Source organism: Saccharothrix sp. (assembly GCF_031180885.1).
Lineage (GTDB): Bacteria > Actinomycetota > Actinomycetes > Mycobacteriales > Pseudonocardiaceae > Actinosynnema.
This window is the reverse complement of record NZ_JAPSLK010000010.1, coordinates 143,793-197,655: the sequence shown is the minus strand read 5'-3', so window position 1 is coordinate 197,655 and position 53,863 is coordinate 143,793. Positions and strand designations below refer to the sequence as shown.

The 53,863-nt window shown below is 71.6% G+C and carries 70 protein-coding genes; 36 read left to right on the top strand and 34 right to left on the bottom strand.

Annotated elements, in window-relative coordinates; genetic code table 11:
* Positions 1-388: 388 nt before the first annotated feature.
* Positions 389-868, top strand: coding sequence for a cation:proton antiporter regulatory subunit (locus tag RIN75_RS15855; RefSeq protein ID WP_309112676.1), 480 nt, complete (start codon positions 389-391; stop codon positions 866-868).
* Between the two features lie 3 nt (positions 869-871).
* Positions 872-2,011 (top strand): cation:proton antiporter, encoded by a 1,140-nt coding sequence (locus RIN75_RS15850; RefSeq protein WP_309112675.1) that lies wholly within the window; start codon positions 872-874, stop codon positions 2,009-2,011.
* A 369-nt stretch (positions 2,012-2,380) separates the two neighbouring features.
* Here the strand turns inward: RIN75_RS15850 and RIN75_RS15845 are convergent, their stop codons facing one another.
* A complete protein-coding gene (locus RIN75_RS15845; RefSeq protein ID WP_309112674.1) occupies positions 2,381-3,070 on the bottom strand; it encodes a hypothetical protein in 690 nt (229 codons plus the stop codon).
* A gap of 81 nt (positions 3,071-3,151) precedes the next feature.
* Between RIN75_RS15845 and RIN75_RS15840 the strand changes: the two genes are divergently transcribed.
* From RIN75_RS15840 to RIN75_RS15820, 5 genes are all read left to right on the top strand, one after another.
* A complete protein-coding gene (locus RIN75_RS15840) occupies positions 3,152-3,316 on the top strand; it encodes a hypothetical protein (RefSeq protein WP_309112673.1) in 165 nt (54 codons plus the stop codon).
* Positions 3,317-3,443: 127 nt separating this feature from the next.
* Positions 3,444-5,684, top strand: a complete 2,241-nt coding sequence (locus tag RIN75_RS15835) for a HAMP domain-containing protein (RefSeq protein WP_309112687.1) — start codon at positions 3,444-3,446, stop codon at positions 5,682-5,684.
* Position 5,685: 1 nt separating this feature from the next.
* Positions 5,686-7,098 carry a poly-gamma-glutamate synthase PgsB gene (gene pgsB, locus RIN75_RS15830; RefSeq protein WP_309112672.1) on the top strand — a complete coding sequence of 471 codons (1,413 nt, stop codon included), beginning with the start codon at positions 5,686-5,688 and terminating at the stop codon, positions 7,096-7,098.
* On the top strand, positions 7,095-7,580 hold the full coding sequence (locus RIN75_RS15825) for a poly-gamma-glutamate biosynthesis protein PgsC/CapC (protein ID WP_309112671.1): 486 nt from the start codon (positions 7,095-7,097) through the stop codon (positions 7,578-7,580). Before pgsB ends, RIN75_RS15825 begins: the two co-directional genes overlap by 4 nt.
* Before the next feature lie 32 nt (positions 7,581-7,612).
* Complete coding sequence (locus tag RIN75_RS15820) at positions 7,613-8,641, top strand: NlpC/P60 family protein (protein ID WP_309112670.1); 1,029 nt, start codon at positions 7,613-7,615, stop codon at positions 8,639-8,641.
* 33 nt (positions 8,642-8,674) lie between these two features.
* On the opposite strand, the gene RIN75_RS15815 is transcribed toward RIN75_RS15820, so the two are convergent.
* From RIN75_RS15815 to RIN75_RS15800, 4 genes are all read right to left on the bottom strand, one after another.
* Positions 8,675-9,103: a hypothetical protein gene (locus tag RIN75_RS15815; protein ID WP_309112669.1), complete on the bottom strand. Its 429-nt coding sequence runs from the start codon at positions 9,101-9,103 to the stop codon at positions 8,675-8,677.
* A 61-nt stretch (positions 9,104-9,164) separates the two neighbouring features.
* Complete coding sequence (locus tag RIN75_RS15810) at positions 9,165-9,461, bottom strand: DUF3040 domain-containing protein (protein WP_309112668.1); 297 nt, start codon at positions 9,459-9,461, stop codon at positions 9,165-9,167.
* Between the two features lie 183 nt (positions 9,462-9,644).
* A complete protein-coding gene (locus RIN75_RS44120) occupies positions 9,645-9,845 on the bottom strand; it encodes an NAD(P)-binding protein (protein WP_375295969.1) in 201 nt (66 codons plus the stop codon).
* Positions 9,842-10,003, bottom strand: a complete 162-nt coding sequence (locus RIN75_RS15800; protein ID WP_309112667.1) for a hypothetical protein — start codon at positions 10,001-10,003, stop codon at positions 9,842-9,844. The genes RIN75_RS44120 and RIN75_RS15800 overlap by 4 nt, the downstream gene beginning before the upstream one ends.
* Before the next feature lie 210 nt (positions 10,004-10,213).
* On the opposite strand from RIN75_RS15800, the gene RIN75_RS15795 reads away from it, so the two are divergent.
* The 3 genes from RIN75_RS15795 to RIN75_RS15785 are packed head-to-tail and all read left to right on the top strand — an operon-like array spanning position 10,214 to position 12,467.
* Complete coding sequence (locus tag RIN75_RS15795; protein WP_309112666.1) at positions 10,214-10,897, top strand: response regulator transcription factor; 684 nt, start codon at positions 10,214-10,216, stop codon at positions 10,895-10,897.
* Positions 10,894-12,264 (top strand): HAMP domain-containing sensor histidine kinase, encoded by a 1,371-nt coding sequence (locus RIN75_RS15790; RefSeq protein ID WP_309112665.1) that lies wholly within the window; start codon positions 10,894-10,896, stop codon positions 12,262-12,264. Before RIN75_RS15795 ends, RIN75_RS15790 begins: the two co-directional genes overlap by 4 nt.
* Positions 12,261-12,467 carry a hypothetical protein gene (locus RIN75_RS15785; RefSeq protein WP_309112664.1) on the top strand — a complete coding sequence of 69 codons (207 nt, stop codon included), beginning with the start codon at positions 12,261-12,263 and terminating at the stop codon, positions 12,465-12,467. Before RIN75_RS15790 ends, RIN75_RS15785 begins: the two co-directional genes overlap by 4 nt.
* 346 nt (positions 12,468-12,813) lie before the next feature.
* Here the strand turns inward: RIN75_RS15785 and RIN75_RS15780 are convergent, their stop codons facing one another.
* The 4 genes from RIN75_RS15780 to RIN75_RS15765 form a co-directional block, all read right to left on the bottom strand.
* Positions 12,814-13,959: a helix-turn-helix domain-containing protein gene (locus RIN75_RS15780; protein WP_309112663.1), complete on the bottom strand. Its 1,146-nt coding sequence runs from the start codon at positions 13,957-13,959 to the stop codon at positions 12,814-12,816.
* 69 nt (positions 13,960-14,028) lie between these two features.
* A complete protein-coding gene (locus RIN75_RS15775) occupies positions 14,029-14,397 on the bottom strand; it encodes an SPW repeat protein (protein ID WP_309112662.1) in 369 nt (122 codons plus the stop codon).
* Between the two features lie 2 nt (positions 14,398-14,399).
* Complete coding sequence (locus RIN75_RS15770; protein ID WP_309112661.1) at positions 14,400-14,771, bottom strand: ATP-binding protein; 372 nt, start codon at positions 14,769-14,771, stop codon at positions 14,400-14,402.
* A 35-nt stretch (positions 14,772-14,806) separates the two neighbouring features.
* Positions 14,807-15,058 (bottom strand): hypothetical protein, encoded by a 252-nt coding sequence (locus RIN75_RS15765; protein ID WP_309112660.1) that lies wholly within the window; start codon positions 15,056-15,058, stop codon positions 14,807-14,809.
* Positions 15,059-15,278: 220 nt separating this feature from the next.
* Between RIN75_RS15765 and RIN75_RS15760 the strand changes: the two genes are divergently transcribed.
* Genes RIN75_RS15760 through RIN75_RS15750 form a run of 3 tightly spaced genes read left to right on the top strand, consistent with a single transcriptional unit; the run spans position 15,279 to position 16,424 of the window.
* Complete coding sequence (locus RIN75_RS15760; RefSeq protein ID WP_309112659.1) at positions 15,279-15,779, top strand: response regulator; 501 nt, start codon at positions 15,279-15,281, stop codon at positions 15,777-15,779.
* Positions 15,769-15,990: a hypothetical protein gene (locus RIN75_RS15755; protein ID WP_309112658.1), complete on the top strand. Its 222-nt coding sequence runs from the start codon at positions 15,769-15,771 to the stop codon at positions 15,988-15,990. Before RIN75_RS15760 ends, RIN75_RS15755 begins: the two co-directional genes overlap by 11 nt.
* Positions 15,987-16,424: an SRPBCC family protein gene (locus RIN75_RS15750; protein ID WP_309112657.1), complete on the top strand. Its 438-nt coding sequence runs from the start codon at positions 15,987-15,989 to the stop codon at positions 16,422-16,424. The genes RIN75_RS15755 and RIN75_RS15750 overlap by 4 nt, the downstream gene beginning before the upstream one ends.
* A 42-nt stretch (positions 16,425-16,466) precedes the next feature.
* Here RIN75_RS15750 and RIN75_RS15745 read toward each other — a convergent pair whose 3' ends face one another.
* Positions 16,467-17,204 (bottom strand): CPBP family intramembrane glutamic endopeptidase, encoded by a 738-nt coding sequence (locus RIN75_RS15745; RefSeq protein WP_309112656.1) that lies wholly within the window; start codon positions 17,202-17,204, stop codon positions 16,467-16,469.
* A 361-nt stretch (positions 17,205-17,565) separates the two neighbouring features.
* Between RIN75_RS15745 and RIN75_RS15740 the strand changes: the two genes are divergently transcribed.
* Entirely contained in the window at positions 17,566-17,856 is a 291-nt protein-coding gene (locus RIN75_RS15740; RefSeq protein ID WP_309112655.1) for an iron-sulfur cluster biosynthesis protein, read from the top strand.
* A gap of 573 nt (positions 17,857-18,429) precedes the next feature.
* On the opposite strand, the gene RIN75_RS15735 is transcribed toward RIN75_RS15740, so the two are convergent.
* Positions 18,430-18,744 (bottom strand): hypothetical protein, encoded by a 315-nt coding sequence (locus RIN75_RS15735; protein ID WP_309112654.1) that lies wholly within the window; start codon positions 18,742-18,744, stop codon positions 18,430-18,432.
* Positions 18,745-19,208: 464 nt separating this feature from the next.
* On the opposite strand from RIN75_RS15735, the gene RIN75_RS15730 reads away from it, so the two are divergent.
* Entirely contained in the window at positions 19,209-19,667 is a 459-nt protein-coding gene (locus RIN75_RS15730; protein ID WP_309112653.1) for a CAP domain-containing protein, read from the top strand.
* 69 nt (positions 19,668-19,736) lie between these two features.
* Here RIN75_RS15730 and RIN75_RS15725 read toward each other — a convergent pair whose 3' ends face one another.
* Entirely contained in the window at positions 19,737-20,111 is a 375-nt protein-coding gene (locus RIN75_RS15725) for an ATP-binding protein (RefSeq protein ID WP_309112652.1), read from the bottom strand.
* A 494-nt stretch (positions 20,112-20,605) separates the two neighbouring features.
* Here RIN75_RS15725 and RIN75_RS15720 point away from each other — a divergent pair, with 494 nt between their 5' ends.
* Both RIN75_RS15720 and RIN75_RS15715 read left to right on the top strand, forming a co-directional pair.
* Positions 20,606-21,493: a potassium channel family protein gene (locus RIN75_RS15720; protein WP_309112651.1), complete on the top strand. Its 888-nt coding sequence runs from the start codon at positions 20,606-20,608 to the stop codon at positions 21,491-21,493.
* A 345-nt stretch (positions 21,494-21,838) separates the two neighbouring features.
* On the top strand, positions 21,839-22,084 hold the full coding sequence (locus RIN75_RS15715; protein ID WP_309112650.1) for a hypothetical protein: 246 nt from the start codon (positions 21,839-21,841) through the stop codon (positions 22,082-22,084).
* Between the two features lie 112 nt (positions 22,085-22,196).
* Here the strand turns inward: RIN75_RS15715 and RIN75_RS15710 are convergent, their stop codons facing one another.
* The gene (locus RIN75_RS15710) at positions 22,197-22,451 is read right to left on the bottom strand and encodes an ATP-binding protein (RefSeq protein WP_309112649.1); all 255 of its coding nucleotides are present in this window, start codon (positions 22,449-22,451) and stop codon (positions 22,197-22,199) included.
* Between the two features lie 44 nt (positions 22,452-22,495).
* Here RIN75_RS15710 and RIN75_RS15705 point away from each other — a divergent pair, with 44 nt between their 5' ends.
* On the top strand, positions 22,496-22,849 hold the full coding sequence (locus tag RIN75_RS15705; RefSeq protein WP_309112648.1) for a MarR family transcriptional regulator: 354 nt from the start codon (positions 22,496-22,498) through the stop codon (positions 22,847-22,849).
* Between the two features lie 165 nt (positions 22,850-23,014).
* Here RIN75_RS15705 and RIN75_RS15700 read toward each other — a convergent pair whose 3' ends face one another.
* From RIN75_RS15700 to RIN75_RS15680, 5 genes are all read right to left on the bottom strand, one after another.
* Positions 23,015-23,557 (bottom strand): carboxymuconolactone decarboxylase family protein, encoded by a 543-nt coding sequence (locus tag RIN75_RS15700; protein ID WP_309112647.1) that lies wholly within the window; start codon positions 23,555-23,557, stop codon positions 23,015-23,017.
* Positions 23,558-23,750: 193 nt separating this feature from the next.
* The gene (locus RIN75_RS15695) at positions 23,751-24,263 is read right to left on the bottom strand and encodes a TetR family transcriptional regulator (protein ID WP_309112646.1); all 513 of its coding nucleotides are present in this window, start codon (positions 24,261-24,263) and stop codon (positions 23,751-23,753) included.
* Positions 24,264-24,476: 213 nt separating this feature from the next.
* Positions 24,477-24,902 carry a DUF6789 family protein gene (locus RIN75_RS15690; RefSeq protein WP_309112645.1) on the bottom strand — a complete coding sequence of 142 codons (426 nt, stop codon included), beginning with the start codon at positions 24,900-24,902 and terminating at the stop codon, positions 24,477-24,479.
* 198 nt (positions 24,903-25,100) lie between these two features.
* Complete coding sequence (locus tag RIN75_RS15685) at positions 25,101-25,409, bottom strand: DUF3040 domain-containing protein (protein WP_309112644.1); 309 nt, start codon at positions 25,407-25,409, stop codon at positions 25,101-25,103.
* 250 nt (positions 25,410-25,659) lie between these two features.
* A complete protein-coding gene (locus RIN75_RS15680) occupies positions 25,660-26,787 on the bottom strand; it encodes a site-2 protease family protein (RefSeq protein ID WP_309112643.1) in 1,128 nt (375 codons plus the stop codon).
* Positions 26,788-27,124: 337 nt separating this feature from the next.
* Here RIN75_RS15680 and RIN75_RS15675 point away from each other — a divergent pair, with 337 nt between their 5' ends.
* The 3 genes from RIN75_RS15675 to RIN75_RS15665 all read left to right on the top strand — a co-directional run bounded on the left by RIN75_RS15675 (position 27,125) and on the right by RIN75_RS15665 (position 28,386).
* Positions 27,125-27,604 (top strand): STAS domain-containing protein, encoded by a 480-nt coding sequence (locus RIN75_RS15675; protein ID WP_309112642.1) that lies wholly within the window; start codon positions 27,125-27,127, stop codon positions 27,602-27,604.
* Positions 27,605-27,747: 143 nt separating this feature from the next.
* Positions 27,748-27,963, top strand: a complete 216-nt coding sequence (locus tag RIN75_RS15670) for a hypothetical protein (RefSeq protein WP_309112641.1) — start codon at positions 27,748-27,750, stop codon at positions 27,961-27,963.
* Positions 27,964-27,978: 15 nt separating this feature from the next.
* Positions 27,979-28,386: a four-helix bundle copper-binding protein gene (locus RIN75_RS15665; RefSeq protein ID WP_309112640.1), complete on the top strand. Its 408-nt coding sequence runs from the start codon at positions 27,979-27,981 to the stop codon at positions 28,384-28,386.
* Between the two features lie 110 nt (positions 28,387-28,496).
* Here RIN75_RS15665 and RIN75_RS15660 read toward each other — a convergent pair whose 3' ends face one another.
* The 5 genes from RIN75_RS15660 to RIN75_RS15640 form a co-directional block, all read right to left on the bottom strand.
* Positions 28,497-28,889 (bottom strand): hypothetical protein, encoded by a 393-nt coding sequence (locus tag RIN75_RS15660; RefSeq protein ID WP_309112639.1) that lies wholly within the window; start codon positions 28,887-28,889, stop codon positions 28,497-28,499.
* 149 nt (positions 28,890-29,038) lie between these two features.
* The gene (locus RIN75_RS15655) at positions 29,039-30,040 is read right to left on the bottom strand and encodes a trypsin-like peptidase domain-containing protein (protein WP_309112638.1); all 1,002 of its coding nucleotides are present in this window, start codon (positions 30,038-30,040) and stop codon (positions 29,039-29,041) included.
* Between the two features lies 1 nt (position 30,041).
* Entirely contained in the window at positions 30,042-30,572 is a 531-nt protein-coding gene (locus RIN75_RS15650; protein ID WP_309112637.1) for a copper chaperone PCu(A)C, read from the bottom strand.
* A 98-nt stretch (positions 30,573-30,670) separates the two neighbouring features.
* Positions 30,671-31,177 (bottom strand): PCC domain-containing protein, encoded by a 507-nt coding sequence (locus RIN75_RS15645; protein ID WP_309112636.1) that lies wholly within the window; start codon positions 31,175-31,177, stop codon positions 30,671-30,673.
* 109 nt (positions 31,178-31,286) lie between these two features.
* Positions 31,287-31,706 carry a hypothetical protein gene (locus tag RIN75_RS15640; RefSeq protein WP_309112635.1) on the bottom strand — a complete coding sequence of 140 codons (420 nt, stop codon included), beginning with the start codon at positions 31,704-31,706 and terminating at the stop codon, positions 31,287-31,289.
* A gap of 161 nt (positions 31,707-31,867) precedes the next feature.
* On the opposite strand from RIN75_RS15640, the gene RIN75_RS15635 reads away from it, so the two are divergent.
* Entirely contained in the window at positions 31,868-32,110 is a 243-nt protein-coding gene (locus tag RIN75_RS15635) for a hypothetical protein (RefSeq protein WP_309112634.1), read from the top strand.
* 203 nt (positions 32,111-32,313) lie between these two features.
* Here RIN75_RS15635 and RIN75_RS15630 read toward each other — a convergent pair whose 3' ends face one another.
* From RIN75_RS15630 to RIN75_RS15615, 4 genes are all read right to left on the bottom strand, one after another.
* On the bottom strand, positions 32,314-32,619 hold the full coding sequence (locus tag RIN75_RS15630) for a hypothetical protein (protein WP_309112633.1): 306 nt from the start codon (positions 32,617-32,619) through the stop codon (positions 32,314-32,316).
* A complete protein-coding gene (locus RIN75_RS15625; protein WP_309112632.1) occupies positions 32,598-34,571 on the bottom strand; it encodes a restriction endonuclease in 1,974 nt (657 codons plus the stop codon). The genes RIN75_RS15630 and RIN75_RS15625 overlap by 22 nt, the downstream gene beginning before the upstream one ends.
* A gap of 638 nt (positions 34,572-35,209) precedes the next feature.
* A complete protein-coding gene (locus tag RIN75_RS15620; RefSeq protein WP_309112631.1) occupies positions 35,210-35,560 on the bottom strand; it encodes a hypothetical protein in 351 nt (116 codons plus the stop codon).
* Positions 35,561-35,643: 83 nt separating this feature from the next.
* Positions 35,644-35,970, bottom strand: coding sequence for a hypothetical protein (locus RIN75_RS15615; RefSeq protein WP_309112630.1), 327 nt, complete (start codon positions 35,968-35,970; stop codon positions 35,644-35,646).
* 649 nt (positions 35,971-36,619) lie between these two features.
* Here RIN75_RS15615 and RIN75_RS15610 point away from each other — a divergent pair.
* The gene (locus tag RIN75_RS15610) at positions 36,620-38,125 is read left to right on the top strand and encodes a SulP family inorganic anion transporter (RefSeq protein ID WP_375295968.1); all 1,506 of its coding nucleotides are present in this window, start codon (positions 36,620-36,622) and stop codon (positions 38,123-38,125) included.
* A gap of 242 nt (positions 38,126-38,367) precedes the next feature.
* On the top strand, positions 38,368-39,357 hold the full coding sequence (locus tag RIN75_RS15605; RefSeq protein ID WP_309112629.1) for a winged helix-turn-helix domain-containing protein: 990 nt from the start codon (positions 38,368-38,370) through the stop codon (positions 39,355-39,357).
* A 9-nt stretch (positions 39,358-39,366) separates the two neighbouring features.
* Here RIN75_RS15605 and RIN75_RS15600 read toward each other — a convergent pair whose 3' ends face one another.
* Together RIN75_RS15600 and RIN75_RS15595 are read right to left on the bottom strand one after the other, a co-directional pair.
* Positions 39,367-39,762, bottom strand: a complete 396-nt coding sequence (locus tag RIN75_RS15600; RefSeq protein WP_309112628.1) for a peptidase inhibitor family I36 protein — start codon at positions 39,760-39,762, stop codon at positions 39,367-39,369.
* A 93-nt stretch (positions 39,763-39,855) separates the two neighbouring features.
* Positions 39,856-40,329: a peptidase inhibitor family I36 protein gene (locus RIN75_RS15595; RefSeq protein WP_309112627.1), complete on the bottom strand. Its 474-nt coding sequence runs from the start codon at positions 40,327-40,329 to the stop codon at positions 39,856-39,858.
* 902 nt (positions 40,330-41,231) lie between these two features.
* Between RIN75_RS15595 and RIN75_RS15590 the strand changes: the two genes are divergently transcribed.
* Together RIN75_RS15590 and RIN75_RS15585 are read left to right on the top strand one after the other, a co-directional pair.
* Entirely contained in the window at positions 41,232-41,465 is a 234-nt protein-coding gene (locus RIN75_RS15590; RefSeq protein ID WP_309112626.1) for a hypothetical protein, read from the top strand.
* Positions 41,466-41,555: 90 nt separating this feature from the next.
* Positions 41,556-42,110, top strand: a complete 555-nt coding sequence (locus RIN75_RS15585; protein WP_309112625.1) for a PH domain-containing protein — start codon at positions 41,556-41,558, stop codon at positions 42,108-42,110.
* A gap of 264 nt (positions 42,111-42,374) precedes the next feature.
* On the opposite strand, the gene RIN75_RS15580 is transcribed toward RIN75_RS15585, so the two are convergent.
* Positions 42,375-43,760 (bottom strand): hypothetical protein, encoded by a 1,386-nt coding sequence (locus RIN75_RS15580; RefSeq protein WP_309112624.1) that lies wholly within the window; start codon positions 43,758-43,760, stop codon positions 42,375-42,377.
* A 179-nt stretch (positions 43,761-43,939) separates the two neighbouring features.
* Between RIN75_RS15580 and RIN75_RS15575 the strand changes: the two genes are divergently transcribed.
* From RIN75_RS15575 to RIN75_RS15565, 3 genes are all read left to right on the top strand, one after another.
* On the top strand, positions 43,940-44,305 hold the full coding sequence (locus RIN75_RS15575; protein WP_309112623.1) for a hypothetical protein: 366 nt from the start codon (positions 43,940-43,942) through the stop codon (positions 44,303-44,305).
* Between the two features lie 168 nt (positions 44,306-44,473).
* Positions 44,474-45,538 (top strand): PLP-dependent cysteine synthase family protein, encoded by a 1,065-nt coding sequence (locus RIN75_RS15570; RefSeq protein ID WP_309112685.1) that lies wholly within the window; start codon positions 44,474-44,476, stop codon positions 45,536-45,538.
* Entirely contained in the window at positions 45,535-46,782 is a 1,248-nt protein-coding gene (locus RIN75_RS15565; protein WP_309112684.1) for an MFS transporter, read from the top strand. Before RIN75_RS15570 ends, RIN75_RS15565 begins: the two co-directional genes overlap by 4 nt.
* 31 nt (positions 46,783-46,813) lie before the next feature.
* On the opposite strand, the gene RIN75_RS15560 is transcribed toward RIN75_RS15565, so the two are convergent.
* The gene (locus tag RIN75_RS15560) at positions 46,814-47,521 is read right to left on the bottom strand and encodes a TVP38/TMEM64 family protein (RefSeq protein ID WP_309112622.1); all 708 of its coding nucleotides are present in this window, start codon (positions 47,519-47,521) and stop codon (positions 46,814-46,816) included.
* A 187-nt stretch (positions 47,522-47,708) separates the two neighbouring features.
* Between RIN75_RS15560 and RIN75_RS15555 the strand changes: the two genes are divergently transcribed.
* Together RIN75_RS15555 and RIN75_RS15550 are read left to right on the top strand one after the other, a co-directional pair.
* Complete coding sequence (locus RIN75_RS15555) at positions 47,709-48,119, top strand: cupredoxin domain-containing protein (RefSeq protein ID WP_309112621.1); 411 nt, start codon at positions 47,709-47,711, stop codon at positions 48,117-48,119.
* A 44-nt stretch (positions 48,120-48,163) separates the two neighbouring features.
* A complete protein-coding gene (locus tag RIN75_RS15550) occupies positions 48,164-49,012 on the top strand; it encodes a F510_1955 family glycosylhydrolase (protein ID WP_309112620.1) in 849 nt (282 codons plus the stop codon).
* 91 nt (positions 49,013-49,103) lie between these two features.
* Here RIN75_RS15550 and RIN75_RS15545 read toward each other — a convergent pair whose 3' ends face one another.
* Entirely contained in the window at positions 49,104-49,523 is a 420-nt protein-coding gene (locus tag RIN75_RS15545; protein WP_309112619.1) for a hypothetical protein, read from the bottom strand.
* Between the two features lie 36 nt (positions 49,524-49,559).
* Here RIN75_RS15545 and RIN75_RS15540 point away from each other — a divergent pair, with 36 nt between their 5' ends.
* Positions 49,560-49,778, top strand: a complete 219-nt coding sequence (locus RIN75_RS15540; RefSeq protein ID WP_309112618.1) for a hypothetical protein — start codon at positions 49,560-49,562, stop codon at positions 49,776-49,778.
* 43 nt (positions 49,779-49,821) lie between these two features.
* On the top strand, positions 49,822-50,031 hold the full coding sequence (locus RIN75_RS15535) for a hypothetical protein (protein WP_309112617.1): 210 nt from the start codon (positions 49,822-49,824) through the stop codon (positions 50,029-50,031).
* Here the strand turns inward: RIN75_RS15535 and RIN75_RS15530 are convergent.
* Positions 50,021-51,922, bottom strand: coding sequence for a PA domain-containing protein (locus RIN75_RS15530; protein ID WP_309112616.1), 1,902 nt, complete (start codon positions 51,920-51,922; stop codon positions 50,021-50,023). The genes RIN75_RS15535 and RIN75_RS15530 overlap by 11 nt on opposite strands.
* Before the next feature lie 198 nt (positions 51,923-52,120).
* Between RIN75_RS15530 and RIN75_RS44115 the strand changes: the two genes are divergently transcribed.
* Positions 52,121-52,504, top strand: a complete 384-nt coding sequence (locus RIN75_RS44115; RefSeq protein WP_375295971.1) for a Tn3 family transposase — start codon at positions 52,121-52,123, stop codon at positions 52,502-52,504.
* 3 nt (positions 52,505-52,507) lie between these two features.
* Here RIN75_RS44115 and RIN75_RS15525 read toward each other — a convergent pair whose 3' ends face one another.
* Positions 52,508-52,795: a helix-turn-helix domain-containing protein gene (locus tag RIN75_RS15525; protein WP_309112615.1), complete on the bottom strand. Its 288-nt coding sequence runs from the start codon at positions 52,793-52,795 to the stop codon at positions 52,508-52,510.
* A 240-nt stretch (positions 52,796-53,035) separates the two neighbouring features.
* On the opposite strand from RIN75_RS15525, the gene RIN75_RS15520 reads away from it, so the two are divergent.
* On the top strand, positions 53,036-53,332 hold the full coding sequence (locus tag RIN75_RS15520; protein WP_309112614.1) for a DUF1330 domain-containing protein: 297 nt from the start codon (positions 53,036-53,038) through the stop codon (positions 53,330-53,332).
* A gap of 16 nt (positions 53,333-53,348) precedes the next feature.
* On the top strand, positions 53,349-53,792 hold the full coding sequence (locus RIN75_RS15515) for a PhzF family phenazine biosynthesis protein (protein ID WP_309112613.1): 444 nt from the start codon (positions 53,349-53,351) through the stop codon (positions 53,790-53,792).
* Positions 53,793-53,863 lie beyond the last annotated feature (71 nt).

The following is a 53,863-nucleotide window of genomic DNA, read 5'->3' as shown; positions in this document are numbered from 1 at the left end:
CATCGGACCGTTGTCAGCGCACCACACACGAGGTATGCACCCATGTCCGGACTGGTAATCGCATCCCTGCTGATCGCGGGGTTCGCGGTCGCCGCGCTGGTGCTCCGCGCGGTCGAGCGCCACTGACCCGGTCGCGACCGACCCGGGCGTCGGACCACCGCGTGGTCGCCCGAGGGATGGCGGCGGGGACGGTCGCCTCGGGGTTTCCGGGCATCACGAGTCGATCCCGGGTGGTGCGGCCATGTCGACTCCTGGTCGTGGGCGTCACGTCGTCCGTCGCCGACCAGGCTTCCCGGCACACCGCGCATCACCCTACCCGGCGATCCGGGTGGTGCGCAGGCCGGCGGCATCCCCGGTGCGCGGCCTCCGCACGCGTGATGATGGGGCGATGGACGTCAACGAGGTGCTCCTGCCCGGGGTGGGGTTGCGCTACGAGTTCACCAACGCCGAGGGGCAGCGGATCGGCATCATCGCCCGCCGGTCCGGGGGGTTCGAGGTGGTCGCCTACCCCGACGAAGACCCCGACGAGGGCCGTCCGCTCCTGCGCCTGACCCGCGAGGAGGCGGACACGGTGGCCGAGATCCTGGGTGCGCCGCGCATCGCCGAACGCTTCGCCGACCTCACCAAGGAGGTGCCCGGCCTGGCCGCGGGACAGGTCGTGGTGCCGCCGGAGTCCCCGCACGCCGGCCAGCCGCTGGGTTCGACCCGCGCCCGGACCCGCACGGGCGCGTCGATCGTGGCGGTCGTGCGCGGTGAGGACGTCATCGCCTCACCGGCGCCCGCGGAGGTGCTGCGGGCGGGTGACGTGCTGGTGGTGATCGGCACGCACGAGGGCATCGAGGGCGTCCGGCGGATCATCGAAGGCTGAGGCGTGCACACCTCGCTCGCGCTGCTGCTGGAACTGGGCGTCATCCTCTTGGCGCTCAGCGCCCTCGGCGCGCTCGCCCGCCGGATGGGCCTGTCCCCCATCCCGCTCTACCTGCTCGCCGGCCTCGTGCTGGGCGAGGGCGGCATCGCGCCGGTCCCGGCCGCGGGCGAATTCGTCGAGACCGGGGCCTCCATCGGGGTGGTGCTGCTCCTGCTCACCCTGGGCCTGGAGTTCTCGACCGCGGAGTTCACCCACAGCCTGCGCCGCCACCTCCCGTCGGCGCTGGTCGACCTGGTGCTGGGCGTCGCGCCCGGCGTGGTCGCCGGTCTGCTGCTCGGGCTGGACGCCGTGGCCGTGCTGGCGCTGGCCGGGGCGACCTGGGTGTCCTCGTCCGGGATCGTCGCCCGGCTGCTGGACGACCTGCGCCGGCTGGGCAACCGGGAAACCCCGTCGGTGTTGGCCGTGCTGGTGATGGAGGACTTCGCGATGGCCCTCTACCTGCCGGTGCTGGCCGTGCTCGCGGCCGGCGGCGCGTGGTGGGAGGCGTCGCTGGGCGTGCTGGTGGCCATCGGTGCGGTCGGGGCCGCGTTCCTCGCCTCGCACCGCTACGGCCACCACGTCAACCGGTGGCTGGCCCACCCCGACGCCGAACAACTCATGCTGCGCGTGCTCGGGACCACCCTGGTGGTGGCGGCGCTGGCCGAGTTCGTCGACGTGTCCGCGGCGGTGGGCGCGTTCCTGGTCGGCCTGACGCTGACCGGCGAGTCCGCCGAGCGGGCCCGCGCCGTGCTGGCCCCGCTGCGCGACCTGTTCGCCGCCGCGTTCTTCCTCGCCATCGGACTGGCCGTCAGCCCCGCCGACCTGGTGCCGGTCCTGCCGGTCGCCCTGGCCCTGGCCGCCTCCGGGGTGGCGGCCAAGCTGGCCACCGGCTGGTACGCCGCCGGCCGCGACGGCGCGGGACGACGGGGCCGGCTGCGCGCCGGCACCGCCCTGATCGCCCGCGGCGAGTTCTCCATCGTCATCATCGGCCTCGTCGGCGCGGGACACGCCGCACTGGGGCCGCTGGTGACCGCCTACGTCCTGATCCTGGCCACGGCGGGGCCGGTCATCACCCGGTGGTTCGGCGCGGCACGAGCCGCGTGAGCTTGGGCCACCGCCACCCGGTGCCGGGAGCGACCAGCCGCCGCTGACCCGCGCGCCGGCGATGCGGGCGTCCACCCCGCTCGTCGCCGGCTCGTGGTGGCCGTTCGAGTGGGAATTCGCGGGCGGCGCGAGCGTGGCCAAGGCGCGGACAGCGCAACCGATGGCCATTCGCATGGAACCCCGTCGACACCACAGCCAGGTTCCCCGACGGCCACCTGATGGCCGTGTCACAGGCGTTCGCACCACCGGTCGTTCACATCGGCCTTGCACTGGCGCGCCTTCGCGTTTCCTTGACGATCTTCGCGATGCCCGTGGAGATGCAACTGCGGCCGTGTGGTGTGCCATGCCGAGCCGGGCGCGAGTTCAGTGTCAGGGACGGTCCAAGGCGTCGCCCAGGGCTCGTACGACCGCCGCCCGGACCTCCGCGTCGTCGCGAGCGCTCCTGCTGAGTTCGACGTGCAGGAATTCGACGCCGTGCCGCGCCGCGACCTCGCCCTGCTTGTTGCGCCTGCCTTCGAGGTCACCGCAGTCGTGTCGCCAGGCCCGGCACACGCGCAGGTCGTCGTCGAGCCGGTCCGCGATGTCGTCGAGCAGGGGGCCGTCGTCGCCCGCGCCGGCGGACAGCACCAGGTCGGCGGAGGGCAGGCCGGCGTCGCCGAAGCCGTGCAGTTGGAGCTGTGGCAGGTGCCGCCGGGTGTGCTCCTCGGCGATGGCGTGGAACATCGAGTCGGTCCGGTGTGCCACGTCACCGGCACCGTTGGCGGCCCGCCGGTGGGTGCCCGCGATCACGAGCACCGCGCCCGGGACCTCGCGGAACAACTGCACACCGATCACCTCGGTGCCCAGGTCGTTGGCCGGGTGCGGGACCTGGACGACCACCCGCGCCGGCCGGGACAGGTCGATGACGTAGCGCCCCCAACCCCGGTTTGCCGCCGGGCCGCCGCCGACGGTCGCGTACGGGCGCCCGGTGCCGGAGTCGGTGGCGTACTCGACGTCGAGTCCCAGCGACCGGAGATCGTCGACCAGACCGGCGGGCGGGTCGCCCGGTGTGTCGCCCATCCGGCCGAGCGCGTCGGAGACCGCTCGCCGCTCCCTGCCGCTGGGCGGCGCGTAGGCGGCGTCCTCGCGCAGGGAGGCGGCGTGATCGCGGATTTGCGCCTCGAGGTCGACGAGGCGTGGCGACCGGGCGCGGTCCGGGGCACGGTTCTGAACATCGACGACGACCGCGGCAAAAACGATCACGGTCGCGCCGGTGAGCAGCCACCACCGATATCGAACACGACGAAAATCGATCACGTAACGTGAGTCTCTTTCACTCAACCGGGTGGCCATTTGTCGCCCTGTGGTGCGGCGCTGCCCACGATCTAGTGCACAATCTACGAGTTCTTGGTGTGGGGGTAGCGCAATCGGGGGGCGCACCCACTGATGGGTGATGTTCGGAGAGCCGTTGCGCCAGCACAAAGCCGTCACAGTGCGTGACGACCCGGTAAGACGCCTGCGAGCACAGCTCCCGGAAGCAGCGTTCCCCGCCACGGCGCGGACGTTGCCGACCGTGCTGCTGGTGCTGTTCCTCGGCCTCGCGGGCACCACCTTCCTCCTGCTCGACGACCGCGAGGGCCACGAGGTGCCCGCGGCGTTCGTCGACGCGCAGCGGGAAGTCGCCTCGAGCACCGCGAAGTCGGTGGGCGCCACCGCCAGCCAGCGCGTGACCGACCTGCGCATGGCCGCCCTCGACCGGTCCGAGCCCGGTCCCCTGCTCGACGCGCTCGCGCGCGACCGGAAGTGGCGGGGAGCCGCGGTGCTCGCGGGTCCGGCCCGCTCGCTGGTCGCGGCCAAGGGCGAGGCGGTGCCGGCGCAGGCCGTCCCGGCCGACGCCACCGACGCGACGGTGACCTCGACCGTGGCGGCCAACGGCGAACCCGTCCTGGTCGTCGGCGCGCCGCTGCCGGACGGGCGCCTGCTGGTCGCGACCACCGCCGTGCGGCTGCCCGACGCGGCGCAGGACGAGACGCTGCGACAGGCGTTCGTGCTCACCACGCTGTCCGGCAAGGTCCTGGCCTCCTCCGGGGCGCAGTGGTGGAACGCCGACCCGAAGACCGCCGCCCTGGTCTCGGACGCGGGACGGGCCGCCGCAGGGACGCCGGGGGTGCTGCTCGGCACCCCCACCGGTGAGCGGCAGCCGACACTCGGCTATGCCCGCGTCACCCCGCCCAGCGCGCCCGGCGGGCTGGACCTCGCCGTGGTGGCCGCGGCCGAGGGGCCGCTGGCACACCGGGGCGCAGCGGGCTCGGGCCTCCTCCCTGCCGTCGCCCTGGCGGTGCTCGCCGTCATCGGGTACGTGGTGGTGACGCGGGCCGTCACGCGCCCGGTGCTGGCCGCGCGGGCCGACCTGCTGCGCCTCGCCGCGGGTGACCTCGACACCGACATCCGCCCCGCCCGCACCGGTGAGGCCGCCCGCATCGTGGCGGCGGCCCAGCTGTGCCAGGACCGGCTGACCGGAGGCGAAGGGAACACCGAACCGGTCGCCGGCCGCCGGTTCACCGCGCGCGTGGCCGCCGGTCTGGTCGCCGCCACGGTCTTCGCCTGGTCCGGCTACGTGCTGGTGGCGTACCGCACCAAGGACGTCGACATCCCTCCGGTCCTGGTGGGCACCGCCCGCGTGCAGACCGACAAGGCCACGGACGCGCTGCGCCGCAGCCTGAACAACGGCCTGTCCGACCTGGAGGCCCTCGCCGCGCAGGCCAAGGACCCGGCCACGCTGCGCAGCGCGTTCGAACGGCTGATGGTCGGCCAGACCCGCTACCGCAGCCTCTACCTCGTCGACCGCGGCGGCGCGCCGGGCGACCCGGTCGGGCGGCCTCCGCTGCGCACAACCGCACCCCCCGCCACCGGCGCCGGCCTGCACCAGCAGGACCAGTCCGGCCGCGTGCCGGTGATCTTCGCGGAGGTGCCGCTCGCCGAACGGGGCGGTGCGCTGGTCGGGGAGTTCGACCTCGACCACCTGCGGTCGCTGCTGGACCAGGTGCCCGGCCACGCGCGCGTCGTCGACCGCGACCTGCGCACGGTCCACGCCACCGACGGGTTCGTCGCCTTCGAGGAGGTCACGAAGAAGGACGTGCGCGACACCGTCGAACTCGCCCGGGACGGGCAGGTCGTCGGCACCATCCGAGCGGGCAGGGACGGGCCGGTGATCCTCGCGTCGGCGGCCGTGCGCGGCGGGGCCGCCGGTCGGCTCGGGTGGACGGTGGTCACCGAGCAGCCCGGCTCCGAGCTGGCGTTGCCGGAGAACCTCGTGCGCAAGAACGCGCAGCTCGTCGCGCTCGTCGCCGCCCTGATCGCCCTGTTCGGCTACGGCTGGCTGCTGTTCACCGTCCTCGGGCCGCTGCGCCGGATCGCACGCGCGGCGGACCGGCTGGTCGCGGGTGACTTCGACGCGGTGATCTACCCCCAGCGGCACGACGAGATCGGGACCATCGCGTCGTGCCTGGAGATCTGCCGCCAGGCCGTCACCCAGGGTCCCGGGCGGTTGGGCGAGGTGCGCCGGCCCCGCGGCGCGGCGACCGACCCGACGCAGCTGTTGAAGCCGGTCGTCCAGCCCGACCGGCGCCCGGCCCGGGCGACTCGCCCACCACGGCGGAGGGGACCGGAACCCACCCGGGCGGGGAGGGCGTGACGTGACCTACCTGTACGTGGTCTTCCTCCTCCTGACCGCCGGGCTCCTCGCCGCGGGTGTCACCGAGCAGCGCCGGCACCTGGCACAGCTGGCCGGCATCGAGCACCGGGTGCTGGTCAACGGCATCCGTGGCAAGAGCTCGATCACCCGGCTGTGCGCGGGCGCCCTGCGCGGCGGCGGCCTGGTCACCACCGCCAAGACCACCGGCACCGCGGCCCGGTTCATCCACCCCGACGGCAGCGAGGAGCCCGTCTACCGCAAGTGGGGCATCGCCAACGTCGTCGAGCAGATCGGCATCGTGCGCCGCGCCGCCGCCTACCGGTCCGACGTGCTGGTCATCGAGTGCATGGCCGTCATGCCCGACCTCCAGGAGATCAACCAGAGCAAGCTGATCCGCTCCACCATCGGGGTGCTGTGCAACGTCCGCGAGGACCACCTCGCGGAGATGGGCCCGACCCTGGACGACGTGGCGCGATCGCTGAGCCGCTCCATGCCGGTGGGAGGGGTGTGCGTCACCGCCGAACGCGACCGGTTGCACATCCTGGAGCGGGAAGCGGCCAAGCGGGACTGCGAACTCGTCGTGGTGGACCCGGAGTCGGTCACCGACGAGGAGATGGCCGGGTTCAGCTGGGTGACCTTCAAGGAGAACGTGGCGATCGCCTTGGCCGTCGCCGACCTGCTGGGCGTCAACCGGCGGTCGGCGCTGGAGGGCATGTGGTCCGCGCCTCCGGACCCCGGTGTCCTGTCGGTGCAGACGCGGACCGTCGACGGCAAGCGGGTCAAGCTCGCCAACGTGTTCGCCGCCAACGACCCCGAGTCGACGTTGATGAACATCGAGCGCCTGCTGGAACAGGGCGCGATCGCGCGTCCGCTGCACGTGGTCGTCAACTGCCGGCCGGACCGGGTCGAGCGCAACCGGCAGATGGGCGCGCTCGTCGCCAGGATCGACCCGGACCGGGTGCTGCTGATCGGCGAGCCGACCCGCAGCGCGCGTTCGACCATCGAGGACGAATGGCAGGACGTCGTGGTCGACCTCGGCGGCCCCCGCTCTCCGGAGGAACTCCTGGACGCCGTGCTGGACGGCGTCGACGGCCATGCGTCCCTCGTCGCCATCGGCAACATCCACGGCCAGGGCGAGGTGCTGCTGGCCGCGTTGGAAGGGCTGCCGGAGGAAGCGCGGGAGGAGCCGCCGCCGGCGCCCCGGCGACCGGGCCCGCGTCCACGACCGACGCCGCCACCGCGATCAGCGCCACCGCCACCGCCACCGCCACCGCCACCGCCACCGGCGCGTGACCAGGTCCACCGCCGCATCCGCGGCAACCTGTTCGAACCGCCGCACGACCCGGGCGATCGCCGCCCCCAGCCGGTCCGGCGTCCCGGGCCGGTCGGCCACCGACCGAGGAACCACTCGTGACCAACGGATCGCTCCTGCTGCCCGAGGTGGCCACGCTCGGCCTCGCCATCGGCCTGGTGTTCTCCCTGGCCTGCTACCTGACCACCAACCTGTCGCCGGGCGGCATGATCACGCCGGGCTGGCTCGCCCTGACGCTGGTCGAGGACTACCGCCGCGCCCTGCTGGTGGTCGTGATGAGCGGCGTCACGTTCGGCGCGGTGAAACTGCTGCAGCGGGTCGTGATCCTCTACGGCAAGCGCCTGTTCGCCGCCGTCGTGCTCACCGGCGTCCTGCTCCAGACCACGTTGTTCATGCTGATCCAGCACGACTACCCGTTGCTGTTCGCCCACCAGACGCTCGGTTTCGTCGTGCCGGGGCTCATCGCCTACCAGCTCGTCCGACAGCCGCCGCTGGTCACGGCGCTGGCGACGGGTACCGTCAGCGCCGCCGGTTACGGCGTGCTGGCCAGCGGTGTGCTGATCGGCTTGGTGCCCACGGTCTGAACGGTCGGCGGTGGAGGTACGAGGTGGAACGCATGCCCGCACGCCGGCCGGTGGTCGTCGCCGTCATCGCCGTGGTCGTGCTCGCCGTCGGGGTGCTGGTCTGGTGGCGCGGCGGGTCGGGGGAACCCTCGACGAGTGCGGCAGCCGAGGCCCTGACCCCGTCCCGGAGCAGCACGGTCCCGTCGTCGGCCGAGCTCGTCTACGAGCGGGTCGACGGGCCTTCCCGAACGGTGGTCCGCGACCAGGACGGCGACGTCGTGGCCGTGTTCACCGACGACGCCCGGACGGTGCTCGTCAACGGGCCGCGGCGGACGTTCAGCGAACCCGCCGCCACACCGGCGAAGGTCAACACCTCCGCCTGGGTCCGGCTGTCCCCGCAACCCTGGCGGGCGGGTGCCGAGAACGACGCCTGGTTCCGCGACTGGTTCGCCGCCGCCCGGCTCGACACCAGCCCGGACGTGCTGGAGGTGGCCGCGCAGTACATCGCGGGCGCGCCCGCGGAGACCGACGCCAAGGGCGTGCGCTTCCGGGGTGACGCGTCGTTCGGACCGGTCAAGGCGTCGGGGGCGGGCCGGCAGGAGCAGTCCGACTTCTACGACTACCTCGGCGTGCCGTGGCAGTTCCCCGGCGGACCCTCCGTCCGACCCGAGCAGAGCCGCTACGGGGCGGTGGACTGCTCGGGCTACGTGCGGCTGGTGTTCGGTTACCGCCTCGGCATGCCGCTGCTGGGCACCAACACCGCCGGACCGGGCCTCCCCCGCCGGGCCTACGCCCTCTCGCGCTTCGGCCCCGGCGTCCAACTCGTCGCCGACGAGGGCAGGCGGGCGACCGACTACGGCGTCCTGCAACCCGGCGACCTGGTGTTCTTCGAGGTCGAGGACGATCCCGACACGTTGGACCACGTGGGGATCTACCTCGGCCTGGACGATCGCGGCAAGCACCGCTTCATCTCCAGCCGGGAACGGGTCAACGGACCCACGATGGGCGACGTGGGCGGCACGTCGCTGCTCGACGACGGTGGTCACTACTCCAAGGCATGGCGCTCCGCGCGTCGCCTGTGACCGGTTCGGCGGTCGTGGCGGTGGTCCAGGCGGTCAGAGCGGGTCGAAGAGGCCGATCGACCAGCGGTCCGGCGGTGGGTTCCTGTTGAACGGCCGGTAGGAGTACGCCGGCCGGCAGCCCACGACCAGCAGCCGGCCCGGTTCCAGCACCACGTCACGGCGGACCTCCACCTCCTCGGTCAGGGTGCCCGAGCACAGGACGAGGTGGTGCAACCCCGGCGACAGCGGCCGGAACCTGGAGAACGGCCACTGGGAGTCCGACTCCGCGAGCACTTCGCCGTCCTCCAGGACCCGGTTCACGCGGAAGTAGCGGGAGGCGGTGTGGCGCACGGAGGTCCGGCTGACGGTGAACATCAGCAGCCCGGTCTCGTGGCGCCTGCGCCGCCGGTTCACGCGGTACCTGGTCACGCGCGGGATCCGATCCCAGCGGAGGTCGTCGACCTCGATTCGAAGCTCCCCCACCGAGGTCTCCTCCCGTTCAGAACGGGCGGTCGGCCCGTCATGGTCGGATCGCGAAGTTCGGTCACCGACGGCCGCGAACGTCCCACCACATGCGCAGGTGGACAGCCATCGGAACGGCTGTCATGACCACAGCGCCGGAGACCACCAGCACTGCAGAGTAGGTGGCCGCGCCGCTGATGCCCAGCGTCAGCCCGATCCCCCAGCACCCGAGCATGACGGCGACAGACCGCCTGGTACGCGCACGAGACACCGCCCGCAGGTCCATAGTGGACAGCGTTGCGCGGAGTTCGGGATCGCTGCGGGACAGCCGGCGTTCGATCTCGTCCAGCGCCCGCCGATCACGGTCAGGGATCGTCACGCTCACCACATCCCACGGCCGACACCACCCAGTATGGCTTCCCCGCCCCGGAGCGCGGAAGCCTGGCGAGCAGCTTGGAGAACGCCGGACGCCGCGGACACCTCCACGCCACACCAACGGCCGCCGCCGCGAGCAGGTCCGCGCCACCGACCGCCAGGGACGAGCCGTGGCTCGCGAACAGCGTCACACCAGGCGCCGTCGCCCAGCAGAACCACCCGGCCGCGGCTCCACCGGTCGAGCACGACCTGGCTGAGGGTGTCGTAGTAGACCGACTCGGCCGTCCGCAGCCTCGACCACGACCGGCTCCCACCCCGCCCGGCGCAGCCGCAGCGCGGCCCCCAGCCCCGCGATGCCCGCGCCGACGATCACAGCACGCTTGCTCATGTGGTGTCCCCCTTCGTGGACAGACCGGCGGCGACGACGTCCACCAGCAGGTCGATGATCTCGGGGTGGAGGGCCGGGTCGCCGAGCCGGTCGGCGAACATCGGCACCAGCAGGACGGTCTGCAACACGCCGATGACCACCCGGGGATCGACGTCCACCAGTTCACCGGCGCGTTGCCGGTTTTATGGTTTCAGCGGGTGGGCGAGGGGCCTGCCACACGGTGGGGGGAAGGTCATAACCGGATCGGTGATTTGTTTTCAACCGGTGGGACGGGACGCGCCACACGACCTTGCGATCGCCTTGCGATTCGCGTCGGGGGTGAGCGGGCGCAACACTGGCACCCCGTCACGGGACAGAATCGAGCCGTTATGGGTTTCTCGGTACTGCTCGTCGAGGACGACGAGCACATCAGGCGCGCGTTGGGGCTGGCGCTGGCCGACGAGGGGTTCGCGGTCACCGACGCGGTGTCCGGCGAGGAGGCGCTGGACCTGCTGACGCGCAGCACGTTCGACGTGGTGCTGCTCGACCTGATGCTGCCCGGCGTGGACGGGCTGGAGGTCTGCCGCACGCTGCGCGCCAAGGGTGACCTGCCGATCATCATCGTGACCGCCCGCACCGACGCCTCCGACGTCATCACCGGCTTGGAGGCGGGCGCCGACGACTACGTCACCAAGCCGCTGGTCGCGGGCGTGCTCGCGGCCCGCATCCGCGCCCTGCTGCGCAGGCGGGGCACCGGCCGCCCCGACGAGGTGCTGCGCGTCGGCGACCTGGAGGTGCTGCCCGAGGTCGGCAAGGTCCACCGCGGCGGGGACGAGCTGCACCTCACCCGCACCGAGTTCCGGCTGCTGGTGGAACTGCTGTCGGCGGCGGGCCGCATCGTGACGCGCGAGGACCTGCTGCAACGGGTGTGGGGCTACGACTACTTCGGCGACACCCGGCTGCTGGACGTGCACATCCGCCGCCTGCGCCGCAAGGTCGAACCCGACCCCGACAACCCGGCCCTCGTGCTCACCGTGCGGGGCGTGGGCTACCGGACGGAGACGCGGGCGTGACGCCGCTGCCCCGGCTGTCCCTGCGGTGGCGCGTCGCGCTCGTGCTGGGCGTGGGCTCGCTGCTGATCACCAGCGTCCTCGCCGTCGCGATCTGGAACCTGACGTCCGGGTACATGCTGCGCCAGCGCGAGCAGAGCGGCGTGCGCCAGGCCGAGGTCAACGCGCGGCTGGTCGGCGAGTCGCTGCGCAAGGGGTCGGAGGGCCTGGACGAGCTGCTCACCGGTCTCACCACCGGGCCGGACACCACGGTCATGCTGTTCCAGTCGGGCGGGGTGCTCACCAGCGGACGGCAGGTGGACCCCGCGGTCCTGCCGCACCGGCTGCTCGACCTGGGCCGCAACGGTGTGCCGGCGGCCCAGCGACTGGTCGTCGACGGCATCCCGGTGCTCGCCGTGACGCTGCCCATCGGCTCCGCGCGGGCCACCTACGTCGAGCTGGCGCCGATGCTCCAACTCGACCGCACCTTCAGGTTCCTCAGCGCCGTGCTCGTCGGTGGCGTCGTGCTGAGCGGGCTGCTCGGGGTCGCGCTGGGGTCGTGGGCGAGCCGCCGGGCCCTGCGCCCGCTCACCGCGCTCACCACGGCCGCCTCCCGCATCGCGGGCGGCGACCTGCGCGCCCGGCTGCCCGACCAGACCGACCCCGACCTCACCCCGCTGGCGACCACGTTCAACGCCACCGCCGACGCCCTGGAACGGCGGGTGCTGCGCGACGCCCGGTTCGCCGGGGACGTCAGCCACGAACTGCGCTCGCCGCTGACCACGATGGTCAACGCCACCGCGGTGCTCACCCGGCGGCGCGCGGAGATCCCCGGCACCGCGGGGCAGGCGGTGGACCTGCTCGCCTCCGAGGTCGACCGGTTCGCGCGGATGGTCGTGGACCTGCTGGAGATCTCCCGCGCCGACCAGCGGGTGGACGACACCGCCCTGGAGACCATCGACCTGGTCTCGCTGGTGCACAACGTGCTCGCCGCCCGCCCCGGGCACCCGGTGCCCGTCGAGGCCGACCACCCCGCACCCCGGGTGCTGGGCGACCGGCGGCGGTTGGACCGCGTGGTCACCAACCTGCTGGACAACGCCGAACGGCACGCGGGCGGCGTTGTGCGCGTGGCGGTGCGGCGCCGGGACGGGCACGCGCGGCTGGAAGTCGACGACACCGGTCCCGGTGTTCCCGCCGACATGCGGGACCGCATCTTCGAGCGGTTCGACCGCGGCACGCGGGCCGGCAGCCGCAGCCGTGACACCGGCAGCGGGTTGGGCCTCGCCCTGGTCGCGCAGCACGTCACCCTGCACGGCGGCACCGTCGCGGTCGAGGAGCGCCCGGGCGGCGGAGCCCGTTTCGTCGTGGAGATCCCGGAGGCGCGGCCGTGAAAGCGCTCGTGCTCGCGCTGCTCACCACGACCCTGCTCGCCGCGTGCGGCGTGACGGCACAGGACGAACCGCAGCCGCTCACCACCTCCACCGCCGATCCCGCGGCGACCCCCACCCTCACCCAACGCCCGGACCGCACCACATCGTCCTCGCCGACCCCCACCCCGACGACCGCTCCCCCGCACCCGTCGACCGGCCCCTGACCGGATCGGCGGCCCAAGGCCGTTGCCGGGTCGACGCACCGGAGCACGCGCATCGCGCTCCGGTGCGCCCTGGGAAAGGGCGTGCTCCCACCGTTCCCCGACGGTCGGGAGCGCCCGATGTCCGCTGTGCCCCCGGCTCCGCCGCCGTGCACGCCTTTGCCACGCCCGCGGCCCCTGCGAGGACCGGCCAGAGCACCCGTTGCACCGCGTGTTCCTCCCCCCTGGCCGGTCCTCGCCGCCGACACCCCCGCGTCGGCGTGGCGCCAATGCTGCCGGGCACGGACCCGGCCGACAACGCGCGAGATCGGCCAAAGATCACGCCGTTGCTTGCCGACCTCCGGCAAGGTCAGAGCAGTTTCGCCCCCAGCACCGCCACGTGGAGGGTGAGCCCTTGAACGGGGTCGTCGGCGCGGTAGCCGGTCAGTTCCTCGACCCGCTTGAGCCGATGGGTCACCGTCCGCACGCCGATGTGCAGCACCCGGGCGCACTCCGTCGCCACCCGACCGCAGGCGAAGTACGCCGACAACGTCTCGACCAGGACCTCGCCACCGCCGCGCGCCTGCCGCAGCGGCGACAGGACCGCCGACACCAGGCCGGCCAGCGCCGCCCGGTCGCGGCCCAGCACCCGGAACACCAGCAGGTCCGACGCGCGGTGCACGCGACCGGGCAGGTCGAGCCGCGCGGCGACGTCCAGCGCGTCCCGCGCCTGCCCGAACGACCGCACCGGGCCACCCGGCCCCTCCTCCGCGCGGCCGACACCGACCCGCCACCGCACGTCCTCGCCCAGTGTCGCGCCGACCAGCCGGACGAACTCCTCCGCCAGTGCGATCAGCCGCTCGGGACCGACGCACACCAGCAACCCGTCCTTGGTGGTCACCAGCACGTCCCGCGCGTCGACCCGGGCGCGCAGCGAGGCGTCCACCCGGCGCACGGTGCCGCTTCCGTCCACAAAGGACTCGTCGGCCGCCGCCACCGCGACGACGGACCGACCCGGGAGCCGGAACCCGACCCGCTCCGCGCGTTCGGCCAACTCGCGCAGGTTGCGGCCGTCGAGCAGGTCGTCCACGAACTCCCGCCGCGACGACTCCTCCCGCCGCACCGCCCAGCGCCGCGCCTCCTCGTAGCCGTCGGCCAGCGCGCCCACCGCCGCGTCGGCGGCCCGGAACACCGCCTTGCCCACCGCGCCGAACATCTCCGCGCCGGTCGACCCCCGCACGCCCGGCAGCGCCGGCCACGCCAGCCAGGTCGCGCTCAGGTACAGGTCGATCGCGGCCCGCATCGGCACACCGCGCTCGGCCGCGAGCGCGCCCACCGCGCGCCGCGATTCCAGGTGCTCGACCGGAAGCCGCCCACCACCGGCGCTCACCTCGGCCAACGCCTCCAGGTAGCCGTCGAGCAGGTCCGCCGGGACGCCTTGGGCGTCCTCGCTCGCCCGCCGCGCGATGTCCGCGACGTCCATCACCGGCACACCCACCGGTTTCTTCCTCGCCATGGGCACAGGTTCGCACTTGCGCCGACCGCGTGTCGGCGCGTGTGCCGCACCGCGCGACCGTCGCAGGTCTCAGCGCAGGCGGTGGGCGAGGAACGCCACCGCGGCACCGAGCACGGCGATCCCGCCGCCCACCGCCCAATCGTTCACCACCGCGGCGGTGGCGTCGGTACCGCCGCGGTGGTCGAGCACGAACGGCGCCATCGCGACCCACACCCCGGCCAGGCACAGCAGCGGCCCGGTCCACGGCACCTCGTCGAGCGCCATCATGCCGATCACGGACACCACGACCACGGCCGCGCCCACGAGCACGTCGTTGCTGTGCAACGTCAGCCGCGCGTCGGCGATGCCGTACCCGAACGCGAAAGGTGCCAACACCAACCAGATCCCGAGCAGGAACGCGGCCACGCACAGCGGGCCGATCGGAACGGCGGATCGCATGGTCAGTCGAACACCAGCTCGGCCCACACGATGGTGCTCTCCGGGTTGGCCAACACGCCCCATCGCGCCGACAGCGCGTCCACCAGGAGCAGGCCCGCGCCGCGGTCCCAACCACCGAACCGCGTCAGCGGCTCGTCCCGCACCGCGACCACCAGGGCCTCGCGCGCCTCGTCGAGGCCCAACTGCAGCACGTACGGGGGCAGCGCGTGCCGGCGCGCGTTGTGCAGCAGTTCCCCGACGACGACGCCGATGAGCGCACGGTCCCGGTCCAGCCAGCCGTCGAGTTGTTCGGCCAGCCACCGCGCGATCTCGTCGTCCGAGGGGAAGTCGCCTTCCTCGATCACCAGCGCCACGGACTCGTGGTCGGGGATCATCGACCCGCCTCGAGGATTTCCGTCCACATCGGACATCACACCTCTCCGACGTCGCCGGCCGCTCGACCGACCGGTCCGGGCACGCCTGCGGGCACGGGCGGCGCGCAGCGCTCGCACACGTGCGGCCCCACGGGGCGGTCACGGCCCTGCCAACCCGCATCGACCGCGAGCGCCCACAGGGCCGGCCACTCCACCGGTGGCCGCCGATCGGTGGAGAAGGCACGTCCGCAGTCGTCGCAGATCAGCAGCGGCGAGCAGGTGCCGTCGTCAAGGGGGATCGCGGTCACAGCGTCAGGTGTCGACTTTCTCCACGGTCGTGGCCGGGCGGGTGCCGGCCGCGCTCTCGCGACCGGCACCTCGCAACACACCCGGAAATCCTGGCAGAGCACTCGACCCATGGTGGTGGCAACGAGCCCCGACGAACCTTGCGATCGCCTTGCGATCGCCCCTCGCCACGCGCACCGCGGTCGGCACGGGCCCGCCGCGCGGGGCACAATCCCTTGTGACATGGAGCTTTCCGCATTGCTGGTCGAGGACGACGAGCACATCAGGCTGGCACTGGGTCTGGCGCTGGCCGACGAGGGCTTCGCCGTGACGGACGCGGTGTCCGGCGAGGACGCCCTGGCCCTGCTGGAGCACACCGCGTTCGACGTCGTCCTGCTCGACGTCATGCTGCCGGGCGTCGACGGTTTGGAGGTCTGCCGCACCCTGCGCGCCCGGGGTGACGTGCCGATCATCATCGTGAGCGCCCGCACCGATCCCTCGGACGTCCTCGCGGGCCTGCACGCCGGCGCCGACGAGTACGTCACCAAACCGCTGGCGGCCGGGGACCTGGCCGCCCGCATCCGGGCCGTGCTCGGAAGACGGGCCGACCCGCCACCGGACGACCAGCCGGACCACGTCCCCGGCACCGGGAGCGATCGTCAGCCAGTCGTCAGATGCACCAACGGATTCTTCGCGGAGGATGGCGGGGACACCGGACGAACGGGAGCGCACCGTGACCCATGACGAACTCAGCACCGATCCGCTGGTCAAGGACATCGCGACCCGGCTCGCCGCCGAGTTCGGCGGACGCGTGTCGCACAAGGTGGTCCTCAGCACCGTCACCGACGCCCGCCGCGACCTCGAAGGCCAGATCGTGCCCGAGGCGATCGGCGAGATGCTCCACCGCCTGGCCCACTACCGCCTGGACACCCTGCCGACCAGGGCGAGCCGATGAGCCGCACGGTCCGGGTGACCCGGACCAGGTCCGTCCCGACCGACGCGGACGCCGTCTTCGACGTGATGACGGACCTGGACGACCTGTCCGCGTGGCTACCCGACGGGATCGACGTCGACCGCTACGGACCCGATCTGCTGCGCCTGTGGATAGGGCACGGCGGCGTGCACCACATCGTCGAACGCCGCGTGGACATCGACTGGGAGTCACGCCGCATCACGTGGGGCGCGACGGGCACCAGCTACTCAGGCACTGCGCAGGTGCTGCACCTCGCCCCCGGCCGAAGCGTTGTCGCCGCCCAGGTCGAACTCCACCACACCGCCCACCGCGCCACCGCGGAGACCTGGCTGCACCACGCGCTGGACGGCCTCGCCGACGCGGTGGCCGCCGAGCACCACTGCGCGCCGTGGTGGTCGGGCACCGTCCTGACCTGACCCGGCTCCGTGGTTCGCTCGTCGATCCCACGGGACAGCCGTTCACGTCGTCAGCAGGAGCAGTCCCACCGCGGGCAGGAAGTTGTTGGCCTGGTGGGCGACCACGGCGGCGAGGAGGTTGCCGGTGACCAGCCGGGCCAGGCCGACGGGGATCGACAGGACCAGCAACAGCGGCGTGCGCAGCAACTCCAGGTGGGCGACCGAGAACACCACGCTGGTCACCGCGAACACCACCCAGCGGTTGAACCGCCACTGTTCCAGCGCCCGCCACAGCACACCGCGGAACAGGATCTCCTCACCGATCGGCGCGAGCAGCCAGACCGCGAGGAAGACCCCGATCGCCACCGCGAGCGGGAGCTGCCTGCCCTCGAACGCCTCGCCGACGGCGGAGTTCGCGTCGTCCTCACCCACCCAGGCCGCCCAGGCGACCGCCGCCGGGACCGTGACCAGCAGACCTCCCAGGCCGAACCCGAGGCCGACGGCCACATCACGCGGGCGCCACCGAACCGCCAACCCGCGCCCGACCCGCCCCTCACCCGGCCCGCCCCCGACGAGGGCGACGCCCGCCACCGCGACCAACGCCGCCAGCGCGGTCGGCACCACCAGCAGCGCGACCAGCGCCCCCACCGGCAGGCGGCCGTCGGCGGTCCCCGGATCACCCGCGAACAGCACGAGGACGAGGACCGACACCGCGAACCACACGACCTCGGCCACCACGAACACGCCCAGCGCCGCCAGCCCGGCACGGCCACCACGACCCGCGCGCGTCACCTGCCCCATCTCCCGACCTCCCGCGCCCGCCACCCCACAAGGATGCCCACCAAAGCCCCCACGACAACATCCCAGCCGTACACGGTCCACCGATCACCACCCCCGCCGGTCCAGCGCAGGCCGCCGTTCGCCACTCGACCACCGCGCCCACCCACCGTCGTCGACGCACCGCTGGGCAGTCCATTGAGGACGAAAACACGCGGAACAGTCATGGAATCGCAAGAAAAGCGGGTCTCGGACAGGAAGGCGTCCTTGCGATTCCCTTGCGGACAACGGATTCCTCCCCGCCGACGCTTGCCCTCGCGCCCGCCGGACCTAGCGTGGACGGTGACCGGCCCCGCACGGGGCATCCAACCGGGAGGAAGAGACTGTGCTTGCCATCGACGACTCGGCGACCGCGGCCATCACGACGCTGACCAACGCCACCGGTGCCGGACCCGGTGGAGGGTTGCGGATCACCCTGGAAGCGCTGGACGACAACCCGGCGTTTCGGCTGGAGATCGCCCCCGCGCCTGCCGAGGGCGACAAGACGGTCGCGTCGGAGCACGGCGCGAAGGTGTTCCTCGACGACGGAGCATCCCGGCTGCTGGCCGACATGGTGCTCGACGTGCGGACCGACGAACGCGGCGACTTCCGCTTCGGCGTCTACCCGCAGCTCTGACCGGTCACCGCTGTCGACATCGCTCCCGACAGCAGCGTGGTCTCCTGCTCGCCATGAATCCGGCGACGGGTCCGATGCCCGCGCCCCCCGGCCGCGTCGTCCGAGGGGCGCGGGCGGGGACGCCGGCCAGCCGTCGGGTGAGGTGAGCGACCCACCGAGATGACGCACCACTCCCCGGCCCGCCACCGTTGCGCGCACGGTGCGCGCGGTCCGGACGATACCTCACCTCGACCACGTGTTGGCGCCACGCCGGTCGAGTCCGGTTCCCGGCGCGAATCGTCAGCAAGTCGTCAGGTCTGAGGTACCACCGGTGCCCCATACTTCGTGTGCGGCTCGCATCGCGGGGCTGCGCAGCGAGCCGCACCACACTTCCCGCGAACCGCGGAATCAGTCAGCCCGTCATGGCGCTGTCGCGGAACAACGGCGTCATCTCGCCGACGCGGCGGCGCTGTCCGGCAGCAGCACGGCGACCGGGCACGGCGCGCCGTTGACCACTTCGTGGCTGACCGACCCCGGGAACACCCCGGCGCAGTGCACTCTTGCCGTGGCTGGGGCGGCATCGGGCCTTGTCGGTCACGACACGTCTTTGGATGGGTCATCCCGCGCGCGGCGGCGACAAGTCACGTATGTGCTGAAGAGTGCCTTTGCGATCACGATCAAACCCACCACGATGGTGTTCCCAGCCGCCGCCGTCGAACCCGGCCACGGCCGGTAGCCGAGCACGACCTGCGCGAACAGCAGCCATACGCCCAGCATGACGTTGACCAGGCTCAACCACGGGACCTTATGGGGCGCGAGTGATCGCACGAGGCTGAGCAGCGCGATGGCCGCGCCGGCGACGATGTCGCGCCAGCACCCCTCGAAACCCTCGCCGGGCGCGAAGTCCAAAGCGGACGGTGTCGGCGCCAACCACACAGCCGCAACGAAGGCCACACCGCTGGCCGCGCTCGCGGCCACGGGTTCCCCGGCCGCGGTAGGACGGCGCCAAAGGACCGGCCGCGGCATACGGGTGCACCACCGGCTGGTGGCCCTCTGAGGCGGACCGGTCCGCAAGGCAATCGCAAGGATCTCGGATGCCCTCGCTCCCGTGGCCGATCAGGTCCTGTGCGCACCCGTGGCCAAAAGGGCGGACAGCGGCCGACACCGGCGGTGGCACCCGACACCCGGGACGTGTCGTACTGGCCGGATCCGGAAACCCCCGGCGTGTGAGGCCTGGATTCGTCGCGGCGGCCCTGGTGGTGGCATTGACCGCCACCGGCGGTTGCATCGTGGCGGAACGAGGTGGCCCACGCGGCGGGCCCCCACCCGGGTCGCCGCCCGCCGCAAGCGCCGACGCGACGCCCCGGCAGCAGATGGAGCGCGAGATCTTCGACCGGGTCAACGCCGAGCGGGCCGCACGAGGACTCGCACCGGTGTCGTGGAACGAGGAGCTGGCCGCGGTCGCCGCCCAGTGGAGCCGGCACATGGCCGCCACCGGCCGGTTCGAGCACCAGGACACGCGGGCGCTGCTCGGCCGCGAAGACCTGGCGGGGTTCGTCGCGATCGGCGAGAACATCTTCCGCTCCACCGGCCCCGTCCCGGCCGGCGCCGTCCACGCCGGGTGGATGCGCTCTCCCGGCCACCGGGCCAACGTGCTCAACCCCGGCTGGGACCGGGTCGGCATCGGCGTGTTCTGCGCCGACGACGGTTCGGTGTGGGCGACGCAGGAGTTCGGCCGGACCTCCGACGCCGACCGGCCGCCGGTGTCGGAGCAGACCCCTCCCGCCGAGCCGCTCACGCGTCCGGAACCGACCGGTCCGCGTTGCCGGTGACCGCCACCGAGCATGGACGCCGGACCGGATCGCGATCACGCGAGGGAATGTCAACCGGCGACCTTCGGATCAGTCGTCGAACCGCAACTCAGCCCACGCGGTCGTGGTACCGGGTTCCGACACCACGCCCCACCGCGTGGATTGGGCTTCCACGAGCAGCAGTCCCGCACCACGCGCCCAGGGCTTCGGCGCGCCTGCGCACCGGTCGCGGACGCTCACCAGCAGCGTCCTGGTCACGAAGTCGACGGACAGCCGGAGGACGCACGGGGTGCCGCCATGGCGGCGGGCGTTGTCGAGCAGTTCTCCGACGACCACGCCGACCGCTGCCAACTCGTGCTCCAGCCAGCCGTCCAGCCGCTCGCGCACCCACAGCGCGACCACCTCGGCGGACATCGTCGGGTCGTCGGTGACAACCAGGGTGGCGCTGTCGAAGTGCGCGGTCATCCCACACCACCCCACACATCAGCACGACGACCGGTGACCGCGAGCGACATCATGTGCGACACCTTCGAGCTTCCCATTCCCCGCCGGGTGTGCACCTGAAGAACTGCTTGCGATCAGCAGGAGCGCCGGCGGGATGGCGCTCTGAACCCCGCCCGGGGACCGCTGACCACGCTGCCAGCGGCACGTGAGCGGTCACCACGCGAAGGGAGCGCTCTCGCAGATTTCGGAACCCGCCCGACGCCGGGGTGCGGACCGCGCGGTGTCCCCTCCCGGGCCTAGGGTCACGCCGACACCGACTGCCATGAACCGAACGTTGCCCGCGGGTCGGCGCGAGTCCACCGTGGACAGGTGACGGAGAATGCTTGCGGCGACACGCGGCACCAGCGCGCCGGACACGGGTCCGGTGCGGTCGGCGCCGGACGTGGACGGGCGCGGCCAGGGTCGTCGGCATCACCTGTGTCGGGCTCGGATGCCGGCACCGAGGAGGAGTGGGCATGGGATGGCTGTGGACGGCGCTGGGCGTCGCGCTGGTGCTCCTCGCCCTGCGCGACGTGTTCCACACCCTGTTCCACCCCAGCGTCCGAGGTGATCTCGCGACACTGGTGATGAGGGTGGTGTGGCGGTCCGCTCGCCGCCTCGACGGCCGTGGCGCGTCGTCGTCGTTGTCCGGACCGCTGGGCATGGCCGCCGTCGTGGCCACCTGGGGCGGACTCACCGCGGCGGGGTGGACGCTGATCTACTTCGCCCAGATGCCCGAGGGTTTCTCCTTCGCCTCCGCGCTCGACCACCCGGAACGAAGCGACCTCCTCGACTCGCTGTACCTGTCGCTGGTCACGGTCACCACCCTGGGTTTCGGTGACATCGTCCCGACCTCGCCGTCCTTGCGGCTGGTCGCGCCGTTGGAGGCGCTGGTCGGGTTCTTCCTGCTCACCGCCGCCGTCTCCTGGATCGTGCAGATCTACCCGGCGCTGACCCGCAGGCGCGTGCTCGCGCTGCGCCTGGCGACGCTGCGCAGCGCAACCAGCGAGCACACGGACTCTGTGGTCGACGACATCCCGCCCACCACGCTCCTCGAACTCGCCGACGGCCTCAGCCGGGTACGGGTGGATCTGATCCAGTACTCCGCCACCTACTACTTCAGGGAGACATCGGAACGGCTGTCCCTGCCGATGGTGCTCGGCTACGCCCTCGACCTCGCCGACCACGCGCTGACATCCGAGCACCGCGGCACGAGACTGGCCGGAACGGTGCTCTCACGCGCCCTCGACGACCTCGCCGACGGCCTGCGCGAAGGATTCCTCCGGGTCGACGGCGACACCCGAACCGTGCTGCACGCCTATGCCATCGAGCAGGCCACACCCGCCGCCGCTCGACGGAGATGATATTCCTGCCGGCAGGATCACCGGGAAGTGCGCGACCGCGGCGTGACAGCGCCACCGAACCACTTTTGTCCACAATGGATTCTTACGGTTCCGGCCGAGGAGTCGCGACCCCGGCGCGCCGCCAAGCCCCGCCCCACCGGGGCTCCACGGTGTCGCTCGAGGTCGTCCCCAATGGACGAGCGCCGCGATGTGCCGAGAACCCAGGCAGGGGGTAACCCAACGGTTCCACCATCGGGAAGGGTCCGAGCGATGCACCGCGACGCGGAATACCGGGACGATGACCGGCGGTCGCCGGATCCCGCGCCGGGGGCCGGCCCCTGGGACGTACCCGGGACGGGAGCGGTCATGGAGTCGAACACGCCGCGGCTCGATCGGCACTGCGTGGAGACCATCGGCAGACTGGCCGCGGAGTTCAGCGGAGTCCTGCCCAGGAAGACCGTCACGGAGACCGTGGTCGAGGCCCGGCGGGACCTGGAGGGCCAGATCGTGCCCGAGGCGCTGAGCGAGATGCTGCACCGGCTGGCGCAGCACCGGCTCCGACACATCCGCGAGAACACCCGCGAGCCGGGTGAGCGGCGCGGTCAGCCCTAGATGTCCTGCCCCTCCTTCCCGGCCGAGGTCGTGGTGCGGCTCCCGGTCAGACGCCGGCCGGTACCGGCCTCGGGGTCGGTGCGCGCGGCGGCACGGGCAGTCCCGACCGGCGTCAGTCGTCGAACCGCAACTCCGCCCACATGGTCGTCGTGCCAGGCTCCGACACCGCGCCCCACCGGACGGACAAGGCCTCCACGACCATCAAGCCCGCGCGGCACCGCCACGGTTCGGGCCGGCGGACGCACTGGTCGCGGACGCTGACCAGCAACGCCTCGCTCTCCAGGTCGAACGACAGCCGGACGACGCAGGGCGTGTCGCCGTGCCGGCGGGCGTTGTCGAGCAGTTCGCCGACGACGATGCCGACCACCTCGACGCCTCCTCGTCGCCGTCTCCGCCCGGTCGATCGCCGCCGTGGACGAGACGATCACCCTGCCCGAGTTCCGCACCCTGGTGGTGCTGGAAGGCCGCGGGCCGCTCAAGTCGACCGCTCTGGCGGAACTGCCGGCGGTCAACCCAGCCACGGTGAGCGGGATGTCCGACCGCCTGGTCGCCGCAGGAGCGGGAGTCGAGCCCGAGTTCCCGGCGCGAGGTAGTCCTGGCGGTCTCCCCGGCGGGCCGGCGGGTCGTCCAGCAGGTCACGCGCAGACGCCGGCCAAGATCCGCAAGATCGTGGTCCGGATGCCCGAGGCCAACCGGACCCGACTCGTGGGCGTGCTGTGGGCCTTCGCCGAGGCAGGCGGTGAACCCGTCGCCCACGACGACTGAATCCACCTGGACACGCTGTGAGTCGTCAGGACGGCCGCCGTTACCTTTCGTCCGACCTGGGCCGAGGTCCCACGCCGGTGCCATTCGCACCCAGCGAACACGAGCAGTCGATGTGGGCCGCTGCCCTGGCCCACGCCGGTCGCGGCGCGAGCCAGGGCGTCGGGGTCAGTGGTTGTGGCGGACGACCGGCCAGTCGATGTCGGTGTCGGCCACCTTGTTGAGGTAGTTGGTGAACACGTTCAGGGCGACGTGGGCCACGACCTCGGCGATCTCGCCATCCGTGAGACCCGCTTCCCGGGCGGCCTTGAGGTCGGCGTCCTCGACTCCGCCCCGCGTGCGCAGGATCTCGGCGGCCAGGGCGAGCGCGGCCTGCGCCTTGGCGTCGGCGGCCAAGCCGGTGCGGGCGCGGTCGGCTTCCCCGGCGTCGAGCTTGGCGATGGTGGTGGCGATGTAGGTGTGGGCCGAGAGGCAGTAGTCGCAGCCGTTCTCCTCGGCGACCAACAGCGCCAACTGCTCGCGCACGCGGGCGGGGAGCACGCCGGTGCCGAGGGCTCCTGAGAAGTCGAGGTACGCCTTGAGCACGGCCGGACTGTTGGCCATCGCCTTGGTCATGTTCGGCGTGACACCCAGCGCCTTCTGCACGCCGGCGAGCAGGTCGGCGGCCGGGCCGGTAGCGGTCTCGGGCTGGATCAGGGGCAGACGCGACATGGCGAAATCCTTCCGGTTCTAACGTTTGACAACCTGAGCAACCGTTAGATAGGCAGCAGAATTCCGATCTTGCCCGTTTGTGAGCGCAGTCACAGCAGCCGCGTCGCGGCGTTCCGCCGACAGGACGCGCCCGTCCTGGATCCGCCGTGCGTCGCGCGTCGTTTCTGTCCACATGCGACCCGGCAGCCAAGCGCTATCGCAGACCCGGGGAGCGGGCGAGGTGAGTGGCCCACCAGCGGAGCTGGGGCCCGGAGTCGGTGGCGGCCCTGCCGGCGAGCCCGGCACTGCGGCGGAACCGCGGGCCGTACAAGGGCTCGGTGGCGAGCGCCTGGTGGAGAGCGGCGACGGCGAGGCGGGTGTCCTCCACAGAGGCGGTGGCGGCGTCGGGCCGCAGCGCGTGGAGCACGTCGACGACGGGGTCGAGCATCCCCGATCCCTGGTCCCGCCAGCCGGCGGCGTGCAGCGCCACGGCCAACTCGCCGTAGCCGCGACGGTAGAACACGGCCAGGCCGTCGACCAGGTCGACGAGGTCGGCGCCACGGTCGAGCCAGGAACGCAGCACCTCCTCCACCCCGGCCCGGACCTTCCAGCCACCGTGGCGCAACAGCGCGGCCAAGAGCCCGTCACGGCTGCCGAAGTGGTGGTTGATCCCGGCATCTGTCATGCCGACGCGGGTGGCGACGGTCCGCACCTGGACGGCGGCCACACCACCCCGTCGCCGCCACTGGCCGAGGCCGTGGCCACCGAATGGCGGGCAGCACCACGACGCCCAGGACGCAGTCGCGGATCCGGTACCGACCGGACACGGACACCGACCAACAGCGGCACCCTGACCGTCCGCAGCGGGGGCAACCTGCGCAGCGCGACACCTCCGTGCGACATGGCGCGCACCGCAGGCCTTCTCCGTGGTGGCCTTCGATCAGGCCATCCTGCGAGTCGGGCGCACGGCAGCCGAGCGCACGCCGGAGCCGAGCACGAGCCCGTACAGCAGGTGGCCGACGAACGAGATCCAGAGCGTGAACGCGGCGGCGGCGTCGGAGTCGATGAGCGGCCACAGCACGACGTGGTCCACCAGCCACAACAGCGCCCCGTACACCGGGCCGACCAGCACCGGTGTCCATCCCAGCAGAGAACCTTCGCTCAACGGGTTCGGCACCATCAGCGCGAACAGCGCGCCGAACAGCGCCGCCAGCAGGAGGTGGACGAGCGCCCCGACCACGGAGCCGAGCCAGTCGAAGGTCCCGTCCAATGGGATGCCCCCGAGGAATCCGGCGAACGAGTGGGCGATGGCGTTGAGGGCGTCAGGAGTCCCGCGCCCGTCATCGCCGAAGCGGCCGTCGCCCACAGGGCCATCACAGATCCGGCGACAAGTCCACTCGCCACTCCGGTCGCGGTTCTGCGCGTCATGGCCCATGCACCTCCGACGATTCCGGAACGCCTGTTCTTCCCCTGCGACGGTTCGAGGGCGGTCAGGACCGCGTGTTGTCGGACCCCGGTCGCACCGGACCGACCCTGCGCCAGTCCGGTGTGCCCGCCTGGGTGCTCAATCCCCGAGACCCAACTCGCGCTGCGATCGCCGTACCCGCCGGCGTCGGACGTGTCCGGCCATGATCAGTCCGACGCCGACCCACGAGAGACCGACCAGCACGAGCGGGAAGTTGACCGCGAGACTGCCGATGAACGCCACCGTCGCACCGCAGATCCACAACACCCGCCACGGCCACAGGCGAGGCCGTGCTCCATCGGGCAACGTGGTGCGCAAAGCATGTGCCAGCCGGGGATCCGTCGTGGCGAGGACCCGTTCGATCTCGCGCAACCGCAACTGTTCCTGGTGGCTCAACACGGCGTCCACGCTCCCACCGCCGGCCGGGTGGCTTCCGCCCCGCCGTCGCGGAGTCGGACGTCGAGTTGTCGGTGAAGCACCGGGCACACCTCCACCCGCGTGACCGACACCGCCGACACCCGGGCGCACCTGCCGGTGTCGGCCCCGGGACGAATTCTCGACCTCATGTCTGCGCTCCTCTCCACTTCCGCTCGAGAGCGCGCCCCGACGCGACCGATAAGCACCCGGACGCCGGGGCCCGCCGCTCTCGAAGGGTGGCTCACTGCCTTGCATCCAAGCCCCGCAGGGTCACGGCGCGGCTGACATCGGTGGGCGACACGATGCCCACCAGCGCGCCCTGGTCGAAGACGAGGGCGCGGCCGTCCGAGCAGCCGTTCATCGCCGACATCAGCTCCGGCAGCGAGTCGTCCGGTGCGGCGAACGGGATCTCCTCCGGGGGGCAGGCCACCTCGCGCAGGGTCGTGGTCTCGCGCAACTCGGGCGGAACGCTCTTGAGCCGGTTGAGGGTGATCATGCCTTCGACCCGGCCGGCGTCGTCCACCAGCGGGAAGGCCGAGTGGCGGCGCACGAGTGCGGTGTCCCTCAGGAACATGTCGACGCTGCGAGCTCCGTCGGCGACATCCGGTCGCGGGGTCATCACGTCGCGCACCCGCACGCCCGCCAGCGCCGCGCCCACTTCCGCCTGCCACTGCTCGGCACCCGCCGCCAGCACGATGAACAAACCGATCAGAACCCACCACAGGCCGCCGCCCGCACCGGCCAGCAGCCCGACCACACCCAGCAGGACCAGGCCGAACCCGAACCCGCGCCCCAGGCGGGAGGTGACCACGGTGGCGCGGTGCCGGTCGTCCCAGCGCCGCCACAACGCGGCGCGCAGGATGCGGCCACCGTCGAGCGGCGCCGCCGGGACGAGGTTGAACGCGGCCAGCACGAGGTTGATCAGCGCCAGGTACGCCGGCACACCCGACACCAGGGCAGGCCCGTCCGCGACCACCACCAGCCAGGTCACGATGCCGAACAGCACCGCGACCAGCCCGCTGGTCAGGGGGCCGACGCCCGCGATGCGGAACTCCGCGCCCGGATCGCGGAACTGGCCCTTCAGCGAGGCCAGACCGCCCATCATCCACAGCGTGATGCCCTCGACCTCCTGCCCCTCGCGCCGCGCGACGAGGGCGTGCGCCATCTCGTGCGCCACCAGGGAAGCCAGGAACGCCACCGCCGCCGCGACACCGGACACGAGATAGGCCACCGCCCCGTAACCCGGATAGGCCAAGGGGAACCGGGCGAACCCGACGCCGAAGACCAGCAGCACCACGACGGCCAGCACGCTCCAGTGCATGCCGATCCTGATGCCCCACAACCGTCCCAGGTGGAATGTCGCTCGCACCTCTGCCACTTCCTCCGCGCCTTTTGCGCGTGTCGTCTTCTCCGATCTCGGATCCGGCTCCGGTGGTGGACGGGCACGCCGCGGCCACCACGGCGGCCGTGCTCCTCGGATACCCACCGGCCCGACGACGACCCGCACCGTCAGCCAACCGCAAGGTCCGGCGCACGGACGAGGAGTTGCCAGTAAGCCGTGCGCGAGTCGCCCGAACAGGCTGCGTCAGGCAATCGCAAGGTCCCGGTTCCGGTGTCGTCGATACGATGGGGACACGAGGACACGCCGGATCGGACGCCCGACAGGCGCGGTTCGCTTCACCTGCCCGTAGGGCACGTGGCACGGGATGGACCGGCGCACTCGAGTCCGGGGTCACCTCACGCGGCGGTCGCACACCGCCCAGGCCGGCGGTCGTCCACGCGCTACTGTCCACAGTGAAGGGACAATGGCTCGCACCGACGGCGGAACCCCTTGGCTCAACCTCGAGGTGACCACAGCGGACGGCTCCCGAGTGGTCGTGTGCGGGGGTGAAGTGGACGCGGCGTCCGGCGGGGTCCTGGTCGGCGAGGTGGCGCGCCAGTGCGAACGCGGCGCGCGCCTTGTCGTCGTGGACCTCTCCGAGATCACGTTCTTCGGCGCCGCGGGGATCAACGCGTTGATCGCCGCGCACCGGGCCGCGAACGCGGCGGGCAGCCGGATGGTGGCGGCGGGCAGCCCTCGATGTGTCCGCCGCCCGTTCGACCTGACCGGGGCGCGCCTTGCCCCATCAACCGTCGGTCCGCGGCGCGCTCGCCTCGAATTCGCAGGTCGATACCGCCCGGTGTAGGACACCCCACCGGTCCCGACCGCCCGTTCCGCCGTTTCCGACACGTCGTCCGCGGGGTTCGCGAGGCCGACCAGGGGTACCCGGTCGTGACGGCCGCACACCGGCACGGCCGCCGACCGCTCGCGGCCGGGAAGGACTGGGCCATGCCACCCCACCTCGCACCGAAGACCAAGGCCGGTCTTGTCGCGGCGCTGGTGCCGCTCGGTTTCCTGGTGGGCTTCATCGTCTACGCGACGAACAAGCCCCACCCCTCGACAGCGCTCCTGGTGGTGATCGCGCTGTGCGGCGCCGCCGTGCCGCTGACGGTGATGATCTTCCAAGCCGGCGGCCGACGTCGAGAAGCGGACACATCCGATTGAGGAGGAACACCCACGATGACGTCCACGACCATGCCGATGCTGGAGACCTATCCCGCCGACATCAACCTCGACCGCACTGCCCTGGCCGCCGCCATCGACTCGCTGATCTCGTGCGCCGAAGCGTGCACGGCGTGTGCCGACGCCTGCCTGAGCGAGGACGCGGTGCCGGAGCTGACCAAGTGCATCCGCACGAACATGGACTGCGCGGACATCTGCGGCGCGACCGCCCGGGTGCTCTCGCGCCACACCGGCTACGACGCCAACATCAGCCGCTCGCTGCTCGAAGCGTGCGCGACTGCCTGCAAGTCCTGCGCCGACGAGTGCGCCCGGCACCAGGATCGGCACGAGCACTGCCGGATCTGCGCCGAGGCGTGCCACAGCTGCGAACTGGCCTGCCGGGACCTGCTGACCGCGATGCGCTGACCGCGTCCGGGTCTGAAAGCCGCCCCGTGTGCGGTCGCCGCGCAGGGGGCGGCCTCACCCGGTCGAATCCGCTCGACGACGTGTGTACCGGCTTGACGTGCGGTATCGGTTCACTGCGCGGGCGTAGCCGTGTGGACCCTGAACGGCGTTCCCTGCTGGCAGGTGGTCGGCTGCCCCGGCTGTGGCGTGCCCTCCACGACGACCCTGGCCCCTACGCGGACGACCTGCGGGTCGCCACCGAGCAGGAGGTACTGCCCTCGGTCCGTCGCCATCACCAGGCACCCGGCCTCGACACCGGCCATGACCTCCCCGCGCAGCGTCATCGTCGTGGGCGTGGTCGTCGGCGGCGGGGTTGTCGGCGGCGGGGTTGTCGGCGGCGGGGTTGTCGGCGGCGGGGTTGTCGTCACAGTGGGGGACGGCGACAAGGTGGGGGACGGGGTGCCGGGTGGCCCGTCGGAGCCACCGCACCCGGCCAGTGCGGCGAGCACGACGGCCGTCGTCACGACCACCCGAAGCCCACGGCCACGGCATTCCCCAGGACGGGGTTGGACATGTGACACCGGAACACCTCCAAGCGAGAGGCTGGGCACCATTCTGCTCGAAGTCCTGGCGGAACACGCTCCCGGGCGTGCCCCTCCGCGGCCGGAACCTTTCACCGGTCGCGCGCGGCGATCTCGACGGTGAGCTCCCGCCGCTGCCCGTCCCGCACCACCTCGACTCCGACCTGTTCGCCGGGTTCGGTGCGGCGCAACGCCCCGAGCAGGTCCTCGACGCTGCCCACCTCGTCCTGGCCCATGCGCACGATCACGTCGCCGACCGCCACGCCCGCCGCGGCGGCGGGTCCGCCCTCGTCGACGCCCAGCACCAGCGCACCCCGTTCGACGTCGATGTCGAACCGCTCCCGGATCTGGGCGGTCAGCCGCCCCGCGGACACGCCCAGGTACGGGTGCGTCGCGGTGCCGTCGTCGAGCAGTTGCCCGGCCACGTCCACCGCCGTGGCCGCGGGGATGGCGAAACCCAGCGACACCGCGCCCGCGCCGGGCGGGATGTACGCCTCGTTGATCCCGATGACCCGGCCCCGCGCGTCCAGCAGCGCACCGCCGGAGTTGCCCGGCGAGATCGGCGCGTCGGTCTGGATCAGGTCGACCAGCGCGCGAGCCCGTGACGCCGCGCCGGGGATCTCGCGGTGCAGCCCCGAGACGATCCCCGCCGTGACGGTGTTCTCGAAACCCAGCGGGCTCCCGATGGCCCAGGCGGGGTCGCCGGGGCGCGGCAGTTCCTCGTGGAACTCCGCGACCGGCAGCCCCTTGCGGTCGGTGCGCACGACGGCCAGGTCGGTGACCGTGTCCACGGCGAGCACGATGGCGGGCGAGGCCTCCCCGTCGGCGTACTGGACCTCGACCCGCCGCTCCTCCCCGACGACGTGCGCGTTGGTCAGCACCACGTCCGAGCGGAACACCACGCCGCTGCCCACCCCTGCGGCCGTGCGGATCGTCACCACGCTGGGTGCCACGCGCTCGACCACGTCCGCGTAGGTGCCCGCCTGGCTCGTGGGGATCCTCGTCACGCCGGTCACCGGGCCGCTTCGATCCGCGGGCGCGCAGGCGACCAGGGCGAACATCGCCGCCACAGCGGCGAGCCGTCGACGGGTCATGTCATTGCCTCCCCGCACGGTCGCATCCCAAGGGGGTGGGCCCGTCGCCGTCCGCGGTCGCCTCGACCATCGCCGACACCCTGGTGCTGCCGGCGTCGCGGAAGGTGAAGTCCACGGGCACGGTCGTGCCCGCGAGCACCTCGTCGGTGAAGTCGACCAGCACCAGGTGGTAGGCCAGGCCGCCCCGGCCGAGCCCGGCGTCGTCGACGGGCACCGTGAGCGACCCGACCTCCTCGCTCGTGCCGTCGCAGTCCCGGTCGGCTCGCATCACCACCTGCCGGGCGTCACCCGACCGCACGGCGACCAGCTGGTCCGGCTTGCCCGATCGGGTGAACATCACCAGGCGCACCACCGCGTCCTCCTCCGCCTGGTAGGCGGGGCCCGGCGGAGCCTCGACGAAGACGTTGCGCAGCACCACATCGCCGACTTCGGCGTTCGTGCCCATCGTCCCGCTCCCGAGCTGCTGCTGCGGTTGCCCGCACGCCGTGACCGCAACGAGCACGGCGGCCACCGCGAGACCCGTTCGCCTCATACGGGCCGGTTACCCGATCGCCGTCGACCACCCCTTGCGGACGGCGTTCGTAACCTGTTCGCAAGGTCCCGTCGCCCCCACCCCGAGGAGGACCGCGGTCACCGGTGCCCCGTCGGCGGCGCCAGCCCGTGGCGCAGCGGGTCGTGCTCGACCACTTGGTCGTCGGCACCCAGGTCGAGCAGGTGCAGGCCGGTCTCGGGGTCCAGGCGGCGGCTGAGCGGACGCGCCGACTCCGACACCACGACCTCCAAGGTCGGCCGCACGACGGCGTGCCGCAGGTGGCCACCCCTGGTGCTGCCGTCGCGCAACCCGACCACCGCGTGGATGTGCACGGTCCAGTCACCGCCCTCCGAGCGGCCGATGCTCCCCGTGACCGACAACGCCTCGCACTGCTCGTGGACCGGGATGTCGAGGTAGCGCTTCTCCCGCACGTCGTAGAAGGCCAGCGTGCAGCCGCTGAACCCGCCGGTCGCGGTGAACGACGCGGACGGGAGTTCGTGCGCGCGGGCGAACTCCAGCAGTACCTCGACCACGGACTCGCCCGAGTCCAGCACCACCGTGTACTCCCGCGCGCCCCGGTCGTGCATCACCTTGTACCGAGCCATGTCGCACCGTCCTGCCCCGTCGTGCGGATGTCCGTCATCGGGTTCCGCCCGGCGCACCGGACAACCGCACGGCGACGACGGAGTTGCCGCCTCGTGACCTTCCCTTGGCCTACTCGTCGGTTGAAGCGCGCGGCATCGGTCTGCTCGTGACATCCCGGACGTAGACGCCGGCGACGTAGGTCAGCACAGCGATGAACAACATGGCCCCCGCGAGCAGGTCGTTGACCGCCGCCGCGCGTTCGGTGGCGCGCAGGTCGAGCGCCGTGGGAGCGGCCAGCAGCCAGCACGCCACCGCGGCCGGCGCGATCGCCACGGGCCAGGTCCGCCGCAGGCCTGCGACCTGGCACACCGACACGAACACGGTCGCCCCACCCGCGGCGAGGTCGCTCCACCACGCGGCGCTCGAGTGGGGCGAGTAGCCCAGCACCAGCGGCGCCACCATCAGCCAGAGCCCGACCGCCGCACCGACGCCGGAGGCCGCGGTCACCGCGATGTCACCGTGTCGCCGGGTGAGGACCGCCCGCGTCATGCCGTTGTGCTCCAGAGGTCGAATGGCCGCCCGCAGCAGGGTCGCACGCTGCGGCGGAGTCGAACCTTGCGACCACCTTGCGATCAGGTGCGGGCTGCGCCGTCCACGGGACCATCCGCCCGCGACCGGGTACGACCACCGGGCGACCGTCTCGGAGCCCGGTGGACGACGACGCGAGCGCCGCGGCGGAGCGGGTCGCTCTCCTCGATCACCGACCGCAGGAACCGCTCGCCGCCCTGGAGATCACCGCAGAACTCGACCTGCCCACCCTGCTCGTCCACGGCGGCAACGGGTCGCCCGTCACCGATGACGCCGTCGAACGGTTGCGGCACCTGGTTCCGCACGCCACGGTGACCCGCATCCCCGCGCAGCCGGACACCTCGTCGCCCGAGACCAACCGGTAGCGCTGGCCGAAGCCGTGGCCACCGAATGGCAGGCAGCACCACGACGCCCAGGACGCAGTCGCGGATCCGGACCCGGCACAGCGGAACAGACCAGACCAGGACACGGACACCGACCAACAGCGGCACCCTGACCGTCTACAGCGTCGTCACCTCGAAAAATGCACCTCACCGCGGGCAAGGAACACACTGATCGAGCGCGGTCTTCAGCGCTCCGGTACGACGCCCTGGTCTCGAACCCTGCGGTGGAAGCGCCTCCAGTCGAGCACCGTCCACGTGACCAGGCCGGCGAACGGAACCGTGTAGAACAGCAGCCCGCCGACGGCATACCCGGTGCCCCGGCCGTCGCCCCAGCCTCCCGTGATCGTCAGGATCACCGCGACCAGCGCGAAGAGGCCCCAGGCCGCCGTCGCGAGCCACAACACCCCACGCCCGACCCACTGCCAGGTCGACCTGACATTGGTCCTGATCGCGACAGAACGAACCTGCGTCAGCGACATCGTGCCGCGCAACTGCGAACCCCGCCCCGAACCGGCTGCCGCAACCAGTTGTGCAGGAGCACGGGATCACGTGGAACAGCCTGTCGTTGCACCGCGTTGTTCCACGTCGTGCGCATCCCGTACGCGAACCCGGCGGTATAGGCGGGACTCGGGGCGAAGTGGGAGTCGACCAATCCATCGGGTGCGGCGTAGGCGCCGAGGTACTGGGCGGCCTGCGGTTGCCACGCGGCCAACGTGCTGCCTGGTGGGGCGTGTCCCGCGGCGAGGAGCCGCCACTGCTCCCGCCACGGTTCCAACCACCGCAACGGGTCGAACTGTGCCGCGATGACGCTCTCCATGACGAACAAGGGCAATGACGCGGCGAACACCGCCCCGTCCGACTGACCTTGTCGGTGGTCCACGACTCGCCGCTCGGCGGTGTCCGCCGACGCCACGGTCGGGGTTGGCGGCCCGTCCGTCACGGGTGGCGGCGCAGGCGGTGCACTCGGCACGCTTGGCGCAGGACCCGGGTCATCGGGTACCACGGGGTGCTCCGCCGCTGGAGTGTCCGCAATCCCACGGGTTGCAGCGGCCGGGCCGTCCTTCTCCAGCCACCGACCGAAGACCGTGATCCGCAGGATCGCGATCCGATCGTCCGAGCCTCTTCCCGCGCGATGGCCAACGGAGAGGTAGACCGACCCGTCCACGCCCGCCGCGAGTCGCGCGCCGGCCGCATCGACGCCTTCAAGCACTCCGATCCGGACCCGCTGCCCGGTGACCACGTCCGCGACCCACAAACCCGAGTCGGTGCCGACCGACATGACCTGCCGATCCCCCAGCGCGACCAACGTCCCGGGATGTGACTGCGGCACAGCGATCGTCTTGTGCACGGTGGCGTTCTCGGTGGAGTAGAGACAGGTGTCGACCCCGTCGGTCACCACCACGTCGCCCGAGTCCAACCAACAGGCATTTGACACGACACCGGGAAGGGCCGGGATCTCGCTGACGTGTTCATCGCCGAGCTGCTGCCCCACCTGGACCAGTTCCGGCACGTTGTGACCGCTCGCCGCACCTCCCCAGTCGAGAAGCCACGCAGTGGTGGCCACTCGAACCGAAGATCGGTGGTCCGAAGGCGACGAGGAACCGCTCGACAAGGCTTCCAGCTCTCGATTCCGAAACCGTCCGACGCCATAGCCGCGCTGGACCACGACGGAGTCGCCGGTGATGACGGGGCTGCCGTAACAGCCGTAGGCCTGAACACGCCAGTCCGCTCGCTGCCGGGCGAGGTCCACGTCCAGCACGCCGTCGTCCACCGTGACCATGAGCCGGTGCTCGCCGAGCACTCTCACAGCAGATCGACGGGATGGGATGCCGTCAGCCACAAGCTCGACCGTCGCACGGTCGAGCACGTGCGCCACCGGACCGGCAGCGGAACCCCAGGTCGCTTCGAAATCGACCCGCGGCGCATCCCTGCGATGACCGATCAACTCTCGGACCGGCTTGTAGGCCTTGCCTTCGAAGGATGCGGCGTCGGTGACAAGGTCGAACAGTTCCGCAGGCGGGACGAATCCGCTGAGCATGGCCTCCCAGTGACCTCGGTCCAACAGCAGGAGATCCAGGCGCCGTCCTCGGTCAAGCTCCGCAAGAGCGTTCTCGCTGTAGCCGCTCATGGACAGGAACACGCCGGTGACCCCCAGCATGCGCTGCTCCACCCGCCGCTGCAGCTTCGCGATGTAATCGGTGCCGACAGGTCTTGATTCCCACTTGGCTTCCAAGATGAACCGGCGACCACCGTGACTGAAAGTCACGTCTATTTCGCCGATGCTCCTCTGGTCGGCCTTGGCCGACATGCCGAAGCAACCGAGCAACTCCGCGATGAGGCCGTTGAACCTCTGTCCTCGCTGCTGCGCTGTCACAGCCCTGAGATCACGAAGGGATGCGTACTCGCGCACAAGCCTGCGCCATCCGGTCGAGTCTTCGAGCACGCTCACACCTTGTCCCAACGATCTCCGTACCAGGCCGCGACGAGTCTGACCCGGTTGCGGCCGTACCCGCCTTACTACCTCGTCCCCTGAACAAAACCCGATGAATCACCGAGATCACTGCATCCGCAACCACAACGTGATGGGCTCAGCGGCCAATCGGGTGAGCACTCCGCACTTTTCGGGCCGGGCCGGATCGGGGATGCCGACCCGCCACGTCACCGAGTCTGATCATTCCTCTTGCCGCAAAAACGGTCGCGCCGCCCCTCGCTCGCGCTCCCGAGATCCTCGACTGAGTCGAGGGCTCCTTCGTCCCCTGGGGTCGACAAGCCTCGCGGGTACGCGCCCGCGACTAGCTCCGGGGGGGGGCACCACGAGCCTGTTCGCGCACATCGTCGCCACGGTCGAACGTCGTCGGCGAGTGCCGCCAAGGTCACCTATTTCCATTGCGCCACAAGGCGGCGCAATGGAAGCGGGAGCAGAAGGCCATGACGTGCCCACGTGCGCGTGTTCGACCAGTTGGCCGCCCACCCATAAGGTGCGAGGTCTCCGAGAGCGGTAAGAACTCCAGCACGGACGTTGGATCGCCTGTCCGATGCCCGAGGCCACCCGTGTCCGGCTGGTGGGCGCACTGCGAGTCGTCACGACATCCCGCTGGGCCAGACCTTGACGTTGACGACGATGTAGTCGGCGTTGCTGCTGTTGTTGCTCACGTCGTTGACGCGCATCCAGGCCGTGTGCCCATCAGAGGTGCGGAAGCAGAACTGCTGTCCCGGCGTCGCGTAGAACGGCCGTTCGTACTCCGCCAAGCCGATGTTGGCCTTGCAGCGCGCGTGGGCATCCTTCTCGTTGCCCTGGTCCAGGTACAGCTCACCGCCGTTGGGGCGGAGTTGCGGGGACACCCCTGCCCGGTAGAGAGGGAAGAAGAGGTCGATCGGACCGTTGGGACCGTCGATCCCGGTGCCCTTGGTCTGGTCCGCGTCGAGGTCCACGCCGGTGCCGCGGTCAAGACGGACTTCAGCGGCGAAGCGAGCCCCGTTGGCCGAGGTGGGCGAGGTGGTCGCCGACGTGGCGGTCAGGACGTCGGCGCGGCGGACGTAGGCGCGGACCCGCTCGACGTGGTGGCCGCGGCAGCAGGCGCGGTGCCGCCGGCGGACCTGGCGGCCACCGCCGCGCCCGCGGTGGCCGCGCCGAGCACGGTCACCAGCACGGGGACGACAAACCCCACCGGACTGCCCTTCCGTGCGCCGCCGCCCCACCGGTACAGCAGGAAGGCACCGATCAGCACCAGCACGACGCCGGTCACCAGCGGGACGGTCAACTGGTCGCCGACCACCCCGACCCACGAGCCGAGCAGGCTGAGCACGCCCGCCACACCACCGAAAACCTGCCAGGAATCCACGGTCCGCTTCTGGACCCCGCTCTGCTGCGTGCTTCCCCGCTGGGCTGCGACACGGCGCGCACGATACGACAAGGTCCACGTGCCCGAGGCGAAGTCGTAAACCGCGTTCCCGGCCACACAGTTGCGGAAACAGCAGGGCAGCGCGGGTCCGCCGATCGGCCGAGCGCGGCCCGCGCGAGTTGGATCGGCCGATCGGTGGTGCGAAGCCCCCGGGCCGACCCGACGCCGTGCCGTCCGGGGTGTCGCCGAAGCTCGCTGTGGCCGTGGAAGGTCACACGGCCCGCCACGACAGCGCCGCTCCTCGCCGCACCCACCGGGCGGACCACGGTCGGTCCGCGAAGCGGCAGCCGCTCCGACGTCCCGGTATAGTTTCCGGCGGCCAGGGCGGCCGTTGGTCGCCGATCGCCGTCGTGTCGGGGTCGATGTCGCCTCCGGTGAACCGTCGAACCCCCGCAGGAGACGAGTGTGCGCGAGCCCATGACGCCGTGTGCGGCCGTCTGTCCGCCGTGACGTCCCACCCCCGGGCGTGAGCCCGGAGGTCACGAGCGCCCCGCCCCCGTTCCACCAAGCCGTCCACGCGAGTGCCGATCCGGCACGCCGTGTCCCCTGCCGCACGCCGCCGGTGTGCCCGAGCACGACAGGTACCCCCTTGTCCTCCTCAGTTTCGTCCCCGTCCGACCGCGTGCGCGCCCTGGTGCCCGGCTGGGTTCGCGACCCCAAGGTGTGGCGCACCGAGGTCCTCGCCGGCCTCGTCGTCGCCCTCGCGCTGATCCCCGAGGCGATCTCCTTCTCCATCATCGCCGGCGTCGACCCGGCGGTCGGCCTGTTCGCCTCGTTCACCATGGCGGTGGTGATCTCCGTGGTCGGCGGTCGACGCGCCATGATCTCCGCCGCGACGGGCGCGGTCGCCCTGGTCATCGCCCCGCTGAACAACGAGCACGGGCTCGGCCACCTGATCGCCGCCGTCATCCTCGCCGGCGTGTTCCAGGTGGTGCTCGGCGCGCTCGGGGTGGCCAGGCTGATGCGCTTCATCCCCCGCTCGGTGATGGTCGGCTTCGTCAACGCGCTCGCCATCCTGATCTTCCTGGCCCAGGTGCCGGAGGTGCGCGACGTCCCGTGGCCGGTCTACCCGCTGGTCCTCGGCGGCCTGGCGCTGATGGTGCTCTTCCCGAAGATCACCACCGTGGTGCCCGCGCCCCTGGTGTCGATCGTGGTGCTGACCCTCATCACGGTCGGCGCGGGCATCGCGGTGCCGACCGTGGGCGACAAGGGCGCGCTGCCGTCCTCCCTGCCGGTGCCGGGACTGCCGGACGTCCCGTTCACCCTGGACACCCTCACCACCATCGCCCCCTACGCCTTCGCGATGGCGCTCGTCGGGCTGATGGAGTCGCTGATGACCGCGAAGCTGGTCGACGACATCACCGACAGCCACTCGAACAAGACCCGGGAATCGATCGGCCAGGGCGTCGCCAACATCGTCACCGGCTTCTTCGGCGGCATGGGCGGCTGCGCCATGATCGGCCAGACGATGATCAACGTGAAGGTCTCCGGCGCCCGCACCCGCCTGTCGACCTTCCTCGCCGGCGCGTTCCTCATGGTGCTGTGCGTCGTGTTCGGACCGGTCGTCTCCGACATCCCCATGGCCGCGCTGGTCGCCGTCATGGTCATGGTGTCGTTCGCGACCTTCGACTGGCACTCCATCGCACCCAAGACCCTGCGCCGGATGCCGCTCGGCGAGATCACCGTCATGGTCACGACGGTCGCCTGCGTGGTGATCACCCACAACCTCGCGATCGGCGTCGTCGTCGGCTCCGTCACCGCGATGGTCGTCTTCGCCAAGCGCGTCGCCCACCTCGCCGAGGTCACCGCCGTCACCGACCCCGACGGCACCACCGTGGTCTACCGGGTCACCGGCGAACTGTTCTTCGCCTCCTCCAACGACCTCGTCGGCCAGTTCGACTACGCGGGCGACCCACCCCACGTCGTCATCGACCTGAGCGCCGCGCACGTGTGGGACGCGTCCTCGGTGGCCGCGCTCGACGCGATCGAGACCAAGTACGGCCAACGCGGCAAAACCGTCGAGATCGTCGGACTCAACCCGCCCAGCGCCCGCCTCCACGGCAGGCTCAGCGGCGAACTCAGCGCGAGCCACTGACCAACTCCCGGATCGGGTGGCGCCCTCGCAGCATCCTGACCATGAGGTGGGGCTTGGTGCTGGAGAAGATCGGCCGGCCGGTGTCGTCGAGTTGTTGGCGGTAGGCGGTGGTGGTCGCTTCCTGGTGTGCGTGCGGGACGGGCTCCACCGCGCGGCTGGTGGGACTTCGCGCCGGAGCTGTATCCCCGCCGGGGTGCGGATGACTTCTCCTGTGGAGGTCACGGTAGCTCCGGGGGGCGAACATGCCGCAGTTGCGCATCCACTTCACCGATCGGGACTTCGCGCGCATGCGGTTGAGGCTGAAACCGGACCTGATGTGGGAAGTCGTCAGCAGCGCGCAGATCCTGCAGCACAAGGACGACGACCTGTCGTTCGGTGCGTGGCGCCGCAGTGTGCGCGAACTCGCCGCACGCGATCCGGAGCTGCGAACGGCGCTGCACACCGTGGTCACAGCGGCGCCGCACGCGGCCTACTTCCCGGATCTGCTCACCCCGCCGGACGACCTGTGCGGCATCGACCAGTGCATTGACGCGGTCCTGTCGGCGGGGCCGGACCGCCTGCGCGCGGAGATCGACCTGGTTCGCCCCGCGTCGGGGCCGCAGGCGAGCCGGGTGGACGACCTCGCCAGAGGGAGATCCCCAGCACTCCGGCAGCTGCGCGAGGCCTTGCGCGTCTACTTCAGGTCCGTGATCGCGCCGCACCTGCCGACGATCGAGGCAGGGCTGAGCTCCGACGTGGCGCCCTGGATCCAGCGGTACCTGCACGACGGCCCGGAAGGGCTGCTGGACGCGCTGGGGCCCGCCACCCGGTGGGATCCGCCCGTGCTGTCCGTCGACCACCCCCTCGACCGGGACCTGCACCTGGACGGCAGAGGCCTGGTGCTGATCCCGTGCTACTTCGTCCTGCACCACCCGATGGCCCTGGCGGATCCCCAGCTGCCTCCCGCGCTGGCGTTCCCCATCCGCACCGAGTCACGGCTCCTGGCGGCCGGGCGCGCCGGCGGCGACCACCTGACGGCGCTGCTGGGCTCCACGAGGGCGTCGATCCTGCGGTCGGTGGTCGGCGGCAGCACCACCACCGGGCTCGCGAAGCTGGTGGGCGTCGCCCCGGCCACGGTGAGCCACCACACCAGGATCCTGCGCGAGGGCGGTCTCATCGCCACGGAGCGCGAGGAGACCTTCGCCCGCCACCTGATCACGCCGCTGGGGCTGAGGGTGCTCGCCGGTCGCTGAGCGCGGCGGTCAGCCGAAGCACTCGTTCGCCTCCTCGACCCACCGGTGGGAGCCGATGATCACTCCCGGCCACACCTGGGCCTGCCCGCCCCGGCGGAGGAAGTAGGCGATGTCGCCCTGGTAGTACGGGGCCGGGCACAAGCACACCCCGGCATCGTTCCGACTCGTATTGTTGTAGACGACCCGCACCGGCCTGGACCGCGACCACGAACAAGGCCAGTCGGGGTCGGCGGCATCCCATCTGCAGCGGTTGCTGCTGCCGACGGTGACCGGCCACGCGCACAAGTCGCCGCTGGGGCACGACAACACCTGCACCGAGACGTCCTGCGGTTTCGCCGCCGCGATACCCGCCGACGACGACAGCGCGAAGGCGACGGCGAACAGCACGTACAGTGCCTTTCCCATGTTTCGTCCCTGAGAAGCGGACGTGGTCGAGGGCCACCCCGCCGCGTTGAGCGCACTCTGTCGGCGCGGCGGAGCAGCCCTCCACGACGTCGGCTAGGAGTTGAAGCACTCGTTGGCAGAACTCACCCAGCGGTGTGACCTGACGATGTACTGGAGGCTGGGCACGTACCGTTGGCCTTGGGGTACGTAGTACAGCCAGTGGCTGTAGTTCGCGTTGGCGTACAGGCAGACACCGCTGAAACTCGAGCTGGTGCCGTTGTTGTAGATGGCTTTCACCGTCTGGCTGGACGACCAGCTGCACACGACGGGCGTGTTCCACCAGTCGTTGTCCCTGTTCAGCCAACTGCAGCGGCTGCGGCTGCCATCGGCGACCGGCCAGACGCACAGATGGCCCGAGTCACAGGTCAAAGCCTGCGGCGCGACACCGGGGTCGGCCGTCTGCGCCCAGCCCCTCGTGACGGGCTGGGCCGTGGCGGTGTCGGCGGGGCTGGTGTCGGCGGCGGCGGTGCTCACCAGGCCGGCCAAGGCTCCGAGAGCAACCAACAGCACGCACAATGCCTTTCTCATCTTACCCCCTGAGAGATCGATGTGCGGGACGCGGAGTATGCCGAGACCGCCACGCCCCGGGAGGGTCCTTCGAACCTGGTCGAAGCCCTTCCACGCGACCCGGACTGACCACGCGTCAACTTCGTCGCGCGAATTCGACGCTCCAGCGTGCCGCGCGAGGTAGGCGGGCGGGTGGTGCGGGCGCGGACGACACCGACGTGCCCAGTCCACAGGGGCGTCCTGCTTCCCCGGCCGGGACACCTGGGTCACGCGGAGTCGGGCCAGGCTGAAACTGCTGTGCACGACCAACCCGGGTCGTTCGGGCAGCTGGTTCGAGCACCTCGGCGCGAACTCCGACAACAGCGTGGACGTCCCCGACCCGCCCCGCCCCACAACCGCCACCCTCCCCGCCCGAGAAGACGTCGGCGATCCGGACGGCCGTCAGCGGCCCTTTCCCGGTCGACCGGTCAATCCCCGCGCAGCGCCCCGACCACCCTTCGATCCGACGCCGCCCCTCGGCGGTTCGGTACCAGGCCGTCACGACCTGCTTGCGCGTCGCCTCGAACGTCTGGCGCCAGCCGTGCACGGCCACATGGTCGTCCAGGAGCCAACGGTTCCACTTGCTCGATGCCGCACCGTGCAGCGGCCGCGCCGGGCTGCTGACGGTGATCTTCAGCGCCCGCGGTCGTGGGTTACCTCCGGGCGGTCGGCGTGGCTCGTGCGGGAGACTCCCCTCGTGGTCCCCCGGTAGGTTTCGACCAGCCGGTCACGATCCGGAACTCTTCGACAGACGACGAGAGAACGCTGGTGGTGTGGGGGTGCGGGCGATGCGAATCGAATGCTCCTTTCGTGTTGTCGACGGAGTGCAGTCCGGACTTGGTCGACGTTGGCGTCACGGTGCTGCCTCGATCACCCCGGGACGGGTGACCTTCGTCGGCACCTTCGGAGGTGTCCGCTTCCTCAAACGAAAGCCGATTTCGGTCGAAGTCGAGACCGTGGACGGGAACGGTCGGGGTATCAGCGGTGTGGAGGCGGTCGCCGTCAACCCCCAGGCCCGGGTGGTACGGGTTGTCACCCCCACCGGCGTGCTCGAATGGGCGCTCCCGGCCGATCATGTCGAGGCCGCCGTCGAGCGGGTCGCGCCAAGCGCGCCGTGATGGGTGCAGCTCGTCGGTGACACGGGCGCGGAGGTGAAAGCCACGATGGCAGCCTGGTCGAACTGGTGGAGCAACCGCCAGGAGGTGGTGGTGACACAGAGCCGCGGGACGGCGAAGGTGGTGCTGCGTCGAAGGTTCGACAGCGCCTTCGGCTTGCTCGGCTCGGTCGGAGCGGTCGTCGCGACCACCTATCCGCTGCTGAACCCCTTCCCCGACACCTCGTACATGGTCCAGCTCGAGTTCATCCTGGCCATGGCACCCTTGACGTGGTTCATGTGGATGGTGGGCCCACATCCGGTCGTGAAGGTGTACGACTCGGGTGTGTTGGTGGTGAACTGGTTCCGCAGGTACTGGGTGCCGTGGGCCGAGTTGGCGTCGGTCGAGTCGACTGACGAAGTCAACCTGGTGCTCGTGTCGGGTGAGCGGATCGGGGTGGCGTCGGGCGCGTTCTCCGTGGCCGCTTCGTTGCGCGGCAACCGGCTGCAGGACCGGATCCGGGACGGCGTCGAACGGAACCGCCCAGACCGGGTACCCGCCGATTCCGGCGGGGTGGTCAGGAGCCTCGACCTGTGTCCGTGGCACTTCCTCGCCCTGGTCGGCTACCTGCTGGTGGTGGCCTGGTTCGGCGTTCACCCTCCGACCTGACCTTCGCGGTCGGCGCGATGCTCGCGCGAGCCAGGCTTCGTTCGCAGTGATCTCCAATGCCGGGAACGTCGAGGAGCCGAGCGCCTGGTGCTCGCGGACATCCACGAGGCGCGCGCACCAGCCGCTGTCCATGGTGGACCTTCGCGCTGACCCGCCGGGACTCCGCGTCGGTGGTCGGCGCGGCCGGGCGCCGCTGTGCGGTTGGCCGGTCCAGGGAGGACCGCGCCCGCCGACCCGGGGCCGGCGGGCGCGGTGTCGAGGGGGTCAGGGCAGGGAGAACTCCTGCACCTGCGGGTTGAGGTGGTGCAGGCGGAGGGCGCCGCCGGTGGCGTTGCCGCTCAGGCGGAACACGTTGAGGCCTTCGGTGATGCTCGACTCGTAGATGAAGTTGTTGTACCAGTAGGACGACCACGCGCCGCCGACATCCGGCGGGCTCAGCGCGGGCGGGTCGGACCAGCCCAGGGTGACCGGGTTCGCCGGGTCGGTGAACTCCGTCGCCCACGTGCCGGCCTGGTAGTGGCCGCCGACCGCGACGTTCCGGCCGCTGCGCAGCGGCACGACGTTGTAGTTGTGGACGGTGCAGTTCTCGCCGACGCCGTCCTGGCCGCGCGGCAGCACCCACTGGCCCAGCTTGGCCCCGGTGTGCGCGTCGTAGAAGAACAGGCTCTTGTCCACCGGCGGGTCGGTGGTCTGGCACTCGGGTTCCGCGCCGCCGCCGGGCTCCCAGCCCAGCACCAGGACCTCGCCGTCCCAGCTGAACGACGCGGAGTGCCAGCGGCCGTTGGTGCCGGCCTGGCCGACACCGGGCTCGCTGACGGTGAACAGGAACTCCGGGTCGGCGATGCTGCCGCCCGGGTGGGCGTTCAAGCCGATGTCGAAGACGTTGGTCGCGTCGGCGCTCGCGCACGCGGCGAGGTTGACCGAACCGAGGATCGCGCCCATGTCGTGACATCCGGTGCGGACGTCGGTGAGCGGTCCGGCGAGGGGTTCCCGGCGCAGCAGGTTCGCGTTCTCCGGGTGCGCCAGCGGGACCTCGATCACGTCGATGAAGTCGCCGAGCGGGTCCTCGGCCGCGCGGCCGGGCACGGTGCCGCAGCCGGTGCTGCTGGAGTTGTTGCTGTAGACGATCAGCCGGCCGTTGCCGAGGTCGGGCACGGGTGTCAGGGTGTGCGACCCGCAGGGCAGGGACACCGCGGCGATCAGGTCGGGGTCGGCCGGGTTGCCGATGTCGAAGACGTGGACGCCCTCCCAGCCCGCCGGGACGGTCTCGCCGTCGCAGTCGCGCGGGGTCGTCTTCTTGGAGTTCCAGGAGCGGACGAGGATGTCGTCCCACACGGCGATGTCACCCTGGTCGCCGTTGCAGCCCTGGTGGACGATCTCGGTCGGGGCTTCCGGGTCGGAGATGTCGACGATCCGGAACCCGTTGTAGTTGCCGTGGAAGGCCAGCCGACCCCAGAAGGCGAGGTCGGAGTTGACGTGCCGCACTCCGTCGGGTTCGCCGAGGAAGGTGGCGGGGTGGGGACTGTGCCCCAGTGCGTGCATGTTCTGCGTGTGCGGGTTGGTCGCGTGGTCGGCGAAGGCGACCGAGGGGGTCGTCAACGCGCACGCCGCGATCACCGCGCCCACGACCGGGCGGCGGTGCCGTGACATGCAGCCTCCTTGGTGTGGTGTCACGGATCGGCGGCCTCCGTCAGGCGAGCCGCACCCGCGGAGGTGCCGACGGCAGGGTAACCACTACCGCCCGGTAAAGTGACCTGAGTCACATGATTTCTCCCCGGTTCGACAGAGCCACCGCGCGCGACGGTAACGTGGACACCGTGCGGAACCGAGTGACGACTGAGCGTCGCCGCCGCACGGTGGCTCGAACCGCCGTGCTGGTGCTGCTGTCGGTGCTGCACCTCACCATCTGGTGCCAAACCGGCGCGATCGCGGACGACGGCCACGTGGTGGCCACATCGCACACATCCGGCACCGGGCACTGCCACCACCACACACCGCGGCACCAGCCACACGACGCCACGCTGACCGCTCCACGGCACGACCGCGTGTCCGCGCCCGTGTCCGAAGCGAGCGATCCACCCGAGACCGTCGCACCGTCGTCGACCGACCTCCGCGCCACGTCGCCGCGACAAGTCGGCAGACCACCGTCCACCGGCCGCACGGTCCTCATCACGAACTGCGTCTCGCGAACCTGACGGCCCACGTCCGCGCAGCCGGAGCGAAGCCCTTCACCACCGGGGGCCGCGCCGCTTCGCGCTGCCCATGAGCCGAACCGTTCGCATCCCCGCACGGGCGGATCCGTGCGGCCTCAGACGAGGACGACAATGCTCACCGCACCACCGACCAGGACCCGGCCCGCGCGCATGCTGGTGTCGGCTCCCCGTTGCCACACACCGGAATCCGTCGTGGGCAACACCCCGGTCCTGTGGATCGACGACCTCACCCGGCGCGGCACCGCCGGGTTCTGGGCCAAGCTGGAAGGCGCCAACCCCGGCGGCATGAAGGACCGGCCCGCCCTCCACATGGTCCGCGAAGCGCTGCGGCGCGGCGAACTCGCGCCCGGCGGCGCGATCGTGGAGTCCACCAGCGGCACCCTCGGTCTCGGGCTCGCGCTCGCCGGGATCGTCTTCGGCCACCCGGTCACGCTGGTGACCGACCCCGGCATGGAACCCATCGTCCACAAGATGCTGGAGGCCCACGGCGCGCGCGTCGAGGTCGTCACGCAGCCGCACCCGGAGGGCGGCTGGCAGCAGGCACGACGCGACCGCGTCGCGGAACTGCTCGTTCCCGGCTCCTACAACCCGGACCAGTACCACAACCCGGACAACGTCGCCGGGTACGAGTCGCTCGCGCTGGAACTGGCCGCACAACTGGGCCGCGTCGACGTGCTGGTCTGCTCCGTCGGCACCGGCGGCCACTCCGCCGGGGTGTCGCGGGTGCTGCGCGAGTTCTTCCCGCACCTGAGGCTCGTGGGCGTCGACACGGTCGGCTCGACCATCTTCGGCCAGCCCGCGCGGCCCCGCCTGATGCGCGGCCTCGGGTCGAGCATCTACCCGCGCAACGTCGACTACACCGCGTTCGACGAGGTCCACTGGGTCGGCCCGGCGGAGGCCGTGTGGGCCTGCCGGGCGCTCGCGAGCCGCCACCACGCGAGCGGCGGGTGGAGCGTGGGCGCGGTCGCGCTCGTGGCCAGTTGGGTCGCGCGCAACGAGGACGCCGACGTGCGGGTCGCCGCCGTCTTCCCGGACGGTCCCGCGCGGTACTTCGACACCGTCTACAACGACGCCTACTGCGCGGCGAACGGCCTGCTGACCGGCGCACCGCCCGACGCGCCCGACGTGCTCTCCGCGCCGGGCGACGCCGAGGTGACGCGGTGGACCGTGTGCCGTCGGGTCGTCGACCCGCTGTCGCCGGGGGCCTCGTCGTGACGGCCGTGCTCACCCGGTTCCGCTCCTTCGAGCGGTCGGTGCAGTTGTTGCTGGTCAACCAGTTCGCGATCAACGTCGGCTTCTACATGCTCATGCCGTACCTGGCGATGCACCTGTCCGGCGGGTTGGCGATGGCCGGCTGGGCGGTGGGGCTGGTCCTCGGCGTGCGCAACTTCTCCCAGCAGGGCATGTTCCTGTTGGGAGGGACGCTCGCGGACCGGCTGGGCTACAAGCCGTTGATCGTGGCGGGCTGTGCGCTGCGGACCGCCGGGTTCGGGCTGCTGGGCTTCGTGGACACGCTGCCGGCGCTGATCGTCGCGTCGGCGGCCACCGGGTTCGCGGGCGCGCTGTTCAACCCGGCGGTCCGCGCGTACGTGGCGCGGGACGCCGGACCACGCCGGGTCGAGGCGTTCGCGTTGTTCAACGTTTTCTACCAGACCGGCATCCTGGTGGGACCGCTGATCGGCCTCGCGCTCACCGGGGTCGACTTCTCGCTGACGTGCGCGGTGGCGGCGCTGGTCTTCGCCGTGCTGACCGTCCTGCAAGTCCGTGCCTTGCCGAAGCGGGCGCCGCGGTCGGACGAGGTGCGGCAGTCGGTGGTGGCGGACTGGCGGGTCGTGGCCGGCAACGGGCGGTTCGTGTGGTTCGCCGGCGCGATGATCGGCTCGTACGTGCTGTCGTTCCAGGTGTACCTGGCGCTGCCGCTGGAGGCCCGGCGGTTGGCGGGTCCGGGAACGGCCGGCACGGTCCTGGTCGCGGTGTTGTTCGCGGTGTCCGGGGTGCTGGCGATCGCGGGGCAGTTGCGGGTCACCGACTGGTTCCGCCGCCGGCTCGGTGCCGACCGCTCGCTCACCGCCGGGATGCTGCTGCTGGCGGTCGCGTTCCTGCCACCGGCACTGCCCGCGCCCGACGCCGGCGTCCTCCGGTTCGCGCCGGTGCTGCTGTCCGCGGTGCTGATCGCCGTGGGGACGATGGTGGTGTTCCCGTTCGAGATGGACACCATCGTGGCGTTGTCCGGGGACCGCCTGGTGGCCACCCACTACGGGCTCTACAACACCGTGGTGGGAGCAGGAATCCTCGTGGGCAACCTGTTCACCGGCAGCGCTCTCGACGCGGCGCGGGCGGCGGGGTCGCCGGCCCTGCCGTGGCTGGCCATGGCCTTGCTCGGGCTGGTGTGCGCGTGGTGCCTGGTGGTGTTGCGGCCCAACGGTCGGCCGGTGGCGGCCATGCGCGTGATGGGCTGACCGCGCCTCGCAGTCCGGTCGCCGGCGCGCTTCACGGCCCGCCGGCGACCGTGCCGGGGCGAACGTCGTTCTCCCCGTCGCGGTTCGTCGAGGCGTGTCGGAGAAGGCGCGCGCCCCACACGACCCCGATCACGGCCAGCGCCAGCCACGCGGCGGCGGCCGCGAGCGAACGCGGGGAGCCCAGGTCCCGCCACGCGTCGCCCAGCGTCGCGGCGACCACGGTGGTGGGCAGCAGGCCCAACGCCGTGCCCGCCGCGAACGACCGCGAACCGACCGCCGTCACGCCCGCCGCGTAGTTCGACACCGCGAAGGGCACCACCGGCAGCAGTCGGAGCACGAGAGTGGCGGCGATCCCACGCCTCGCGAAGACGGTCTCGACGGCTCGCAGCCGCCCCTCTCCCAACCGGCGGGCGACTGCCTCCCGGCCCAGACCGCGTGCGACCGCGAAGGCGATCAGCGCTCCCACGGTGAAGCCGGCCACCGCCAGCCCGACGCCGGGCAGGACACCGAACAGCAGACCGGCGGTCGTGGCGAGCACGGGCTTGGGGAAGAACAGCGCCGTGCCCACCGCGCACGACACGAAGAACACCAACGGTGCGGCGACGCCGTAGCCGCGAACCCACCCGCGCAACTGCTCCGCGCTCGGCAGGTCGACGACCACCGCGGCCGCGGAGAGCACCACCAGAACGGCGATCAAGCCGATCAACCGCCCGCGCCGCACCCCTCTACTATTTTCCATCGTAAACAATGTTTCATCGTGGGCCGCGATGAAGCAAACGCTCGGCCAACGCCCCCTGGTCGAGTAGAAGCAGTACGTGGTCAACGCGTGGCCCTGTCCGACCGGCGGCCGGTGACGCGCCACCGGGCTACTATTACTAGTAGTAGTGGATTACGTCGCGACACCGCTCCCATTGGGAGGTCCGACCATGAAGCGACACACCGGACCGGTCGCCGCCGCACTGGTGCTCGCCGCCTGTTCAAGCCCCGAGCCCGTCCAGTCACCGCCGCCGCCACCACCAGCGACCACGACCACCGAGGTCCCGTCCGCGCCCCGGACCGGGCAGGAGATCGTGGTGACCGAGACCGACTACCGGATCTCGCTGCCCGACGGGAACCCCGGTCCGGGCACCCACGTCTTCACCGTCCGCAACCAGGGCGGCGATTCCCACGACCTCGTGATCCGGGGCCCCGGCGTCGACGACGCGCGTACCCCGGTCATCGAGCCCGGTGGCCAGGGCAGCGTCACGGCCACCCTCCAGGCCGGCGAGTACACCCTCTGGTGCTCGGTGGGCAACCACCGCGAACGCGGCATGGAGACCACGCTCACCGTCGGCTAATACTATTAGTGATAGTAGAAAGCCGCTCGACCACCGGAGCCGGAATGCGACGCACGACCACCGCCGCCCTCGGCCTCGCCACAGCGGCCCTGCTGGCGGCATGCGGGCAGGCCGACCCCGGGCAGCCGGCCCCGCCGACCCACGACCCGGGGCTCGCCCACGTCCACGGCCTGGGCGTCGACCCGGCCGACGGCACCCTCTACGCCGCGAGCCACCACGGGCTGTTCCGCGTGCCCGAGAACGGCAAGCCGGAACGCGTCGGAACGCTGCGGCAGGACACCATGGGCTTCACCGTCGTCGGACCCCACCACTTCCTCGGCAGCGGCCACCCCGACCCGACCGACGAGGACGCACCTCGGCACCTGGGACTCGTCGAGAGCACGGACGCGGGCCGGACCTGGACGTCGCTCTCGCTCGCCGGCCAGGCCGACTTCCACGCGCTGGAAGCCAAGCACGGCTCCGTGTACGGGTACGACAGCCAGACGGGCCGGCTCGCCGTGACCGCCGACCGCCGGAACTGGGACCGGCGGGCGCAGGTCGAAGCGGTGGACTTCGCCGTCAGCCCGACGACCCCCGACGTCCTGCTGGCCACGACCGCGCAGGGCGTGGCGCGCAGCACCGACGGGGGCCGGACCTTCACCGCGGTCGCCGGCGCTCCCGTCCTCCAACTCCTCGACTGGCCGGCGGACGCCACGATCGTCGGCGTGGCACCCGACGGGACCGTGCGGACCAGCGCGGACGGCGGGACGACGTGGACCCGTCACGGCACCGTGCCGGGCCGACCGGCAGCGCTGGCCACCAACGGCCCCGCCGAGGTGTTCCTCGCCACCGACGACGCGATCCACCGCTCGAAGGACGGCGGCCGGACGTTCACCACGCAGGCACTCGCCTGACGCCCCATGGGACAACCAACCACGAACTGGGCGCGTCCCCGGGCATCGCGTTCGTCGGCGCCAAGGAGTCTCCGGACCGCCGTCGCCTCGCCTACGGGCGCAGCCCCGCGAGCGTGACGGCGACCAGCCTGCGCACCGCCGCCTGCGAGGGCAGTCCGCGTGCGGCGGTCAGGGCGTGCAGGCAGTAGCCGGCCAGCTCGTCCGACGACACGTCCGCGCGGATCTCCCCCGCGCGGACGCCCTCGTCCAGCAGGTCGCGGACCATCTCGTGCAGGTGGCGCTGCGCCTGCACCACCTTCTCGTCGCGGTGCAGGAACGCCGCCAGCTCCCGGTCGTGCCCGCCGTGGGACTCGTGCGAGATCAGCGCGAACGCCTCCAGCACGGCCTTGAGCCGCTCGACCGGCTCGCGCGCGGTGTCCCGCACCGCCGACAGGAGCGCCAGGTGGGCGCCGACCTGGCGCTCGTGCCAGGCCAGCAGGATCGCCTCGACGTCGCCGAAGTACTTGTACAACGTGGCGCGCCCGATCCCGGTCCTCTCTTCAAGCTGGTGATCAACCTGCTGGCCACCGTCGTGCTGCTCGTCCACATGCGACCGATCGAGTACCTGGCCGACATGGCATCCACGCACGGCATGAGCGGCGGAGCCGACCGGTTGCAGGTGCAGATCCTGGTCGACGCCGCCGCCGCGGTGCTGGTCCTGGTCATCGCCACGGTGCTGTCGGTGTACAAGCCCCGTGGCCGCACCGGTTTCCGCGCCGAGCCGTAAGACCCGGGTAGCCGTCGGGAGGCGTCGTGAAGATCACCACGACGTGCTGCACGCCGTGGACGTCGACCGCATCCTGTTCGCCGTGGACCACCCCTACGACTCCGCCAAGCGGGGACGGGACTTCCTGGACCACCTCCCGGTCAGCCGCGCCGACCGGCACCGCATCCCCCATCGCGACACCGAGCAGCCCCTCGGCCCCGCGTGGTCCGGGCGGGCCGCCCCGCCCGGACCACGCGACCGGGTCAGCCGTTGAAGTGGAAGACGTACAGACCGAAGTCGCGGTCGCTGGCCAGCACGTACTGCTCGCCGGTCTCGTCCTTCCAGACCTCGACGCCCCAGAAGTTGTTGCCGCCCTCGTCGATGAAGGCGCCGACCTCCTGGATGCCGTTCGGGCCGTACCGCACGACCCGGAAACCGGCCGCGTAGTACGACAGGTACGCGATGCTGTTGTTGTCCGGGTCCATCGCCACCTCGTGCACCGACAGGTCACCGAACCCGCGCGCGTACTTCGGGTCCTGCGACTCCGGCACCGCGTAGGTGTCGATCTGGGTGATCGAACCCGGGCCCGACTTCGGGATGTCCGTGCCGAACAGCCGCACGTAGCCCCAGCCGTCGAAGGTCGCCTTGATCGTGGTCGCCTCGCCACCGCTCGCCGGGGTCGGCGTGGTGCACGCGTTCGCCTCGGTCACGCCCGGCACGCCCAGCAGCCGCAGACCCGCGTAGCGGTTGGTGAACACGTACGGGATCGGCCCGGCCGCCGCCATCGAGACGCTGCCCAGGCAGTCCGAGCGGACGTTCTGGAACACGATGCCGGCCGTGTAGCCCTTGGCCACGATGTTGTCCAGCTTGGCCTGGAACGGGCAGACACCGCGCTCGACCAGCGCCGTGCCGGTGCCCGCCGGGATCGCCGCCGCGTCGCACGCCAGGCCGACGAACGTCGTCGGCCCGCTGATGGTGGTGTTCTCGTCCACCGGCTTGGTGTCGCCCGCCGAGGTGGCCAGGTACTCAGCGCCCGCGTACGGACCGGAGTCGATCCTCGCGGTCACCCGGTACGGGCTGAAGTCCTCGTCCGTGCCGATCATGTACTTCCGGTTCGGCGACAGCTCGGACTGGTGCGCGTTGCCCTCCGGCGAGACCCGCTCGCCCCGCGCGAGCCGCTCCTCGTCCAGGGCCGCGTACTCGGTCTCGGCGATCAGCGTCACCTTGCCCGGCCGCGGGTCGGTGACGTCGAGCAGCACGTACCCGCCGTCCCAGTAGTTGACGTTCATCACGTACCGACGACCGATCTTGGTGATCATCATGTCGTGGCTGAACACCGAGGTGAGGTTCGCGGGCGCGGGCTGGTCCACGCCGAACACCGCGCCGAGGTCGAGTTCGTCGTTGACCAGCACCGGGTTGTACGGGTCGGTGATGTCGAGGATGTCGACGTCCGCGCCCTCCTCGTCGTCGACCAGCGCGACGTAGACCTTCTTGTCGAAGACGTTGGTCCACATCCGCATGCTGTGCGTCTGGTTCGGCGCGGGGTCCAGGCCGCCGGACGCGTTGGTGAAGTCACCCGTGTGGAGCTTGACCGGCTTGGGGTTGCGAGGGTCGGTCACGTCCCACAGCGAGATGCCGCCGGAGGCCGCGCCGGGCGTCGCGCCCGGGCACGTCTCGTTCTGGTGGATCAGCAGGTCGCCGTGGAAGAACGGGGTCTCCAGGTGCTCGACCTGGATGCCCTCACCGGCGTAGGAACCGGCGCTGGTCGGGATGAACGCGCCGGTCACCTCGACGGGCTTGGCCGGGTCGGAGATGTCCATGACGTGCACACCGGTCCGCTCGCACGTCGGCTCGCGGAACGCGGTCAGGTAGGCGTAGTCGCCGAACGCGGTCACGTCCGCCACGCGCCCGGTGTTGCCGGCCCCGGACGGGTTGGTCACCTTGCCCTTGCCCACCAGGGAGACGTTGCGCGACACCGCAGGCAGGTGCCCTTCGTCCCCGTCGTGCTGCTTGTACATGCCGTCCGCGACGCCCTCGCCGGGGAAGTCCTCCCGCCCGCCGCCACCGTGGTCCGGGTGACCGCCGGCCACGCCGGTCACCGCGGCGCCCAGTGCCGCCGTCACCACACCCAAGGCGAGGATTCTGCCGATCCGCCGTTTCCGCACGTCGTACCCCTCATCGATCCGAGTGTTCCCCGTAGCTCGCGGACTGTACGTCCGAACTACTAGGTTCGGTAGGGGTTGAACGGGGGTTTTCCGGCCGACCGCGCATGACCGGGGTCCCGCCGCACGGTCCACAGTAGACGCGAAGCCCCAGCCCGCCGGCGGGGTCGCCGCGGCCGGCACTCCTGCGGTGATGAAGCGATCAACCGCTCCGGACGTGCTGCTCGACATCACGCGGCGGCCTCCGGCGCGGAGCCGAAGCTGAAGGACCCTTTCGCATGCGGGTCAGACAAGAACGCCACGTACACCGCCTTTCGCGAGGTCGGCCGCGTCATCCGCACCGTGCAACTCCTGCGCTTTCTGACCGACGCGCCGTTGCGCCGGAACCGAGCACACCCGGGCGCTTCGGCGAATACTCCATCAACGAGCTCGGCGACGAGCCCGACGCGTACGACCCGCGCCTGGACGTCGACTTCACCCCTCCGCGCGGCGACGAGACAGCGACCGAGGGGTTTTCACAGGCCGCGTGAGCCCGTGTCCCGAGTCGGCGTCCGTCAGATCACCGCTCCACCCGGTCGGGCGTGATCTTCACGTCTGCGTGGGCTCCTGATCGTTGCGTCCCTGCTCCTGCGCCCAGGTGATCGCCCATTCGTCGAGCGGACGGAGGGCATCACGGAGTGCCGTCCCCAGCCGAGTCAGCTCGTAGCCATCGGCCGAGGGGGCGATGATCCCGCTCGATGCGAGTTCGCGGAGCCGCTGGTAGAGGACGCTGGATGACAGCCCTTCGCACCGTGCCAGCAGCGCGCGGGCACCGAGCGGACCCGCACGCAGTTCCCAGAGAATTCGCAGCGCCCACCGACGGCCGAACAGGTCCATCGCGGCCATGAGGGGACGGCCGGTAGTCGATCCACGGACCGGTGTTCCTGGGCGCGGTATCGGCATGACCCTCCTTGCGTTTCGTTATTCGAAACACTAGCATCCAGCCGGCGTTTCTGATTTCGAAACGAACTTCGGCGGCATGGCGATCACGACGCTGACAAGCCTCGCCTCGCCCGCCGACGCTCGTCCGCGACCAACCCGCAAGTCAGATGCGCTCATCCCAACACTGGAGGTTCCATGCCCAAGGGCTACTGGGTCAGCGTCTACCCCACCATCGAGGACCCCGAGAAGCTTGATGTCTACAACGGACTGGCAGGTCTCGCCGTCGCGGCCGCGGGCGGGCGGGTGCTCGCCGGCATCGGCAGCCGGGTCGTCGCACACGAAGCCGGAATCGCCGAGCGCGTCGTCCTGATCGAGTTCGACAGCTTCGAACAGGCCGTCGCCGCACGCGCGAGCGCGGCCTACCAGCAGGCGCTGGCCGAACTCCCCGACGGCTTCGAGCGCGACTTCCGCATCACCGAAGGCATCGACTGACCGATGTCCTGGCCGGATGTCACGGTGGTTGACGCGTGCGTGCGGCGCGACGGCAGGTAGCCCCACGGCCGTCACCGACGACGACCCGGCGGCGACGGACGCGGACCGGCGTGCGGTCGCCGCTGCGGCCGGCACCCCGCACGCGGCGTTCCTCGGCCCGGGGCGGACGCCGGACGGTGGCCGGCCGGTCCGGTACTTCACCGCCACCGCCGAACCGTCCGGCCGCGGCCACGGCACCGTCGCCGCCCAGGCCGTCCGGTTCACCCGCACCGCGCTGGGCGCGTCGCTCACACCGCGAGCGCGAGGCGCCGGCCGAGGTGGGCACGGGCCGGTCGGACGCGGAGATCGCCGCGCGGCTGGTCATCAGCGCCGCGACCGCACGCACGTCGGCCGCCTGCCGGTCGCCCTCGACGCCCCTGACCGCGCCTGCTCGTCGTCATCGCCGACGAGACGGGCTTGATCTCCGCCGGTGGTGGCCGGGTGGCCCCGAGCGCCCGGGTCCTGGGGGTGGGCGGCCGCGGCCGGCAGCGC

Coding starts and splice junctions, on each gene's coding strand:
- RIN75_RS15855 (WP_309112676.1), top strand. CDS start 389: ATGGACGTCAACGAGGTGCTCCTGCCCGGGGTGGGGTTGCGCTACGAG.
- RIN75_RS15845 (WP_309112674.1), bottom strand. CDS start 3,070: ATGGGCGACACACCGGGCGACCCGCCCGCCGGTCTGGTCGACGATCTC.
- RIN75_RS15835 (WP_309112687.1), top strand. CDS start 3,444: ATGTTCGGAGAGCCGTTGCGCCAGCACAAAGCCGTCACAGTGCGTGAC.
- RIN75_RS15820 (WP_309112670.1), top strand. CDS start 7,613: ATGCCCGCACGCCGGCCGGTGGTCGTCGCCGTCATCGCCGTGGTCGTG.
- RIN75_RS44120 (WP_375295969.1), bottom strand. CDS start 9,845: ATGAGCAAGCGTGCTGTGATCGTCGGCGCGGGCATCGCGGGGCTGGGG.
- RIN75_RS15795 (WP_309112666.1), top strand. CDS start 10,214: ATGGGTTTCTCGGTACTGCTCGTCGAGGACGACGAGCACATCAGGCGC.
- RIN75_RS15780 (WP_309112663.1), bottom strand. CDS start 13,959: ATGGCGAGGAAGAAACCGGTGGGTGTGCCGGTGATGGACGTCGCGGAC.
- RIN75_RS15775 (WP_309112662.1), bottom strand. CDS start 14,397: ATGCGATCCGCCGTTCCGATCGGCCCGCTGTGCGTGGCCGCGTTCCTG.
- RIN75_RS15770 (WP_309112661.1), bottom strand. CDS start 14,771: ATGATCCCCGACCACGAGTCCGTGGCGCTGGTGATCGAGGAAGGCGAC.
- RIN75_RS15760 (WP_309112659.1), top strand. CDS start 15,279: ATGGAGCTTTCCGCATTGCTGGTCGAGGACGACGAGCACATCAGGCTG.
- RIN75_RS15750 (WP_309112657.1), top strand. CDS start 15,987: ATGAGCCGCACGGTCCGGGTGACCCGGACCAGGTCCGTCCCGACCGAC.
- RIN75_RS15745 (WP_309112656.1), bottom strand. CDS start 17,204: ATGGGGCAGGTGACGCGCGCGGGTCGTGGTGGCCGTGCCGGGCTGGCG.
- RIN75_RS15730 (WP_309112653.1), top strand. CDS start 19,209: ATGGAGCGCGAGATCTTCGACCGGGTCAACGCCGAGCGGGCCGCACGA.
- RIN75_RS15725 (WP_309112652.1), bottom strand. CDS start 20,111: ATGACCGCGCACTTCGACAGCGCCACCCTGGTTGTCACCGACGACCCG.
- RIN75_RS15720 (WP_309112651.1), top strand. CDS start 20,606: ATGGGATGGCTGTGGACGGCGCTGGGCGTCGCGCTGGTGCTCCTCGCC.
- RIN75_RS15715 (WP_309112650.1), top strand. CDS start 21,839: ATGGAGTCGAACACGCCGCGGCTCGATCGGCACTGCGTGGAGACCATC.
- RIN75_RS15700 (WP_309112647.1), bottom strand. CDS start 23,557: ATGTCGCGTCTGCCCCTGATCCAGCCCGAGACCGCTACCGGCCCGGCC.
- RIN75_RS15675 (WP_309112642.1), top strand. CDS start 27,125: ATGGACCGGCGCACTCGAGTCCGGGGTCACCTCACGCGGCGGTCGCAC.
- RIN75_RS15670 (WP_309112641.1), top strand. CDS start 27,748: ATGCCACCCCACCTCGCACCGAAGACCAAGGCCGGTCTTGTCGCGGCG.
- RIN75_RS15665 (WP_309112640.1), top strand. CDS start 27,979: ATGACGTCCACGACCATGCCGATGCTGGAGACCTATCCCGCCGACATC.
- RIN75_RS15655 (WP_309112638.1), bottom strand. CDS start 30,040: ATGACCCGTCGACGGCTCGCCGCTGTGGCGGCGATGTTCGCCCTGGTC.
- RIN75_RS15650 (WP_309112637.1), bottom strand. CDS start 30,572: ATGAGGCGAACGGGTCTCGCGGTGGCCGCCGTGCTCGTTGCGGTCACG.
- RIN75_RS15645 (WP_309112636.1), bottom strand. CDS start 31,177: ATGGCTCGGTACAAGGTGATGCACGACCGGGGCGCGCGGGAGTACACG.
- RIN75_RS15640 (WP_309112635.1), bottom strand. CDS start 31,706: ATGACGCGGGCGGTCCTCACCCGGCGACACGGTGACATCGCGGTGACC.
- RIN75_RS15605 (WP_309112629.1), top strand. CDS start 38,368: ATGCCGCAGTTGCGCATCCACTTCACCGATCGGGACTTCGCGCGCATG.
- RIN75_RS15600 (WP_309112628.1), bottom strand. CDS start 39,762: ATGGGAAAGGCACTGTACGTGCTGTTCGCCGTCGCCTTCGCGCTGTCG.
- RIN75_RS15595 (WP_309112627.1), bottom strand. CDS start 40,329: ATGAGAAAGGCATTGTGCGTGCTGTTGGTTGCTCTCGGAGCCTTGGCC.
- RIN75_RS15580 (WP_309112624.1), bottom strand. CDS start 43,760: ATGTCACGGCACCGCCGCCCGGTCGTGGGCGCGGTGATCGCGGCGTGC.
- RIN75_RS15570 (WP_309112685.1), top strand. CDS start 44,474: ATGCTGGTGTCGGCTCCCCGTTGCCACACACCGGAATCCGTCGTGGGC.
- RIN75_RS15560 (WP_309112622.1), bottom strand. CDS start 47,521: ATGGAAAATAGTAGAGGGGTGCGGCGCGGGCGGTTGATCGGCTTGATC.
- RIN75_RS15555 (WP_309112621.1), top strand. CDS start 47,709: ATGAAGCGACACACCGGACCGGTCGCCGCCGCACTGGTGCTCGCCGCC.
- RIN75_RS15550 (WP_309112620.1), top strand. CDS start 48,164: ATGCGACGCACGACCACCGCCGCCCTCGGCCTCGCCACAGCGGCCCTG.
- RIN75_RS15525 (WP_309112615.1), bottom strand. CDS start 52,795: ATGGACCTGTTCGGCCGTCGGTGGGCGCTGCGAATTCTCTGGGAACTG.
- RIN75_RS15520 (WP_309112614.1), top strand. CDS start 53,036: ATGCCCAAGGGCTACTGGGTCAGCGTCTACCCCACCATCGAGGACCCC.
- RIN75_RS15515 (WP_309112613.1), top strand. CDS start 53,349: ATGTCACGGTGGTTGACGCGTGCGTGCGGCGCGACGGCAGGTAGCCCC.